This is a genomic window from Streptomyces chilikensis (genome assembly GCF_001642695.1).
GTDB lineage: Bacteria > Actinomycetota > Actinomycetes > Streptomycetales > Streptomycetaceae > Streptomyces > Streptomyces chilikensis.
In genome coordinates, this window is record NZ_LWCC02000142.1 from 1 (window position 1) to 41,704 (window position 41,704).

Here is a 41,704-nt window from a genome sequence, read left to right on the forward strand (position 1 = left end):
TGCCGCCGCACCATGGTCCGGGCGGCCTCGGCGACGCTCTCGTCGGCGCGCACGGTGACCGGCGAGGGGGTCATCAAGCCGCCGGCGGTCCGCGCCCGGGCCTTGGCCGCCCGGCGCCGGGCGGCGGGCGTCAGGGCCGGGAACCGGAACCCGCGGGCCGGTTCGTGAGGGAGCGGCGCCTTCACCTGGTGGGCCATCAGGTCCGACTCGGAGACGACGCCCACGACGTGCTCGTCCTCGTCGACCACGGGCAGTCCGCCGATCCGGCGCTCGGCGAGCAGCCGGGCGACCTCCTTGAACGGGGTGTCGTACGCGGCCCGGACGACGTCGGTGGTCATGACCGCACCGACCTTGGTCTGCTTCATCTCAGTTCCTCCTGGGTGTGGGCGGTGCGAGGACGGGGTCTCGGGCCGGTTCGGTGCCGGCCGTGTCTGCGCGTCGGGCACGGTGACCCTGGCGGGTACGGCGGGAGCGGAGCGGAAGCCGCCTCGGCGAGGACGCCGCCCCGGGCGGGTCCCGCGGACGGCTGGGGCGGCGTGCGGGTCGGAACCTGGACCGCGGTCGGCCACTCCTGGGCCGGGCACGACGACGGGGCAGTGGGCGTGGTGCAGGACCCGGTGTGCCACCCGTCCCAGGGTGATCGTTCCGGGCATGGTGCCCACCTTTCTGAGACGTGTGGTGTGTGTTCTCCCCGGGCCCCGGTCCGTGGACCGGGGCGGTGGGCCGGTGCGGTGGGCCGTTCGCGTCCCACCGCACCGGCGGGGTTCAGCGCAGCCACCCGTGGTCACGGACGACGGGGAGCCGGGCCCACAGCCGGCCGAGGCCGAGGGTGTCGCCGGCGGAGGCGGCGGCGAGGGCGACCAGCAGCACCGCGTAGATCAGGTGGTAGTCGACGAACGGGTTCGTCGACATGCTCGGGGAGCCGTCCGACAGGTGCTGGGCCGGCGGCCACTCGGCCACCCACATCAGCGCCATCATCACGGTGCCCGCGAGAGCGCTCAGGCGCAGCGCGACCCCGGCGGTCAGGGCGAGGCCGATGCCGAGCAGGCCGAGCATGAACAGCCAGTCCGCCCAGGCCGCTCCGGCCCACGAGTGGAAGGTCGTCTCCATCGGCCCGACGGAGACGTGGCCGAGGAATCCGACGGTGGGCGAGCCTCCGTCGATCCATCCCTTGCCGGAGGGGGTGGCGTAGCCGAGGCCGAACGTCTTGTCGAGGAAGGCCCACAGGAAGACGAAGCCCATCAGCAGGCGGGCGGTGGCGAAGGCGTAGGCCCGTGCGGTGCGCGTCCGGGTGCGGGCCGACACGGCGGCCTCGGATGCGGCGGAGCTCCGGTGGCGGCGCAGGGACGGCAGGTGCCGGCCGACGGTGCCGTTCGTGTGCTGGTGCACGGCCATGATGGGTTTCCCTTCGAGGGGCGGTCCGGTCGTTCCTGACACCACTCACTCTCCCGCCTGCCCGTGCCCCGCACCGGGTGCCTGATGGGTCATCGCACGGGACCGAACGTCCCTTGCCCGCCGGGACGTTCGGTCGTGGGGTCCCGGACGCGAAGGGGCGGCGGCCGGGAGGACGGCATGGCGGTCGCGGGAGGGCTGCTGCGGGTGCGTGGGAGAAAGGGACCCCGAGGTGACCCGGCCCGACGTGCACGGGACGGCCGGGGACGGAGAGCGCCCCGGGTCCCGCCCCGACGACGACCGCCCCGCCACGGGACCTGTCCGGGGCGGGGCGGGGGCGGTGACGGACGGTCAGGGGGACGGCACGCGTCCTGAGCCAGGGGAAGTCACGCGGGCCGGGGGCGTCTTCCTGCTCGCAGCGGACGTCGGGTGCCACGTCCGTGGGGTTGCCCGGCGTGCGGTGGGAGACCACCCGCGCAGAGCGCGACGCGGGCGGGGGCCAGGTGCGGCACCAGGACGGTGAGCGCCGGTTCCGCGACGCGCGGGACGGTCCTCGGCCGTGCAGAACTCGGCCGGCACCGACAGCCCGCGCCGTGTGATGCCGTGACGGTGGAGGTACCCGCCCGCCCAATGCGCCGCACCAGACGCGATCGACGCGACGAGGAGTGGTTCCAGCGGGGTGGGTGCGGTGTCCTTGCCTGCGGCTTCCACGGGCCGGTCGACGGCCGGAACGTGACCGCGTACCCGGATCCCGAAGGCGGCCCCCGCAAGGGGTGTCACCACCACGTGTCCGGGCCGACTGCCGTCGCCACCGGGGTCCACGGGCCCGCGCCTCGTCCAGAAGGCTGCGGGCGTACTCGCGACGCACCTCGGCCGACGGCACCAGCACGCCCAGCCCGGACCCCAGGGCGAAGACGGGGGTCTGCCGTACCGAGGCGTGCACCAGACGCAGAGGCACGTCACGCAGCAACGCTTCGCGGGCCGCCCAGTCGGCGGCAGCCAGGGTTTCCGGCGAGCCGTCCGTCCCGTGGTGATGGGGCGGTCATGGGGAACCTTCTTCAAGTTCAGCCAGTTTTCGCCGATCCCCGTGCTCGGGGGCAAAGGCCAGCGACCCTCACCTGGCGGCCGCTGTCCCCGCCCGGCGGCCGACGGTCCCCTGCCCCGTTCAGTCGCCCTGCTGCCGCAGGCGGTCCTTGGCCTGGGTGGCGATGACGGCCGCCTGGATCCGCCTCTCGACACCGAGCTTGGCCAGCAGCCGCGAGATGTGGTTCTTCACCGTCTTCTCCGCGAGGTAGAGCCGCTGGCCGATCTGCCGGTTGGTCAGTCCCTCCCCGATCAGGGCAAGGATCTCGCGTTCGCGCCCGGTCAGCCCGGGAAGGTCCTCGGACTCCTCCTCCTTCGGCTGCCCGTCCCGCAGCCGCGCCATCAGCCTGGCGGTCGCACTCGGGTCGAGCAGCGACTGGCCACGGGCGACCGCGCGCACGGCCGACACCAGGTCGGAGCCCCGGATCTGCTTCAGCACGTAGCCGGAGGCCCCCGCCATGATCGAGTCCAGCAGCGCCTCCTCGTCGTCGAACGAGGTCAGCATCAGGCACGCCAGGTCCGGCATGCGCGACCGCAGCTCGCGGCAGACGCTCACACCGTCACCGTCCGGCAGGCGCACGTCGAGGACGGCGACCTGCGGGCGCAGGGCCGGTATGCGCACCAGAGCCTGCTCGACCGTGCCGGCCTCACCCACCACGGTGATGTCCGGCTCGTCGTCCAGCAGGTCGTGCACCCCCCGCCGCACCACCTCGTGGTCGTCCAGCAGGAAGACCCGGATCGGCTCCGGTGGTCCGGGCCGCTCGGCGTCCGTCATTTCACGCTCCCTGTTTCCTGTCATCCCGGAGCCCGTTCCCGGACCCGGCGGGTGATACCCGTGGCCATCCTTCTCACTCCCGCCCCGAAAGGCCAGAGCCGCCGGCTGCCGGGCCTGGGTTTCATCCCGGCCGTGCACGACTCCACCGCCGGCGCCCGCCTCCTTGACCAGATCGCCGCCCACCACCCCCGCGTCACCAAGGACTGGGCCGACTCCGGCTACAAGAACGCCGCCGTCGAACACGCCGCCACCCGCGGCATCGACCTCGAAGTCGTCCACCGCACCCCCGGCAGCCACACCTTCACCGTCCAGCCCCGCCGCTGGGTCATCGAACGCACCCTCGGCTGGCTCATGCACCACCGCCACCTCGCCCGCGACCACGAGACCCACCCACACCGATCAGCAGCCATGATCCACATCGCCGCCATCGACCTCATGAGCCGCCGACTCACCCACGAAACCACCCTCAACTGGCGCGGCACCTAATGTCTTGTGCGATTCATCTCTGCATCCCGAAGGGGCTGTGGCCTCGGGGACGCAAAGTGATTCGACCTGTGGGGATGGTGCTCTGTGCAGACTTACTCTGCGTTTTCCCTGCCCATGGAGATCACCGTGTGCGTCACGTTCAGTTGCTGACGTCGTTCTTGATCTGCACCAGTGCCTCGTCCCAAACGTCCCCTCCGTCCGCCCAGGTCCACAGCCATTGACGCAGAGACGGTGCCGCGTAGCACAGGCCATCGTGAGGGTTTTGGCCCCATTCCGGTACCCAGCCGTCGGCGTCCCGGAGAAGCACCGGATTGTCGATCGCTATCAGGGAGACGTACCACTCCATGGTGCAGCCGCCACCCGTCAGGAAGAACCACGAGGCCGGTGGCCCCCATCCTGGCCGCTGGTCGTGGACGGCGGTTGCGCAGGGCCAGTCCTGGACGTCCCAGTGCGGAATGCTGCGCGGTATCAGTGATGCGAGGCCGCCATCCGGCCCGAATCCTCCGTCCCCGATCTCGGTGTAGATGCGCCGAAGCAACTCGGGCAGCCGATGCCCGAGCTTCTGTTCCGCGTGCTCGACTTCGGCCATCGTGACAGGTGGGAAGGGCTTGTCCGGGAGGCCTCCGCGGGAAGGAATCGCGCCTTCCGCACCCCATGCGAGTGCGTGCAGCCTCTCCAGAAGCGCGTCGTCGTCCGCAGCAGTTCGGTGGGTGGGGTCGGTCACGAGCCGGAACTGTAGCGGGGAGGCTGGAGAAGCCCTGCGTTGGGCGTGCCGGCGGGTGAGGGCGGTCGGCCAGGGGGGTCTGCGGCGGTCTTCCGCTTGCTCACGGGATCTCCTGGGGACGGGTGAGGAGAAGGTCGGCCGCCGTCGCGAGGGTTCCGGTGGGGCCGTCGTGTCGTGGTTGAGCGTGACGGAGTGGTGGGGCAGCCGCATCAGGTGGCTGGCGGAGGGCTCCCCAGGATGCATAGGGTCGCCCGGCCGCTGCCACAGGCTCGGGTTCCGGGCCGGGCGGAGCCGCAGGCGGCGGTCGTCCTCGCCAGTGCCGTGGGAGCAGCCGTGGACGGTGGCCTCGGGAAGGGCGGCGATGTACTGCTCGGGAGGGTGCCAGACCATCGCGGTCACACCGCCCGGGGCTCGGCCGGGGCGGCTGGTGCGGGCAGGAACTTCTCCGCCTTCGAGGCGAGCTGCTCGCGGAGGTAGGCGGCCGCGTCGTCGGGGCGCATCCGCTGGAGTGCGACGAGGCTGGTGACGACGACGTCGGCGACTTCGGCGTGGACGTCGCTCCAGTCGGCGGGGATGTGTTTCTTGCGGGGGTTGGTGCCGCGTGCGCCGATGACGGCCTGGGCCGCCTCGCCGGTCTCCTCGGCGAGCTTGAGCACTTGGAGCGTCCACTGCTCGTGCGGGGTGAGGCCGAGCCGGTCGTCGTGGTCGTCGAAGTGTCGGGCGAGTGCCTCGATGGTCTGCCGGACGGAGGGGTCCATCGTGATCGGTCCCCTTCGGACGGGTGTCGTGTCGCGGGTCGGACGGAAGGGTCGCGCGGTGTCAGCCGGGGTGGCGGGCGCGCAGGAGCGTGCAGGTGACCGAGTCGCCCTCCTTGGGTGAGGCGAGGAGGTCGACCTGGTCGACGAGCAGCCCGCAGTCGGTGACGAGCGACTCCCAGAGCGCGGGGGCCAGGACCCACATGTCGACGGTGACGGGCCCGATCCCCTTCAGGTGGAGGGCCTCGGGCCGGGCGGTGACGGTGTCGTACGGGCCGTCACCGGCGGAGTTGGTGTGCAGGACGGAGAAGACGAGCCGTCCGCCGGGCCGGAGGGCGCGGGTCAGCGCCGGCAGGACACGGCGCGGGTCGAGGTAGGACAGCCCGTGGGCGGAGAGGACGACGTCGTACGGCTCCGCCCGCTCCAGGTGGTCGACGGCGTCCGCGTGGATCAGCCGCAGACCGGGCCGGCCCCCGAAGCGGGCGACGGCACGCTCGTGCTGGGAGCGCGCCCCTTCGACCGCGTCCACCCGGGCGCCCGAGGCGGCCAGGTGGGCGGCGAATCGGCCCGTGCCGGAACAGAGGTCCAGCACGCGGCGTCCGGCCAGGTCACCGAGGATCTCCTCACCGGGGCCGACCTCCTGCCAGTACCCCCAGTACACGCGCTCGGGCTCGGGGATTTCCGTCCGCGCGGTCAGGTGGTGGGTGCCGTAGGCGGTCCACCGGAGGAGGTTGCGCCGCTCGATGCCGGACGGCACGGTCCCGGTGGGTGGGGAGTGCGGGTGGGTGCTCATGGCCGGTTCACTTCCGTGTGGGCGTGTCCGGCGCGGATGCCGGTGACGGCGGCGCGCGTACGGGACACCAAGGGGTGGAGAGGTTGTCGGGGTACCGCCACCGCCACCGCGGGCGGCGGTCCGGTGCGCACGGTTCCGGCTGTCCCGCCCGGGCGTGGGCGCGGAAGACGAGTCGCACGCGAGTGGCCCGTCAGGTAACGGCGGAAGTCCCGGTACCGCCACGGCGGCGTGCCGGCCACGAGGACGGGAGGGTCAGCACAGGACGTCACGCAGTACCTCCTCGGCCTCGTCGAGGTGTTCCCGCAGCACCGACCCGGCCTGGTGGCGGGCCCGCCCGTACGCCTCGAGCGCCGGAGTGACCGCGGCCGGGTCGTCCAGCGGTTCGGACAGCGGATAGACCGAGCAGGCCAGGTGGCCCGCGGCCACGCGGGGTACGGCGAGCAGATCCGCGGTGGGCAGGGCGGGATTCGCGGCCCGGTAGGCGGTGAGGGCCGTCGCCAGGCCCGGTATCCAGTCGTCGGGACGGGCCAGGACGGTGCGCGGATCCAGGACGATCCGTCCGAGCTCCCAGGCGGCGCTCCGGGGCCGGGGCGGCCGGAAGTCGATCACAGCCGCGACCTCCCGACCCCGCAGCAGCAGGTTGGGAGAGGCCAGATCACCGTGGACGACCTGGACCGTCAGTTCCGGCGGCAACGGCTCCAGCAGGACCGCCACCCCGGGCAGCGCGCCGAGCCGGTCGGCCGCCGTCTGCCGGGCCCACCGGCCGAACTCGCTCGCCACCGCTGCGGCCGTCCAGCGGGCGAGAAGCCCGCGCAGGCGCCGCTCGGCCCGTTCGACATCGCACACCTGGCGTGCCGGGACGGGGCGGGGCGGGCCGGCCGGGTGATGTGCGAGGGCGCGGTGGAGGCGGCCCAGGGTCTCGCCGACCGCGGCCCACCGGTCGCCGAAGAGCCCGCCCTCGGCCGTCTCGGCGTCCTCGACCCAGGCCGACACGGACAGCGACAGGCCGTCGGCTGCCGCGACGAGACGCCCGTCGGGGGCCGTGGGCCGTACCGCCGGCACGGGGACACCGGCGCGGCGGGCGTACTCGCCCAGGGCGAGTGCCTGTTCCTCGGCCGCCGGATCGGTGCCGTCGGGGTAGGTCTTCACGAACCAGCGGCGGCCGTCGAGGTCCTCGGCCAGGTAGTTGCGGGTCGCGGTCCCCGAGGGTCCTTCGCCGATCGACGCGGGCGTGAACCCGTAGTGGACCGAGAGAGCCCCGGCGATGTCCGGCGCGGTGGGCGGAAGCGTCACGTCTGTTCCTCCCAGCCCAGCTCGGTGTAGGCGCGGCCTTGCGCGATGCCGGTGACCGCTTCCCGCGCGTAGGGGACGATCGGTTCGGGCGGTCCCGGCGCGGCGAGCAGTCCGGCGAGGGCGTCGCGTTCGGCCGGGTGACGGATGAGGTACGCCTCGACGGTCTCGCGGAGGTGGGTGTGACCGGGTGTCATCGGGCTTCCTCGTGGTCGGAGGGCGAGGTGGTGCGCGGGCCGGGGAGCTCGGTGCCGGGGATCGCGGTGTCGGGGGTGAGGCCGTACTGGGCGGCCTGCGCGGCGAACATGCCCTGGTAGAGGCCGCCCTCGGTGGCCATGAGCTGCTGGTGGGTGCCGTGTTCGACGACGCGTCCTTGGTCGAGGACGTAGATGTGGTCGGCGTTCATGGTGGCGGCCAGGCGGTGGGTGACGAGGACGACGGCGTGGCCGTCCTGGGCGAGTGACCACAGACCGTCGAAGGCGGCGATCTCCGCGTGCGGGTCGAGGGCCGCGGTCGGCTCGTCGACCAGCAGGACGGGCGCGTCGCGGTAGAGGGCGCGGGCGGTGCCGAGCTTCTGCCACTGCCCGCCGGACAGTTCGACGCCGCGCTCGTAGCCCTTGGTGACGATGGAGTCCCAGCCGTGCGGCAGCTTCTCGACCACGTCGGCGATGCCGGCGTCCGCCGCGGCCCGGTGGACGGCGTCCAGGTCACGGGGGCGGTCGCCGGCGCCGAGGGCGACGTTGGTGGCGGCGGTCATCTGCCAGCGCGGGAAGTCCTGCGCCAGCACGCCGACGGCGGCGAACACCTCGCCGCGGTCCGCCTCACGCACCTCGACCCGCTCGCCGCGCCCGCCTTCCCACCACACCTTTCCCTCACCGGGAAGGAGCAGCCCGGCGAGGATCTTCGTCAGCGTGGTCTTGCCCGAGCCGTTCATCCCCACCAGGGCCGTCACCGCGCCCCGGCGGATCTCGACGCTCACCCCGTCCAGGGCGGGCACGTCGGCGCCGGGGTAGGTGAAGCTCACGTTCTCGGTCCGCACCGCCCGCACCGGCGCCGGGAGTGGGGCGCCGGTGCGGGGAATGGCGTGCCGGGCGGCGGTCTCGATGGCGTCCTCGGTGTCGGTGAGGAACAGCAGCTCCTCGTACAGCCCGTTCACCTGCTGCACCAGCGACGACAGCCGCGACGTCGACGTCTGGATGGCGACCACCGCCGTCCCGCCCACCGCCAGCGGCAGCCCGCCCGCGGACAGCAGCCACCACAGCACCCCGTAGCAGCCCAGCGACGCGACACCGGCGAAGCCGCCCGCGACCAGGTCGGTGGCTGCCTGCGCACGTGCCAGACGCCGCTGCTCACCTTCCATCTGCCGGGACATCTCCTCGTACCCCGCCAGCAGGCGGGAGCCGACCGCGTGCACCCGGATCTCCCCGGCCGCGTGCCGCTGGGTCAGGTTCATCAGCAGCGAGGCGATCGCCCGCCGGTGATCGATCCAGTGCAGCCGCGAGATGTACTCCCGCCGTGCCGAGCGGACCGCGCCCCACCCCTTCGGCACGGCGACGACCAGCAGCATCGGCAGCAGCGCCCAGTGCAGCGACACCAGCACCACGGCCGCGGCCACCATGCCGATGACCACGCCGCCCACCCCGACCGACAGCCGCAGCATGTTCCGGGCGGAGTCGGTCCCGAACCTCCCCGCCTCCAGGATCCGCTGCACGCCCGGCTGCTCGGTCGCCTCCACCTCCACCTCACTGACCGCCGCGTGGTACCGGGCCGACACCGCGCGCTCCACCTGCGGCTCCAGCCGGCCCGACATCGCGGTCGACCACGCCGCCAGCAACGCCGACACCACCCCCGTCACCACCAGCACCAGCAGCGACGGCAGTGCCTCCCGCAGCTTCCCGGCCGTCGGGCCGTCCGCGAACAGCTCCGTCAGCACGCGGTTGACCGCCACCAGCCCCCACGCGGCCGTCACCCCCTGCCCGAGCTGCGCGACGATCACCCCGGTCAGGGCGCGCGGGTCGGCCTGCCATCCGGTCCGCAGCACCATTCCCACCATGCGCGGCAGGGCGGCCGCCATGTGCCCGAACCCGAGCCGGGCCATCGATCCTTCGTGACGGACGAACGAGTAGTCGTAGCGCAGCCGGCCGCCGAACAGCTCGCGCTCGGCGTCGGAGATCGTTTCCTCGGCGGCTGCGGCCTTCTTGCCGTGCTCGGCCGGGTCCGTGGAAGCTCTGGACGATGTCAACGTGCCCCCTCCTGGAGTGAACGGGCGGTGCACCGGGCCCAACGACACAGACCCGAATCTCGAACACACGTCTTTCGGACGAACAGCGCACCCCGGACCTGGGCGGGTCAGCGAAGGTGCGCGATGCACGGACCCTTGCGGCGCGGGAGTGCCTGCCGAGCGGCGGATGGCCAAAACGCCGGTGGCCCAGCGGTGGGGTGGAGAGCCGTGGGACCGGCTCGCCCTCCCGCAGGACGCACGCCACCGCGTTCGCCGGAGCGGCGCCCGGCCCGTCCGGCCCGTCCGGCCGGATCCCCCGCCACCGATCGGCCGTTCCACGCCTCGAAGGCGACGGTCCTCTTCTTGCTGCGCTTCGAAGGCGCCGGTCCCCTTCTCGGTCATGTCTCGCACGGGCTTCTCCGCCTCGTCGAGCGCCCGTCGTACCCGGGTGGACGCCCCTCGGCCGATCCTCGGTGGTTCCGCATCGCGGACGAAGGCCGGGTCAGGGAAGTCCCGGCCGCTGCCGGGCCCGGCCGGGACGGAGAGGCCGGCCACCGGTCCTGACGCGGGTCAGCCGCAGGAGCTCCGGTGTTCCAGATGCGGGAACAGGACCTGCCACCGTTCCTCGGGCACGCTCATGGGGAAGGACTCGCACATCGCCTCATGCAGCCGGTCGGCGTCGAAGTCGAGGAAGTACATCGCCTCCCCGTCGTCGTCGTCGATGACCGCTCCCATCCAGCGGGGCTTTCCGCCCGGCGAGCCGGCGGGGGGAACCACCACGGATTCCACTCCGTCCAGGCGGACGAACGCCGGGGTGTCCCACCGACCGTCCTTCCCGACGGACCACAGACTCGGAGGGTTGCCCGTCACCGCGAGGCGGGCGTCCGCCGTCAGCCGGATCGAGCTCACCTGGTGATCGAGCCGGATGGCCCGCTTCCTGCGGGGCGCGAAGGGGTCGGTGACGTCCCAGAACTGGAGGGTGCCGTCGCCCAGTGAGGTCGCCAGCTCTCCTTCCACGGTGGGCATGTAACCGCCCGGCGCGGCCGGCAGTTCCGACGCTTCGGCGGGGTGGCCGGGCCGGGACACGTCCCACAGCCGTACACCGGCACCCACCGATTCGGTGAGCAGCAGCCGTGAGGACGAGACGAAGCCCGCTCCGGCCCCTGACGCCGCCTCCTCGATCAGGCCGCCCTCGCGCGGACGGGCCGGGTCGGAGACGTCCCAGAACCTCAGGTGCCGTCCGTCCTCGATCGTGGCGAGCGTCCGGTCGCCCGCGAACCACGCCTGCCCGGTGTTGAACGGCTGGGTCTTCAGGGGCAACTCGATGCTGCCGCGACGGACCGGCTTCATGGGGTCCCGCAGGTCCCAGAGCGTCACCCCGCCCTCCTCCCGGGAGCCCGCCGCGAGCAACCGGTTGTCGGGGCTGACGACGGCGACCGGCGTGTCGGCGGTGACCGGGACGGGTGTGCTCCTGCGCACGGCACCGTGGTCACCGAACGACCAGAGCTGGAAGGTGTGCTCCTCGCCTCCGGCCCAGTGGTGCGCGAGCAGCACAGGGGAGTCCAGGCGGGTGAGGAAGTACTTCGCCTCCCACTTCTCGGGCATCGTGTGGCGCGCCATGGGCGCCGCGGGGTTCCGGACGTCCCAGACGCGGGTGGCCCCCCGGCGGATGTCCTGGGTGAGGACCAGGGTGCCGTCCGCCGTGAAGGCGCCGGTTCCCGCTTGGGCGCCGGAGGACGGGCTGCCCGGGACGGACGGCGCCCAAGGGGTCTCGGGCCACAGCTGTATCTCACCGCCGACGTCGCCGGCGGCCAGGTACGTGCCGTCGGGGCGGTAGGCGACCGCCCGGGTCTCCTCCAGCGCGGGCAGCCGTGCGAGGTTCGCCGACGTGGAGTCCGCCAGCCGGGAGACGTCCGCCGTCGCGTCGATCCGGTTGACGCCCGCGCTCCTGTTGGCCGCGGCGAGGAACCGGCCGTCGCGGCTGAAGGCGAGCGACGGGGTGTCGTCCCGGGTGAACGATTCCCAGTCCTCCATCCGCACCCGCCGTAGCTGCCGGCCGTCCACGACCTCCCACCAGGCGACCTTGGACCAGGCACCGGCCGCGACGACCAGGTCCTGCCGCGGATGCGCCGCCACCGACATCACCGTGTCGGCCGGTTCCGTGTCCCGCAGGACGGGGCGGGCGGCATCGCGCACGTCCCAGAGCCGGACCTGTGCCGGCTGCTTGCGGCCGTCCCGGTCCTCGCCGTTGCCGTTCCCGGTCACCAGGCCGTGCCCGTCGCGGGTGAACGCCAGCGAGATCAGATCGGCCGACGCGACCTCGCGGTCGGCGCGTTGCCGCGGGGAGGCCGGGTCGCGCACGTCCCAGAGCCGGAGCCGCCCGTCCTGGCTGCCCGCGGCCAGGGTCCTGCCGTCGCCGCTGAACGCGACGCTGTACGTCCTGGCCCCGTCCAGGACGGTCCGGGACACCTGCCGGGGCCGCTGCGGATCCTCGGTGTCCCAGAGCGTCAGGGCCGTCGGCGACACGGCGGCCAGCAGCGGGCGCGTCGGGTGATAGGCCAGCGCCGCGTTGCCCTCCGCCTTCCACGCGTCCGCCTCGACCGGCACCGAGGGCTTCGTCACGTCCCACAGCTGGATCCGGCCGCGCCGGTGACCGGCGGCCAGGGTCCGCCCGTCAGGGCTGTAGGCCAGGTTGAGGACCGGTTCGCGGTGTTCCCCGGCGGGCGCCAGCCGCACCGGTGCGAGCGTCGTCGCCGCGGCGTACAGGCTCGACCGGGTCTCCGGCGTCCGGGCCGTCCGGTACGCGGCCAGGCTCAGGTGCAACGCGGTCTGCGGATCGCTGGGCCGCAGCTGGTCCGCCTTCGTCGCCAGTTCCCTGGCGATGAGGTCGAGTTCACGTTCGGCGGCCCGTCCGTTCTCGCGGAACGCCCAGCCCGCGAGGACCGACGCCACCAGTGCCAGGGCCGACAGCCCGGCCACCCATGCCCGGGTGACCAGCCGCCTGCGCCGCTGCGCCCGGTCGCTCGCGTCGACGAAGTCCCGCACCACGGGCCGGACGGGAACCTGCGGCACCGCGGCGGCCGCCGAGGACGTGGGGCCGGCGGACTCCGCCCGCCCCGGGCGGCGGCCGGCGGCGTGGCCGACGAGACGACGGGCCTGCTCCAGGCTGTCGTCCTCCCAGAGCCCGCTGCCGTTCTCGGCCCACGACTCGGCGGCCTCGGTCAGCCGGCGCAGTCGCAGCAACTGGTCGCGTGCCTCTTCGATCCAGCCGGTCAGCCGCCGCCAGGCGTGCAGCAGCGAGTCGTGGCCCAGGCGCGCCGAGCCGTCCTCGTCCACCACCGCGAGACGCGCGTCGGCCAGCCGGCGCAGCAGGTCCTCACTTCCCGCGGTCTCCTCGCGGCTTACGGTCCGGCGCACCAGCCGTCCTTCACCGTCGGCCACCCGCACCATCGCCAGCATCAGCTGCCGCAGCCGGGCCCGGCCGCTTTCGTCGAGACCGTCGTGGATGCGCTCCGCCGTGCGGGCCACGGCGTCCCGGATGCCGCCCGTCTCCTGGTAGGCGGCATGGGTCAGCTCCGTGCCGCGACGGCGCAGCCAGATCTCCCGCAACACGTGGGCGAGGAACGGCAGCGCGGCCGCGTCACCCGCTCCGCCGCCCCCTCGTTCCTCGGTCACCTCGCGGCACAGCAGTTCGGGGACGCCGGGTTCCCAGCGCAGGCCCACCTGGTGGGCCGGGGCGACCACGGCGGCCTGGATCTCGGCCTTCCCCAGGGCGGGAACGGTGAAGTGGCCGGCACCGGCGAGCGGAGCCAGGTACGGGTCCTTCAACAGGTCGTCGTAGTAGTCGGCCCGGAGGGCCAGGACGATGCGGGGGCCTTCGGCCGCGGAGAGGACGGTGGCGAAGCGCCGCCGCTCGTCGGGATCGTCGCAGTGGGTGAAGTACTCCTCCAGCTGGTCGACGACCAGCACCGAGGGCGCCCGGCGGCCGGCGGGGAGCCCGCTGCCGACGGTGGCGCCACCGGCCTCGTCGGCACCGCCGTCCTCGGAGGCGCCGGCGGGGAAGCGCCCCCGCTCCATCTCCCGCACGGTCTCGGAGACGGGAAGCCCCACCGCCGCCGCCCAGTCCTCCGCCAGCGTCCTGAAGGGACGCTGCCCCGGCGACGGCACGATGCGTACCGGTCCGAGCCCCGCCGACTCCGCCTCGACGCCGAGTCCGGCCCGCAGCAGCGAGGACTTCCCCACCCCCGACGTGCCGATGACCAGCAGCGGGCGGGCCGGCCGGGTGTCCGCCAAGCGCCCGAGCAGAGCCCGCGTCACCTCCTCGCGGCCGAAGAACCAGCGGTGCTGTTCGGGCAGGAAGGGCACGAGACCCGGGTACGGGCACACCGCGTCCGGGTCCTCCGCCGGCGGTCCGGGCTCCGGTTCCGGCCGTGACGGGTAGCGGCGGTTGGCGGTGAGCACCAGATCGCCCATCCGCGCGGTGCCGCCGCCGTACGGCCGGGCGGCCGCGCCCTGGAGCCTCTGGTCGAGCAGACGGTAGGCCCCGGCCAGCGTCAGCCATTTCGCGCCGCCCGGGTCGCCCTCCCGCAGCAGCCGCAGCAGGTGTCCCGTGAAGAGGGTGAACTCCGCGTCCGGTGGTGCGTAGGCGAGCGTGTTGCGCTGGGTGGCGGCCAGCAGGTAGCTGCCGTCCGGGCGGGAGCCGCCGAACAGGTCCGCCGACGGCGGCCGGCCCGGTTCCCGCGCGTTGCCCGCGAAGCAGCAGTCCAGGATCACCACCGGGTCGGCGGCGCCGTCGCTCAGGTACCGCTCGACCTCCGCGTACGGCACCGCGTGGGCGGTGTCGGTGAGGGACCTGGTCGCCGCCGTCGCGAGGTAGGGCCGTCCGCCGGGGCCGCGGAGTCCGTGGCCGATGAAGCAGAACAGGACCGCGCCTCTGCCCGGGCGGCCCTCCGCGGGCGCCGCCCGGTCGACCGCCTCCGTCAGGGCCTCGAGCACCTCGCTGGGCGACGTCGGGTCGGTGAGCAGGGTGACCCGGTCCTCCATGCCGCACACCGTGCTCAGCGTCTCGGCCAAGGCCTCGGCCGATGCCACCGCGGAGGGGAGGCCGGGAAGCAGGTCGCCCGGATGACGGCCCGTCCCCACCACCACCGCGTGACAGGCGGGTGCCGCCAGGTCACCCGTCACGCCCGGTAAGGCCATCGTCAGCTCACCCCGTCGTCCCGGCCACGGTCTTCGTCCCTCCTGCCGCCGCCGTCACCGTCCCCGTCGGTCCGGCCGGCCTCCTCGGCCTTCTCCCCGTCGTCGCGTTCATCGCCCAGTTCCCTGACGATCTGCCGGGCCAGTTCGGCCGCGCCCTCGGCGGACAGCCCGCGCACCCGCTCGGAGGACACGACGATCCGTGTGCCGTCCGGCCGGCGGATGGTGACGGTCTGGTTCCCGCGCCGCGTCTGGAGCCACGCGACCACCGCGGCCCCGAACACCGCGACCGTTCCCTCGGGTTCCAGCAGAAGGGTGACCAGCTCGTACAGCGCGCCCATCTCGCCGTCGTCCGGGCGGCCGGGCGGCTCCCGCAGGGCGACCGCGCGCAGCTCCGGATCCTCGCGCAGCCAGGCGTACAGATCGTCTGCCTCCGCCACCGGATCGGCATGGCCGGCCGCTTCCACGGCCAGGGTGACTCTCACTCTCGTTCCTCCCCCGGAACTCCAGCGCCCTGACGTCCGAGACGTCACAGAGAACAGAGAGGGGCAACCTAGCAGCACACGCGTTCAGGCGACAGCGGTTACCAGGCCGTCTCCGGTCATGCCCTGACCGGCGGCCGGCGGCCGGCGGCCGGCGGCCGGCGGCCGGCGGGCCAGCGGCAGGGCCGGTGTCCTGCGCCAGGAGTTCGGTTGATGAGGAGGCTGTTCCTCTTTCGAACCCCGGCGCAGGGTTCTAACTCATCCGGTCGACAACCTCGCAGAGCTTGCCGGTAGAGGTGATCTCCGTCAGGTAGCCGCGCAGTGCGGCCACTCGGCGCTCAGCCTCGTCCATCAATTCGTGAGCGATCTTGGCCCAGTCGTCGGGCTGGGGATCAGGGGGCAAGTCGGTGAGCAGTTCTGCGATCTCGCGAACGGTCAAGCCGATGCCCTGGGCCAACTTGGCCACCTTGATCCGACACGCCGCCGACTGATCAAAGACCCGGTGGTTGACGCTGGTTCGTTCTGCCTCGATCACGCCGTACCGCTCATAGAAGCGCACTGCCGAAGTGGCAATTCCTGACTCCCGAGCGACGTCGCCAACAGTCAAGCCGGCTTCGCGTGGACCAGCGGCCGGCGGCGCATCAGCCAGATTCCTGGTGTCTGCCATGACGACACTCTCCCACCGCCGGGGCCTTGCCTTCAACAAATGTTTAACGTCCAGAGTGGAGGCATGACCGATCAGCAGAACCAGGCCCGAGCGATGCGGCCAACACAGGTTGCCACTCACCATGACGATGCCAAAGCCCGAATTGACAGCTGGTGGCGGTTGCCCACGGCAGCAGAGGCGGACAAAGCCGCTCGCGGCGCACTGGAGGCGATGCCCTGGTCTGACGGGCTGATCCAGTTCTCGGTGCTTCACTCGCCGGGAGAACCGACACTGTTCCTCCAATCGCTGTGGACCACCGCCGCCGCACGCGACCACTACGTTCACCACGTCGCGCCGATCCCTCGCGCGACGATCGACGACCGGTTCCCCGACATCGAGCGGGATCGGTCGCTGACTGAGATTGTCGCTGTGGTTGCGCACGGCGACACGGTCGCGGAGAAGTGGATAACACGGCGGCTTCCCGCCACGGACGACGCGAGCGCCCAAGCGCTGGTGGCACGGCAGACAGCCCGGCTGCGCGGCGAAAAAACGCAGGGTCTGGTCCGCGCCACGCTCGGAGTCGGCCGCGACGAGGACGGAAATCCGACCGAGGTCATCGTCATCGAAGAATGGTCCGGCTCGACTCACTCGGACGTTCTTGCCTATGAGCCGTTCGGCGCCATCACTCCGGCGGTCTAGCGTCCTGCGCCGGGAATTAGATCAAGAGTCCCCTCCGCACAGCCCAGTACGATCCGGCACCGATGCGTCAGAGCCTGGGCGGACGCCGCGGAGGACGGCGATGAGGTGGTGTGGCTGACACGCTCGCTGCCGTGACGCCTGACCGACGCGTTACCGCCTCCACGCCGCCGGGCCGAGGATGCCGAGGAGGGGGTCGACGGATGCGCCGGTTGACGACTGGTGAGGCCTTGTCAGGGATCGTGCACGAGGCGCTGGGGGTCGCGGCCCGTGTCGTCGGGGTGGAACGGTTGCGCGGCGGGAGCAAAAAGTGTCCCTGTGGTTTTCGTCAAGCAGTCGTGACCTTGGGCGGTTCGTAGAAGGTGCCGTCGCGGAGCATGGCGAAGAGGACGTCGATGCGGCGTCGGGCCAGACGGACGAGCGCTGCGACGTGGTGTTTTCCCTCGCGTCGTTTCTTGTCGTGGTAGGCGCGTGAACCGGGCTGGAACAGGGAGGCGAACGCGGCGAGGTGGAAGGCGCGCTTGAGCTGTCGGTTCCCTCGCCTGGAAGGGCGTTCACCGTGGATGGACGAGCCGGATCTGCGGGTGGCTGGCGCGAGGCCTGCGTAGGCGGCCAGGTGCCCGGCGGTTGCGAAGCCACCGCCGTCACCGAGATCGACGAGGATCCGGGCCGCGGTCCTGACCCCGGGTCGTAGGGAGCCTTGGCGACAGCGATGCCGCCGGTGTTCCGTGACCTCCTGCAGCGTGCCGGCGCCGGCACGGATGCCGTCGCATGCCTGCGTTCCCTGACGGAGAGGCTCCGGGCACCGGATCAGCAGCCGGTGGACGACTACGAACTGCTGCCGATGGCCCGCTGGGAGATCGGCGTCATGTTCCCGCACCTTGCCGGTTTGGGAGTCAACTGGGTGTACGAGGGGGATCACGCAACCCTTGAGGACTTCCTTCAGGCCGCTGTCGAGTCCGAGCACCCCTTCTGCGGCGCGTTCCTGACTCCGCTCACCGCCGAGGCCCAGTCCGCCCTCGTGCTCTTTCCCGGCGGGCAGGCGATGACCGCCGTCCTGACTCCCGTCATCGGCTGGGCGATGCCGGAGGCCCTGCACGGGCTGCTGCGCACCGTCGACGACCACATGCGGCGCGGGCACGCTGCTCTGCCCTGATTCCGCATCCTGCCGAGGAAGCCATCCATCATGCCGTCCAGGTGGGATTCCCGCTGTGCGGGAGCGACTGACTCGGACCTGCCCGGTCGATCAGGGTCGTGGACGGTTGGGCATGATGCCGGGGTGAGCATCATCGTCGAGTTCTTCGCGGCTCCGGACGACGCGTCAGCGGCTCTGGTTCTTCAGACCGGACCGTGACGCGCATTCGAGTCGCTCTCCTTCGGCAACTTCGATCCCGAAGAGGGGACTGCTGCAGGGTTGGGTGACACCTGACCTGGCTTGCTGAGAAGCGGCCTGGAAGGATGTTCGCAGTGCCCAAGCCCTGTCCCCAGGAGTTCCGCGAGAACATCGTGCGGGTCGCGCGCAACCGCGAGCCCGGCGTGACGCTGGAACAGGTGGCCGCCGACGAAATGATGCACCCGCTCGTCCGCGAGCTGGCCGCCGCCGATGCGCCTGCGAGGGTGCCGGTGGCGGTGACGTGCCGGGTGCTCGGGCTGGCCCGCCGGCCCTACTACCGGTGACTGGCCTGTCCGGTCACCGACGCGGAACTGACCGGGGCCCACCGGGCCAACGCCCTGTTCGACGCCCGCCGCGACGATCCCGAGTCCGGCCACCGCTTCCTCGTCGACGAGGCCCGGGCCGCCGGCCAGGCGACGGCCGAGCGGACCGGATGGCGGACCTGCCGCGACAACGGCTGGTGGAGCGCGTTCGGTAAACGCAAGGGCCGCGGCAAGAAGCCAAGGCGGGCCCGCCCGTCCACGATGATCGGGTCCGGCGCAACTTCACCACTGCGGCACCGAACCGGCTGTGGCTGACCGGCATCACCGAGCACGCCACCGGCGAGGGCAAGCTGTACCTGTGCGCGGTCAAGGACGGGTACTCCGGCCGGATCGTGGGCTACTCCATCGACTCGAGGACGAAGTCCAGCCTCGCGGCGTCCACCCTGGAATCCGCAGTCGCCCGCCGTGGCCAGGTCGCCGGACGCGTCGTTCACTCCGATCGCGGATCGCAATTTCGCTCACGGAAGTACGTGCCCGTTCTCGCAGGTCACAGCCTTGTCGGTTCGATGGGAAGAGTCGGTTCGGCCGGCGGCAACACGGCCAGGGAGAGCTTCTTCGCGCTGCTGCAGAAGAACGTCCTCGACCGCCGCCCCTGGCGGACCCGGAACGAACTCCGGATCGCCATCGTCACCTGGATCGAACGCACCTACCACCGCAGACGGCGCCAGCTCCGCCTGGGCCGATTGACGCCCGTCGAGTACGAAACCATCATGACCCCTCACACAGCACTCGCTGCGTAAATCCCCACTGTCACCCGATCACGCAGCAGTCCCCCCGGATCTTTCACCGGCTGATCGAGGAAGACGGCGCCGACGTGTCCTACGCGTTGGTCAGGGGCTATGTCGCCGGCCGGAAGCCTGAGATCGCGGTGGAGGCGGGCGAGGCGCCTATCACGGTTCATCCCGCACACCCATCCGCCCGGTATTGAGGCGGAGGCCGACTTCGGCGACGTGGCCGTGGAACTGGCGGGAGAGCGTGCGAGGAGGAGACCTCAAGCGGGCAGTTTCGTGTCGATGACGAAGCTGATTTCGATGACCTGGCCGGGCAAGGTCAGTTCAGGGACGCCCAAGACCGTGCTGGCCGGGCGGTGGTCGCCGAAGTACCCGAGGTTGCCCTCCGCCGTCGCCGCGGCGTTCTGCCGCAGGTTCACCACGTACAGGGTCTGCGAGACGATCTGGTTCCGGGTGGTGCCGTAGTGGTCCAGGACCTTGTCCATGTTGGTGTAGGTCTGCTTGAGCTGGGCGGCGAAGTCGCCCGCGTGGAGGAACTCGCCTGCCTCATCGAACGAGAGCTGTCCAGAGACGTGGATCAGCTCGCCGGACCTGATCGCCTGTGAGTAGCCGAAGTCGCTCTCGGCCGGCACGTTGTAGTTGAAGACGTCCATGGTGTCCACGGTGCTCACCCTTCCGGTTTGCTCTCTTGTGGTTACTCAGGAACTGTAGGAGAGTGACGGTTGACCTGGAAGAACGCACTTTTCGGTGACTGAGGAACCTAATGGTGACCAAGCAACTGCTCAAGGGCCTGCCCGAGGACGCCGACCTGCGGCGCGCAGACTCCCTGGCGCGGGAGATCTTCTCGGACGTCGCCAACAAATGGGCGCTCCTGATCATCGAGGCGCTCGGCGAGCGCACCCTGCGCTTCAGCGAGCTGCGAAGCGAGGTCGAGGGCGTCAGCCACAAGATGCTCACCCAGAACCTGCGCATGCTGGAGCGCAATGGCCTGGTCGACCGGAAGGTGCATCCCACTGTGCCGCCGCGGGTCGAGTACACCCTCACCGAGCCGGGCCGGGGCCTGCGCACCGCGGTCGACGCCATATGCGGCTGGACCCACCAGTACCTCGGTCACATCGAGAGTGCACGCGGCCGTTTCGGCGCCTGACGGGCACGCGACGACACCCTCACGCGTTGCGCGATTCCTTGATCGATCTCACATCGGTGGCACCGACGTGGCCCGCGCTTCACCTGATCGGGCTACCGAATCATCCTGTGCCACAGATTCAGGGACAGACGTGTCACAGGCGGCTGACCGTCCCATGGACTTGCTGCTGTTTCTCGTGAACATCCATGAACCTCAAGATCACCGAATGCTGCCCGAACCAGCAGACAAGCACCGCTGCTTGAAGTGAACGAAGCCAACCAAGAGCATGGCAGAAGGCTGGGGGGTCTCCACGCCCGCCTTCGGTCCGGCACGGCACAGGTGGAAGGCCAAGCCGGCTTTGGCTCGGTGCGCCAGCCGCTGACCGGGCCACCATGGGCCCGCGAGGTCATGGCCGGACAGGCGGGCGTGAGGGACCCTTCGGGCAGGCCGGCTGTTCTTGCTGTGCTGGTCAGGTGCGGGCCAGAGGCGCGCGTACGGCCTTGGTGCCGGTGGACTCCTCGAGAGAGATCGCTTGATCGACGAGCCACACGCCCTGTTCGTCCTGTACGAGCCGTAGCGCCATGTGGTGAGGCGCGTAACCGGCGTCGGTGGTCACCCGCAGTCCGATGCCCGCCGGATGCCGGCCACGGGCTTCGACCTCGACGGCATCAGCGGTGATCACCCACACGTCGGCGGCCCGGGCGGCGCCGGCCGGGCCGCGTTCGGTGCTGCGCGCGGCGGCGTCCAGGAGCAGCGGCAGCACCCGGTCGAGCCGGGCGTAGTCGCCGGCCGGATGTCCTGTGTCCCGCACGCGGCCTTGGCCGCGTGCGGGACACAGCAGTGGTCGCGGGCGACGGTTCCCTGCCGGGCCCAGCGGTCCGTGGTGGTGCTCCACGAGGGTACGAGAAGCGCCCAGGCGTCGGCGCTCGCCCAGCTGAACGTGGCGAGGCTCATCGGGGAGCCGTGATCGGTCCAGTTGGTCATGCCGGAGGACGGGAGGACGGGTACACCCGCCACTCCTTCATGGCGAACCAGGTGGAGCCGTCCTCGTCGTGGCCGGTGTACGGGTACACCCGGCCGTTGTGGACCAGGGGGGCGGATCTGCGGTGTGGACGGTCTGGACGAGGGGGTTGTCCGCCCGGGCGACGGACGGCTGGAACAGGGCCGGGAAGCACACGAGTCCGAGCAGCCGGGCGGGACCGCGACGGGAGACCCGCATGGAGCGGAGCGATGACGGATGCGACACCGGTCGTCCTCCCCCGGTGTGGGGGGGTGCGGGTGCGCGACGAGCACGGCGACGGCCGGGCAGGGGCCGCGCCGCCGGGAGGACCGGTCGGCGCGGGCGCCCTGCGGCGGTCACCTCGTCAGGTGCGGCTCCACTTCTGGTTGCTCTGTCCGTTGCAGCTCCACAGGACGAGTCGGCTTCCGTTCGCCGTGGCGGCCCCCTCGACGTCCAGGCAGAGGCCGGAGAGGGTGTTGCGGATCGACCCGTCGGAGGCCAGGGTCCACTTCTGGTTGTCCTGGCCGTTGCACGGCCAGATGATCACCCGGGTGCCGTTGGTGGTGCCCCGCTCGTAGGCGTCGAGGCACTTGTCCCCGAACACCCGGATCTCACCGCCCGCCCACGTCGTCCACAGCTGGTTGGCGGCGGTGTGGCAGTCCCAGACGAGGACGGCCGAGCCGGAGGCGGTGGACGCGTTGTCCACGTCGACGCAGCGGCCGGAGCCGGTGCCGCGCAGCCGCGAGGTCTGGCTGGCCAACGGCGTGCCGCCGGACACGCGGAACACGGCGATGCCGTGGGAGGGGACCGAGGCGGAGATCTGGCCGTTGCTCGTCGAGGTGGCGCCGGTCCACAGGTCGGTGAGGGTGAACGGGCCGCCGGACAGCCCGATCTGGGCCGCGGTGGTGCTCACGGTCGCGGTGGAGCCGCCGCGGTTGAACAGCCCCACGGCCACCGAGCCGTCGGACAGCGGTTTGGCGAAGACCTCGGTGTTCCCGTCGTCGCGCACCCGCCGTCCGCCGGCGCCCAGGGAGTCCTGGTTGACCGCGATCAGCCGCGAGTTGCGCAGGACGGCGCTGATGTCTGCGGACATCGACCGCACGTCGTTGCCGGCCATCAGCGGCGAGCCCATGAGCGCCCACAGCGCGAAGTGCGATCGCGACTGGTTCAGGGTGAGTCCGGGCCGTCCGACCACCAGCATGTCCGGGTCGTTCCAGTGCCCGGGACCGGACTGTGCGGCCAGGGGCGCCGTGACGTCCAGGACGTTGCCCACGCCCATCGGGTAGCTGTTGACGTTGCCGTTCTGCCAGATGTCCAGCAGGTCCTCGGTGGTGCGCCACATGTCGGCGACCTCGCCCCAGTTGTACTTGTCGCCGGTGATGGCGTGGTAGCTGTTGGGGTTGATGCTGTAGACGATCGGACGCCCCGTGGCGCGCAGCGCGTCCCGCATGATCCCGAACCGGGCGACCTGCTCGTCGCGGGTGCCGTTCCTGGAGCACCAGTCGTACTTGAGGTAGTCCACGCCCCAGGAGGCGAAGGTGCGGGCGTCCTGTGCCTCGTGGCCGAGGCTGCCGGTGGCTCCGGGGAAGGCGCCGCTGCCCTGGGCGCAGGTCTTCTCGTTCGGCGCCTGGTAGATGCCGAACTTCAGGCCGAGGGAGTGGATGTGATCCCCGAGCGCCTTCATGCCGCTGGGGAACTTGGTGGGGTGCGCGCGCAGGTTGCCCTGGGCGTCGCGCTGCGGGTCGAACCAGCAGTCGTCGACGACCACGTACCGGTAGCCCGCGTCCCGCATCCCGGAGGAGGCCATCGCCTCGGCGGCCTGGCGGACCTGTGTCTCGGTGATCTGGCAGCCGAAGCTGTTCCAGCTGTTCCACCCCATCGGCGGGGTGAGGGCCGGGCTGCCGGGGGCGGCCTGCGCCTCGGGCGCCTGGGGCGAGGCCACCAGGAGAGCCAGTACGGCGGCCATGGTGGCGAGGAGGCATGACAGCCGCCTGGGTAACCGTTCGGTCATCGTCGTCCCTTCGACATCGGGCGCTCCGTCGGCGCGTGGCGTCGGCGAGGCGTCCCGGAAGCGGTCGGTACCCGGCGGGGGCCGCCGCTCCGAGCGAGCACGAGCGGCTGCCGGGCATGCCGGAGGCCTCGTCCGCAGGGGTGTCGACTGCCGACGAGCCGGGTGGGCGGGGTCGGACTGTGCGGTTTCATTGTTACCGCTAACACGCACGGCCAGCCAGGTGCGTGACGTCAAAATCACCGCCCGGCGCCGAGAGCCGCTGCCGTTATGGCCGCTGAGCTGCGGCTGATGATGTTCCTCGTTTCCGGCGGAGGCAAGCCCGGCGGGCCGCCGACCAGGGCAGCCAAGCCGTCTTGTTACCGCTAACACCGGCACCCGGGCAGGTGACCCGGCCGGGCACCTCGCGCCGTACGCGACCGCGGTGCGAGGCCCGCCGTCACCACACGGGCGCTTTCCCCCGCGCGATGCCGCCCGCCACCGTCGGCAGTGGACCTGACGAGGCGTCGACGTCTTGCCGAACGTCGCGCTGCCGCCCACAGGGCTTCTCATCGAGATGTCTGGATGCGCTGGTCAAAACTGGCCCGATCCACTGCTCTTTGCGGGGCTCTCGCTGAGACATCAGGTGAATATCAGTGCGGCCTCGTGAGGGGAGATACCTGTTCACTGTGGCGAGATTCGGCACGTGCTCCGCGTCGCTGCGGGCGAGGTTCACCCGTTTCGTGCGCGGCTCGGGAGCACGGGAGCGGCGGGCGGACGACGGGGGCGTGCGGCTCACGCCAGGGTCTTTCCCGCCCTTCCCGAAAATGGTCCGGTTCGTGCTCGAACCGGCCGGCGGAAAGTGCGGCCCCCGGATGCGGGGCATCGCGGGGCACGTCAGCAATCCGGGTGTTTCTGGAACAGAAACATATAACTTGCTCCGCTCAGCGGCCTTCTCCAGACACACATGGGTGCGGTCCGACTTCTGCCGCGCGGCGGCGTTCACCCGGGCAGAAATCCCTCTGTGGGTACTGTGCACGGCGGACGGCAAGCGGCCTGTAATTGCCCGGAACCCCACTCTTCCGGCGTTACGGCCACCGACCAGATCCTGAAGCGGGTCCGGGAACTCCACGCGGCCGAATTGGCCCGCCCTGGCGCCGCTCGCCGAACTCGTGATCCTGCGCGAAGAGCTCCAGCGCCGAATCGCCGAGACCGACGACGCGTACGGCCGCGCCGACGCTGAGGCCGCCGGCCGGTCCGCCGTCGAACTCGCCGGCATCGGCGCCGAAACACCGGTCGGGCCTTCGCCGAAGCCTGCCGCCGAGCCCGCGCGCCCACCGGTCCGGGAGCGCGACCGGCAGCTCGGCGGACAACGCACTCGCCCAGTCCTTCGACGCGACGTTCGCACGCGAAATCCTCCAGCACCGCAAGCACCGGGCCGACGAGCGCGAGACCCGGCTCGAGGTGCTCCGACGACCGCCTCCGTAGCCGTGTTCACCCTGCTGGGTCGCGTCGGAGAAGACCGTCATACCGCCGTGCGGCAACCCGCGCGTGCGCCACCGGGTCAGCCTGCCGTCAGAGCCGGGCGACGTCCGGCGGCGTGCCGCCAGGCATCGCGTGCGGGGGCTGTGTGCGGCACTGCTCGGTGTCGCAATGCTCCTCCTCTATGTCGGAGGGTTGTCCATGGTGCCGGACCTGTTCGAGGGCGAGGAGGCGTTCGGCACCGCGGCCACCCGCACCGCCCCGTCCCTCTGCCGCGGCAAGCGCGGACAGGTCATGCAGGCACATCGCGAAGGCGTGGAAGGCCGGCTCGGCGCGCCCGGCCCGGTCCTGTGCGCCGCGGAACACCGACTCGCCGCGCTCCCGCCTCCGGGCAGGACGATCACGGGCGTTTTCCGGGTGCCGGCTCGCATGACGGCCCTCGGCCCGGGGGCGTGTGGCGCGCCGTGTCGCTCATCCTTCCGGCAGCAGGAGCGTGCACGTTTCCCCCGGTGCGACGGTGACGGCCCGATCGGGCAGGACCACATGAATCGGGGATTCCGCCGAATCGGGCACGCCTATTCGCAACTGTCTGTTGCGCAGTCGCACACCGATGCCCCGGTGACCGCGGTAGCGCAGTGAGAACCCGTATTCCGACGGCGCCGGAAGCGGCACGGGGTCCAGCCGGAGGGCGTCCTCCCGGGTCTCCGGCCCGGTCAGGCCGCGCTGCACCTGGTCCGGTGTTCCGGGCTCCGTCAGTCCCGCCGGGAGTTCGGCACCCGGTGGCGACGTCTGGGTCCGGGCCGGCAGGCCCTGCTCACGCTCGCCCATCTCCGCAACGGCCACCCGTGCGCCCGGCTCGCAGCCGGATCCGGTATCGGGACCACCACCGCCCACCGATGCGTCGCCGAGGCAAAAAGGCTCGTCGTCCCGTACCGATGGACCTCGATCGCGTGCTGCCGAACTTCGGCGGACGCGCGTTCGTGTCACCGAACTTTGATCATGGTGTTCAAGGGCTCGACGAGGTGAGGGCTGCTCGAGGGGCGGAGCCTCAGGTCTGCTGGTGCGGGCGGGGCAACGGCGGTGTAGAGAGGAAGCATGTCCCGAGGTCCCGGCGAACCAGGTCAGCGAACGCGTGCGGGCAGAGCCATGATCGCGATCCCGGTCGTGTGGATCGTCGTGGTGTCCGTGATCGACATCCTCGCCCCGCCCCACATCCATCTGGGGCCGCTGCTCGTCGCGGCCCCGGCCATCACCCCGTCGTTCGGCGGGCCGCGGACGGTCGGGCTGGTGGCCGCACTCGCGGTGATCGCACAGACGGTGATCGGTGTGGTGCGCGATCCCAAGGACCTGCTCTCGGCCAACCACGAGGCGCAGATCCTTGCCCTGGTGGTGGTCGGCATCAGTCTGGTCGTCTTCTGCGTCCTGCGTGATCGTCGCGCCAAGGAACTGGAGCAGGTCCGGTACGTGTCCGAGGCCGCCCAGCGTGTGGTCCTGCCTCCACTGCCCAAACGGCTCGGACCCCTGCGCACCGCCGTCATGTACCTCGCGGCCGAGGCCGAGGCCCGGATCGGCGGAGACCTGTACGCGGCGGCGCGCACCACCTCCAGCACCCGAGTGATCGTCGGGGACGTGCGGGGCAAGGGAATGACCGCGGTCAGTGACGCGGCGCTTCTGCTCGGGGCGTTCCGTGTCGCGGCTCACCGTCAGGCGCCGCTGGACGAGTTGGCGGCCTACCTCGACCGCAGCGTGCGCTGGGACGTGATCGCGCCGGGGGAGACCGACCGCTTCGACGAAACGTTCATCACCGCCACCATCCTGGAGATCCCCGACCAGGACGCCCAAGTCCAGATGATCTCCTGCGGGCACCCGCCGCCGGTCGTCCTGAGGGAGGGCCGGCCGATGACGGTGCGTGCTCTTCGCCCCGCCCCTCCACTGGGGCTGGGTGAACTGGCGGACCCGCGGTACCACGTCGAAAGCTTCCCGTTCCGGCCGGGAGACCTCTTGCTGCTCTATACGGACGGCGTCATCGAGGCCCGAAATCCTGCCGGCACCTTCTACCCGTTGACCGAACGCATCACCGGCTGGAGGGAGGACAGCTGCGACGCCTTCCTCGACCGCTTCCGGCGCGACCTGCTGGACCATGTCGGCGGACATCTGGACGACGACGCCGTCATGATCGCCCTGGAGCGCCCCGCCGCGCACCAGCATCACCCTGTTCCCTAAGCGATCACCTGGGAAACGGCAGCCTCCGCCCAGCACCGGCCGGTGAAGGCCTGGTTCCCGCCTTTCCCGGGGATCCACGGCGCGGGATCGTCCCGGCGTGAGGACGCCGGCCGCCGCTGGACACGCGAGGGGGCTGATGGGTTACGCCGCCGTGCACCCGGTGTGGGGGCCGGCTGGACGCGTCGATGGACGACCTGGGGTGCGGCCGTGTGGGGAAGGACGTCCACCGGGTGAAAGGGCTGCGTCTGGTGTGTCCGGAGTGCGACGGTCGGGACTTCTGCCGTACGGACAGTGGGTGACGGGTCGCCGGGTGGGGCGGGAGGCACGGCCCCACCCGGCCGGCCGGTCCGGCGCGCCGCTACGCCGCGCCGTACAGGCGGACGGGCAGCTGCTCGTGCCCGTTGCTGATGAGGGAGGGCACCGGACGCAGCTCCTCCACCGGGACGGCCAGGGCCATGTCCGGGAACCGCTCGAAGAGCATGTCCAGCGCGGTGGCGACCTCCAGCCGGGCGAGAGGGGCGCCCAGGCAGAAGTGCACGCCGTGGCCGAAGGCCAGGTGGTCCTTGTCGGTCCGGGTGACGAGGAATTCGTCCGGGTCGCGGTGCCAGGAGGGGTGACGGTTGGCAGCGGCGTAGGAGGCGAGAACCGGCGCCCCTTTCGGGATCACCCGCCCGTCGGGGAGGGGCACGTCGTCGACGGCGTAGCGGAGCGGCAGGTGCTTCACCGCCGGTTCGAGACGCAGGGCCTCCTCGACCACGTCGTTCCAGCCGGCGCGGCCTTGGCGGACGTGGGCGAGCTGGTCGGGGTGGGTGAGCAGCAGGGTGACGGCCTGGTCGATGGCGTTGCCGGTGGTCTCGTACCCGGCGCTGATCATCAGCAGGAGCGTGTCGCGCAGTTCCGCGTCGCTGAGGCCGCGGTCGTCGCCCTCCTTGTCGCGGACGGCGATCAGGAAGGAGGTCAGGTCCTCGGCCGGCGCGACGCGCTTCCTCGCGATCAGCTCGTCGAGCAGCCGGTAGAGCGAGGCGGCGTTGGCGGTGGCCTCGTCGCGGCTGAGGGTGGTGGTGAACACGCCGTCGACGAGGCGGCGGAAGCCGGCACTCTGGTCCTCGGGGACGCCCATGAGCTGGGCGACCACCATGATCGGCAGCGGGAGGGCCAGCTTCTCCCGCAGGTCGACGACGTCGTCGCCCGAGGCCGCGATGTCGTCGAGGAGGCGCGTGACGAGGGCCTCGACGGCGGGGGCCAGTGCGCCGATGGGGCGGGCGCTGAAGGCGGGGGAGATCATCCGGCGCAGGCGCCGGTGGTCACCGCCGTAGGCCGTGAACATGTTCTCCACGGAGACCCAGAGGGCCAGTGGCCAGGTCGGGGCGACCGTGGCGAAGTCGGGCCAGTGGGCGCGGGCGTCCTTGGAGACATCCTTGCCCACCAGGAGCTGTCTGAGGAGGGTGGGGTCGGAGACTGACCACGCCTGTACGCCCAGGAGGTCGACGAGGGTGGCCGGGCCGCGGGCGTGCAGGGCACGGTGCTCGGCGTGCGCGTCCGAGCCGGTGGGATCCAGTACGAGTAAGGGGTCGTCGGGCTGCACGAGGATCCTTTCAGGTAGCGGTGGTCGGGAGGAGCACAGGAAGGCTTTCCAGCACGCGGGCGGAAGGAGCGGGCCGTCGGTGCCATTTCTCGGCAAAGACCGCGAAATTCGCCCTCGGGGGTGACTGATCGGCCGCTCGTGCAGTTCCGCGTGATCGCTCCCGTCTCCCCCTTGGAGCAGGCTGGCCGGGGCGGCCGTCATGGGCGGCCCGGTCCCGGCCCCGGTCTCTCCGGCCAGTACCACTGGCCGGACGGAGTGCACTCGGGTTCTCCGGCCGCCGTGGCCGGTTCCGCGGCGTTGACCTGCAGTTTCGCGTGACGTGCGTGTTCGCCGTGCGGTGGGTCCGACCGGGGGGCCGGCCGGACCGGTGGACGGCCGGCGAGGGTGCCTCGGCTCCTGCGGCCGGGGCACCGATCGCCGGGGTCTGGGGACGGACACGTTGTTCCTGCCGGAATCGGTCCGCCCCGGGCGAGGCGTCCGTGCCGCGGGCAGGAGAAAAGCGTTCGACCGTCCGGGGCGTGACGAGCCATGATCCGCACTCATGACGACGTCAAGGCAACTCCTGGTCCGGGCCGCCGCGCGCAACAACGCGGAGTGGTGCGCGGTGATGAGCCGATCGCACGGCTTGGCGGGCGAGTTCGGGGAGGATGCCTGGGCCGTCCCGGTTCGCACGCCGCTGTACTACCCCGACGCGGTGACACTGGGGCCGGGGGCCGACCCGGTCGCGCTGGTGGCCCGGATCGACACCGTCGTGCCTGGTGCCTCCGTCAAGGACAGCTTCGCCGACCTCGACCTGACCGGGTGTGGCTTCCAGGTGCTGTTCGAGGCGCAGTGGATCCACCGGCCGGCGGGTGCGCCCGCCGCCTCGTCGGATCTCGCCTGGGACGTGGTGGGCGACCCGGACGCGTTGCGCGCATGGGCGCTCGCCTGGGACGGCGGGGAGGGAAATGCGGACCTCTTCCCGCCCGGACTGCTCGATGATCCCTCGACGTTCCTGCTTGCCGCGCACTCCGCCGGCGGCGGGGTGGTCGCCGGAGCGGTGGCGAGCCTCAGCGGTCAGGTGGTCGGAATCTCCAACGTCTTCGCACTCGACGGCGGCCCTGGCGGGGCCTGGCCGGTCGTACTGGATGCCGTGCACCGGCTGTTCCCCGCTCTGCCGGTGGTCGGTTATGAGCGCGGCGACGACCTGGCGGTCGCCGTGCGCCATGGTTTCGAGCCGGTCGGCCCGCTGCGGATCTGGTGGCACGGCTGACCGGCTCCCGCGCGGGTCACCGGCTCAGGGGGATCCGCTCGATGTGGACGTCGGCGCTACCGCCCTCCAGATGCACCTGGCCCGTCAGGCTGTCGTCAGGCAGGACGACGTCCGGGCCGAGGACCGTGTCCGCGGTGGGGCCGTTCATCCGCGAGATCTGCCGGCGCGGTGCCGCGGGGTCTCCGTCCGAAGGACGCCCACGGCACCGCGCGGGCCGGGAACGGTGACTACTTCGCCGCGTCCAGCGCGGCCAGGGCCTGGGCCCAGCGGACGTACTTCAGCTCGGCGAGCTCGGCGACGGTGGTGACGCCGAACGCCTCCTCCAGCAGCTCGCCGTCACGGTCGGACACCCCCTTCAGTACCGCGACGGGGGCGGCGAGGATCTCGGCCAGCGGCTTGTCCGCCCACGTCTTGTCCAGCACCTTGTCCAGATCGATCGAAGCCACGTGTGCCCTCCCAGGCCGATAGGTGTGAGACCAGGGGTGCACGGCCGCGCGGCCGGCGGCCGCCGCCCGTAAGCGACGGCCGCGTGTGCACCCGGGGGCGGCCGGGAACGGCCCGGCCACCCCCTCGCGTTTTCTACACGACTGTAGAATCATAGGGCCGAACCGGAGGGCCGTGGGACACTCGAGGCCATGAGGGCGCCGGAAGTCCGGAAACACACCGCGACCGGTCACCCCCTGGCGGCTTTACCGTCCCTTTACCATGGGTGAGGGAAACTTCCTCTCCCGACGAAACCACTCACCATCCCCCTGCGGGGATGGATCGACGAAGGAGCAGCAGACCCGCAATGGGTGAACCTCCCAGTACGAGCCGTGCCATACCCCGCCCGACAGTGAGTGGCGAATCGGGGGTGGCACGGTGACCGAGTTGCTGCTGCTCCTGCTCGCCCTGGCGCTGACACTCGCGTGCGCGGTGTTCGTCGCGGCCGAGTTCTCCCTCACCACGGTCGAGCGCGCGGACCTCGAGCGTGCCGCGCAGGCCGGTGAGCGTGGCGCCGACAGCGCGCTGAAGGCGGTCCGGCGGCTGACCTTCCAGCTCTCCGGCGCCCAGCTGGGCATCACGGTGACCTCACTGGTGATCGGCATGCTCGCCGAGCCGTCCCTGGCCGTGCTGCTGCGCGGTCCGCTGACCGCGATCGGCCTGGGGGGCGCGGCCTCCACGATCGCCACCGTCCTCGGCGTGGCCGTGTCCACGGTGGTGCTGATGGTGGTCGGTGAGCTGGTGCCGAAGAACTGGGCGATCTCCCGGCCGCTGGCCGTGGCCAAGGTCGTCGCCACTCCGCAGCGCGGCTTCACCGCCGTCTTCGGGCCCTTCATCGAGCACCTGAACAGCACCGCGAACCGGTTCGTGCGCCGCTTCGGGCTGGAGCCGGCCGAGGAGCTGGCCCATGCCCGCAGCCCGGAGGAGCTGGTGGCCCTGGCCCGGCACTCGGCCGCCCAGGGCGCGCTGGAGGAGGACTCCGCCGAGCTGTTCGTGCGCACGCTGCACCTGGGGGAGCTGACGGCCGAGAACGTCATGACCCCCAGGGTGGACGTCCAGGCCCTCGAAGCCCACGCCACAGCTGTGGACGCGGTCAACCTCACCCACGCCACCGGCCTGTCCCGCTTTCCGGTCTACCGCGACAGCCTGGACGAGGTCATCGGCACCCTCCACATCCGCGACGTCCTGGCCCTGGACGAGGACGAGCGGCCCCTCACGCAGGTCACCGACCTGATGACGGCGCCGCTGCTGGTGCCCGACAGTCTGCCCGTGGACACCCTCCTCGCGCGGATGCGCACCGGGCGCACCATGGCCGTGGTCATCGACGAATACGGCGGCACCGCCGGCGTCGCCACGGTCGAGGACATCATCGAGGAGGTCGTCGGCGAGGTCCGCGACGAACACGACCCGGCCGAGGCCCCCGACCTGCTCCCGCGGCCCACGAGCGAAGACGGCCGCCGGGTCTGGGAGGCCGACGGCAGCATCCGCACCGACGAGCTCGCCGAGATCGGCCTGAAGGCCGAGGACGGCCCGTACGAAACCCTCGCCGGGCTGACCGCCACCCTCCTGGAGCGCATCCCCAGGCCCGGAGACACCGTGCACGTCGACGGATGGGACATCACCGTCCTCGATGTCGGCCACCACCGCGCCGACCGCCTCGTCCTCACCTCCCCCGCGACCGCGGACCGCGTCGAGCAGGAGACCGCCCGATGACCACCGTCCAGCTGCTCATCGGCGCCCTGACCCTGCTCACCAACGCCTTCTTCGTCGGCGCCGAATTCGCCCTGATCTCCGTACGCCGCAGCCAGATCGAACCCAAGGCCCAGGCCGGAAACAAGCGCGCCCGCACCACACTGTGGGGCATCGAACACCTGTCGGCGATGATGGCCACCGCCCAGCTCGGCATCACCGTCTCCTCCCTCGTCCTCGGCGCCGTCGCCGAGCCGGCCATCGCCCACCTGCTGGAGCCGCCCTTCCACGCGATCGGCGTGCCCGAGGGACTCATCCACCCCATCGCCTTCGTCATCGCCCTGACCCTGGCGACCTACCTGCACATGCTCTTCGGCGAGATGATCCCCAAGAACATCGCCCTGGCCGCCCCGGCACCCACCGCGCTGTTCCTCGGCCCGCCGCTGGTAGCCCTCACCCGCGCGCTCAGGCCCGTCATCTTCGGCATCAACGCCTTCGCCAACACCCTGCTGCGCCTGCTGAAGGTCGAGCCCAAGGACGAGGTCGCCGCCGTATTCACCGACGACGAGCTCGCCCGCCTGGTCACCGACTCCAGCCAGGCCGGTCTGCTCGATCCGGCCGACGGTGAACGGCTGCGCGACGCCCTGGAACTCGGCACCCGGCCGGTCGGCGAGGTCCTGGTGCCGCTGGCCCGGATGAGCACGGTCGACCACCGCATCACCCCGGCCCAGCTGGAGAAGGCGGCCACGGGCGCCGGCTACTCCCGGATGCCCGTCGTGGGTCCCGGCGGAACGATCATGGGCTACCTGCACATCAAGGACGCCATCGGCGTGCCCGACCGGCACAGGCCCTTCCCCCGCACCGCCCTGCACCCGGTGACCCGCGTGCGGATCGACACCCCGCTCGACGACGCCCTCACCGCGATGCGGGCCAGCGGTACCCACCTCGCCGCCGTCACCGGCGACAAGGGAACCGTCATCGGTTTCGTCACCATGGAGGACGTCCTGTCCGAACTCGTCGGCCCGACCGCCGCGTGACGGCCGCGGGCCGGAGGCCGGCGCCCTGACGTCGTCCGCCACCGGACGGGCAGGCGCCGGCGCCGGCCGGGCGAGGTGACGGGTGAAGGACTGTATCGCCGGCCGGGTGAGTCCCGTGTTCCTGGGTAGAACGGCTGTTGGCTCGTGCGGTTGCGTGAGCCGGAGCACGCCCGTGCGAAGGGCTGCTCCCAGGCATGGAACGAAGGATCGACCGGTATGGCCAGCGGCACCGTGAAGTGGTTCAACGCAGAAAAGGGCTTCGGCTTCATCGAGCAGGACGGCGGAGGCCCGGACGTCTTCGCCCATTACTCCGAGATCCAGGGCAGCGGCTACCGCGAGCTGACCGAGGGTGAGCACGTCACCTTCGACATCGGCCAGGGGCAGAAGGGCCCGCAGGCCCAGAACATCGTCCGGGGCTGACCGGACACGAGGACGTGAAGGAAGGCGGCCGCCCGCACCGGGCGGTCGCCTCTCTCGTCGGACGGTGAAGACTCCGAGGCCGGCCAGGCACCGCTCGTACTCCTCCCCGCGCCCCGGGGTCCGGCCGGACAGGAGGCGCGAACCGACTGCGGACATCGGCGCGGGGTGGCTCGGACTCCGGCGGCAGGGGTGCGTCACCGGTGGTCCGGATGCCGTCGGTCGCGGACGGGGCTCCAGGACCGCACGAGTGTCCGGCCCGTCCCCAGGAACCACTCTGGCCGGTTGTGGTCTGCGTGTTCCCCGTGCGCCTCGCCCACACTGGTGCCGCCCGCCACACCCGCACACCGAGCATCGGTGTCCCGCGCTCGGGAAGGCCCAGGATGCTGCCAGAGACGACGCCGGGGGACGACGGCACGACCGTCCGGCCCGCCCGTGACCGGCGTCCCGCCGATCGCGTGACCCTGCGCTCCGACCTGCGGTCCGCGGTGCCCGACGCGACCGCCGCGGTCGTGGTCACGGCGGCCGTCTTCGTGCTCCTGTGGGCCCGCATGGAGTCGGGCGACTCGGCGACGGTCGCGGTCATGCCGTTCATGGACGACCCCGGCACGTACTGGATGTACCTGCTCAGCCAGGCCTTCGGCTGGTCGGGGCTGTTGTGGGCGTGGGGCACGGTCATGCTCGGGCTGCTGCTGTCCGGGCCGGGTCCCACCCGCCTGCCGGTCTCCCCCCAGGTCATGGAGCGCTGGCACCGCACCACGAGCCTGACCACGATGGCCCTGATGCTCGCGCACGCGCTGATGTTCGCGGCCGAGCTCGTCCGCTACGAGACCGAACTGGCGTGGGCGAGGCGGCTGTGGACGGGCTTCGCGGACAGCTTCGTGCCCGGTTGGTACGACTCCGGCACCGGACAGATCGCCATCCCCCTCGGCCAGGGGGCCCTCTATCTCGCCGTGCCGCTGGGCCTGCTGTTCTACGTCCGGCACCGCATCGGCGCCGGCACCTGGCGGCGGCTGCACCGGTTCGTCGTCGTGGTGTACGTGCTGAGCGTGTGGCACACCCTGCTGTACGGCACCAACGTCTGGTACGGCGAGTGGCCCCGCACAGCGCTGTGGCTGCTGCAGCTCCCGGTCGCCGTGCTGCTGCTCGTGCGGCTGCTGCGGCCGGCCCGCCGGGCGGAGAGGCTGGGCGCGCCGGGCAGGCGCCCGGCAGGCGGCTCTGCCCGCGGCTCTGCCCGCGGCCGGTCGCTGACGGGCTGGACGCTGCGGGCTGCGGGCCGGGCCACCGCCGCGGCCATGGTCGCCGGCCTCCTCCTGGTGGTCGTCTCCGGGCACGACGGCGGCAGGGAACGTCCCGCCGGGACGCCGGCGAGCAGCCCGCACCCCAAGGAGACGGAGTGACCGCGGGACCGGCTCCGGCAGCCCGTGCGCGACGGACCGGGTAGCGGGTTCCGGCGCTCCGCCGGAGGGCTGCTCCACGCCTGCGCGTCCCTCCTGTTCGGCGCGGCGGGACACGCGGCGGCCGGAGGCGGACTGCCCGGTGTGGAGATGGTGGCGGCCACGCTGGCCGCGCTGACGGTGCTGAGCTGCGTGTGCGCCGTCCGGGCCCGGCGGCGCCGGTTCGAGACCGCGGTCGTCGGGTCCTGGGTGCAACAGGTGCTGCTGCACCTGGCGTTCTCCACGCTGTCCGGCCGCTCCGGCACAGGACCCGGCACCGGCCCCGGCACCGGCTCCGGACCCATAGGGCACCCGGCACCCGCACCGGCCGGTGTGCACGAACACGCCAGGCCCGACGTCGTGACCTCCATGGGCGCCGCGCATCTGCTGGCCACGCTCGCGGCTGTTCCGGTGCTGTTGCACGGGGAGCGGCTGCTGCGGCGCATGATCCGGCTGCTGGCCCGGCAGCCGCACCTTCCGGCGTGTGCGACCGTGCCGCGTCCGGGAGCCGTCCGGGTGCCGGCGCCGGCCGGTCCGCCGCCCCTGTCCTTCGGTGCCCGTCTGGCCCGCGCCCGCACCAGGCGCGGACCTCCTTCGGTGATCCCGGCCGCCCGCACCGCGCGGGTCCGGCCGGACCGTTCCCGTCCGGACCGGGTCCGGACGGGACTTCGTCCTGTCCACCTTTCGCAGCGCGCCGCGCCACGGCGCGCCGGACGAGGGATCACCCATGACCACGACGGAAACCGGCCCGGTCGCCGCACCGGGCTCCGGAGGCGCGCCCGACGGCGGCCGCCCCACCCGCTCACGCCACGGCGTACGCGCCCTGATCGTGCGCCTGCACTTCTACGCCGGCGTGTTCGTCGCGCCCTTCCTGTTCGTCGCCGCCCTCACCGGGCTGCTCTACGCCTTCACACCCCAGTTCGACCAGTTGCTCTACGGTGACCGGCTCACCGTGGAGCAGGTCGGGGACGCTCCCCGCCCGCTGGCCGAGCAGATCGAGGCCGCCCGCGCCGCCCACCCCGAGGGCACGCTCGCCTCGGTGATCACACCGCCCGGCCCGGAGGACACCACCCGCGTCGTGCTCTCGCTGCCGGAGCTGGGGGAGAACCAGCGCACCGTGTTCGTCGACCCCTACACCGCCGAGGTGCAGGGCGAGCTGACGACCTGGTGGGGCGCCACGCCGCTCACCGCCTGGCTCGACGAGTTCCACCGGAGCCTCCACCTCGGCGAGTTCGGCACCCTCTACTCCGAACTCGCGGCGAGCTGGCTGTGGGTCGTGGCCGCCGGGGGCCTGGTGCTGTGGACCGGACGCGCCCGGGGACAGCGCGCCGCCTCCGCCCGCGGTGTCCTGTTCCCCGACCGTTCCGCCGGTGGCGTCCGCCGGACCCGGAGCCTGCACGCCGCGACCGGAGTCTGGCTGTCGCTGGGCCTGTTCTTCCTCAGCGCCACCGGCCTGACCTGGTCGGAGTACGCGGGCGCGCGGTTCGACCAGGCGGTCGACGCGGTCCGGGGTCAGGCGCCGGTGCTCGACACCAGACTGCCCGGATCGGCTCCGGCCGACGGCGGCGGTGAGCACGCGGGCCACCACGCCGGCGGTGGCGGTGACACGGCCGGCGTCGCGCCGGAGGACTTCGGCACCGCGCTGCGGACGGCCCGGGACGCGGGTCTCGACGGGACCGTCGTCGTCACCCCGCCGACGGGAGAAGGCATGGCCTGGACCGTGACCCAGAGCGACAACACCTGGCCGGTCCACTACGACGGCGTCGCCGTCGACGTCATGGAGGCGGAGGTCACCGACCGCACCCGCTGGGCCGACCACCCGCTCGCCGCGAAGCTGAGCAAGCTCGGCGTCCAGGGCCACATGGGGGTGCTCTTCGGCATCGTCAACCAGGTCGTCCTGGCGGCGATCGCCGTCGGCCTGATGTGCGTGATGTTCTGGGGCTACCGCATGTGGTGGCAGCGCCGGCCCACCCGTGACGGCCGGCGGGCGGCGTTCGGCAGACCGCCGGCCCGTGGAACCTGGCGGAGTCTGCCGTGGCCGGTCCTGCTCGTCGGCATACCGGTGGTTACGGCCGTCGGCTGGGCGCTGCCGGTGTTCGGGGTGACGCTGCTGGCGTTCCTCGTCGTGGACGTCGTTGTGGGCGTCCTCCGCGGACAGCGGTCCTGAACTAGTGGTCGCGGGGACCTCGAGGTCCCCGCGACCACCGGCGTGCCCACCCGGGCGGCGAGGACGAGGGCCCTCATGTCCGAGTGTCCTGCCGGTGGGATGATGGCCGGTGACAGGGCGACGGCGGTCCGAGGAAGCCGGTGTGAATCCGGCGCGGTCCCGCCACTGTGATCGGCGAGCGGACCCGGAAGCGCCACTGCCCGCGAAGCGGGTGGGAAGGCCGGAAAAGCGTCGACCCGAGAGCCAGGAGACTCACGCGGTCGCCTCCTCGACGAACACCGGGGCGGATCTCCCCGGAGAGAGGAAGGCTCGGCATGCCCGAGTGGCCCCGGGGAACGGGACCTGACGGTCCGTCGAAGCACACCGCGCCCGCACCGGTTCCCTGCCGGATGGTCGTCTGCCGCGACTGCTGCTGCGGCAGTCCGAAGGTGAGGGGTGTCGATCACGCGCAGCAGACCGCACGACTGCGGCAGGTCGCGCCCGTGCAGGTCTCGGACTGCCTGGACGTCTGCGACCAGGCCAACGTCGTCGTCGTGCGGCCCTCGGCCGCCGGACGGGCGGCCGGCGCCCGGCCGGTGTGGCTGGGCCTGGTGAACGACCCGGACGCGACCGAGGACATCGCCGCCTGGGTGAGCGCCGGGGGCCCCGGGGTGGTTCCACGCCCGGCGATCCTCGACCTCTACGTCTTCCAGCCCCCGCGCCGCGCCACCGGTCCCTGACCGGCCCGGGTCGTGGCCTCCCGGCCCGCTCGTCCTGTGGGCGGGAGGACGCGCGCAAACGAGGGAGGAGGCGGCCTGCGCCGGTGGGGGCGATGCCTCCGTCGGTGCAGGCCTGCCCACCGGCGATGCGCCCGCATCCGGTCGGTCGAGTTCCTTTGGCTCATGTGCGGCCGGCGGTCCGGATGCTCGGCGAATGAACTTGCTCCGCTTCGGCGGACAGGGTGGTTGTGCCGGTCAGGCCTCGGGGGCGGCGTCGTAGTCGGCGGGGCCGCGACAGTCCAGGGCACCGTGCAGTCGGCGGGCGCGGCGGCGCCCGCCCTACGCCACGGCGCCGTGCCCTGCCTCGCCCGGGTTCCCCGCCCGCCGGCCGGGTTCGGTCTCGTCCAGTTCCCAGTGGTGCCGGCACTCATCGCACCGGTACACCACCAGGCCCGCATCCACCGTCAGCGTCTCCTCGGTCGGGCAGCGGGTGCCGTCCCCGCGGCCCTCACACTCCTGAGCCCAAGCCCCCATGCATCGACCATGCGCGGCCCCGGCACGGTCCGGGAGAGAGCCCGCAGGGGCGCACGGCGGCTCGGCCCGGCAAGATGTCACACGGCCCGCCCGGTGCCCCTCGCAGCCCTTCCGTAGGGCGACGGAGCAGTGAGGAACGCTCCTTGCAGCTCAGCCACTACGGCAGTGTCCGCCGGGCACACCGAAACGCTGCGGGCTGACCCAACCGGGATTCAGGGTTCATGAATTCCCGTCCGAGAACTCCCGCCCGTACCCACATACGGACGTCCGTAGGCGAACTCATCCCTCCCGTAGCAACCAATCCGCTACGGTAAAACCCGTCAGGAATGAACTGGTAACCGTGAACCGCCCCGGAGGCAGCATGAGCGAGCAGCCGTGGACGATCGACTCAATCGCTCACGCTCTCCCGCACCCCGTTACCCGGCAGAAGTTCCTCACCGAGGCCAACCTCACCCCCGTCGACCAGCTCCCGACCGTCCTTGCCCGATGGGTGCGGTTCATCGAGCAGTGGGAGTCCGGACGTGAGCACGCCGAACACCTTCGTGATCACTTCAGGGAGTTCGGTCGCCTGCCCGCCGAATACGCGGCTACCGTCATCGACATGAACGATCAGCTTCAGGAGGACGCGCAGCCGCCGCACCGAGGGGCAGCGTGACCTACCAGGCCCTCTGGGGCCTCGACGCCTACCGGGACTACCAGCGACTGCCCGAGCACGCCCGCGCCGAAGTCGCCCGCTGCGTCATCGACGCCCAGCACGACCCGTACACCGCCTCGACCTCCTACGGTGTGGACGACGGCATCATGCGCACCCTGGCCTACGGATACGCGGTGCTGGCCATCCTGATCGACGCGAACCACAAGGCGTTCACCGTGGTACGGCTCGACTACGTCGGCTGACCCGCGCCGGGCGTAAGAGGGCGCACCTCGTCGTCGTTGCCCAGGGCATGACCAGGTCCGGCGAGAAGGCCGACCGGCCCACCCTTGGCCGAGGCGGACGTCGGCCACCACCGGGCCGTTGCCACCAGATGCGACAAGGTCGCGGTCCGCCACGAGGCGACGGTCCTCATCACCGCAATCAATGACCGGCTGTGACCGGCGCCTTCCGAGCCGGCGCTCACCGTGATGCTTCGTATGCCTCGCGAATGGCTGCGGGGACACGTCCGCGGTCGTTGACCGGGTAGCCGTTCGCACGAGCCCAGACGCGTACGGGTTCATCCTCCGGACGCGGATCGCGCCCGCGGACCCTGCCAGGTCCGCCCCAGGCGCCCGAGGAAACTCCCTCGAGCTGGTCGGCCACGTCCTGGAAGAAGGCGAACAACGAGGCGTACTCGCGTTCTTCGGGGAACGACCCCTCCCTCCACGACCCCACCGTACCGGTGCTCGTGTTCACGAACGTCCCATGGACACCGTCGCGCTCCGAGACGATCGGCACCCACTCCCTGCGCCAGGACGGGTGGTCGGTGCCTCCGGACGGCGCCGATTCCTCCGTGGCCATCTTGTGGAGGTAGACCCGCTCGAGGTCCATGAGGCCCAGCAGGAGTCCGCCACCGGGGAGGACGCCCGGGCAGCCCAGCGCCACCAGAGCCGATCCGGTACGAGGCTGCCGGCCCGCATCGATGTCGTGCGTCAGAAGCCACTGCCGCAGCTGCTCCGGCAGTTCCAGGCCCATGCGCAGTTCGGCGTCACGGATGGCCGCCGGGCTCCCCGGGCCTCCGAGAGCGGCGAACACCTCAGGAGCATGATGCTCGAGCCACGCGGTCACCCGGCTCCACGCATGCCGCACGCCTTCTGCCCTTTGATGGTCCATGGACAGACGACCGTACTCAATGCCGAGGACAGCGCATGTCCCAGCCGCGTCGTCGTACGCCAGTCGCGACGCCCAGCACTCCGGCCACTTCCGGTACGCGCTCCAGCTCACCCCGTTCACCATCGGCGGCATCCCGTAAGCCGGCCGGTACGGCTCGACCGGCCGGAGCGGGCGCATCCGCCCCGGTGACGCCTTCTCCCACAACGGTCCCCTGGGCCTGTCCACGAAAACGACGGTCGACGTGGACAGGCCTTCAACTGCGGGCAGGAGCCACCACCACCTCACCGACGGAACCGGCCGCGCCTCGGAGCCGCGGGCGCGGCCGAGGGAACAGTCGTTCCGGTTCCGGGCCGGGGTGGCGGAGGAAGTGTCAGCCGAGGAGCGTCGTCAGGATCAGCTGGTAGAAGAGGAGGTAGGCCAGCAGCGAGAAGGGAACGGCGGTCAGGAGGGTCAGTGCGCGTTCCTTGAGGGTGCGGCCCATGAGCAGCGACACGAGGATCGCGACGGCGAGGCACGCCCACGCCTGGGGGGCGTAGTGCAGGACCCAGGCGTAGTGGAGGGCCTCCGTGCCGAAGACGCCCGCGAGGGCGGCGAGGCCGATGACGCGGTGGCGCGGGTCGGCGCCTCGCCACCAGGAACCCGCCACCCCGAACAGGGGGCCGGCCATGAACGCCATCCCCAGCCAGACCAGGGGAGCGAACAGGGAGCCCATGCCGTCGCGCGCGATTTCCGCGTAGGCGTAGTAACCGACGACGAGACCGGACTCGGCGCACAGACCCGCGACGGCGGCCGCGGGCAGGCCGGCCCGCCGGGCCATCAGCGCGCCGGCGGCGAACGCGGCGACGGACCAGACCGCACCGGAGTTGGCGATCTGGTTCCAGGCCCCCGGCAGCCAGCCCTGGGCCAGGTTGGTCAGTACGCCGAGAAGGAGCCCGCCGGCGAACGCCGACGCCGTGGCGGAGACCCGGACCCTTCCTCTCGTGCCGGGCACGGAGGCGGGGACAGGGGATGTGTCCATGGTGGTGCTCACCGTCTTTTCCGAGGCTTGCGGGGCTCACGCCCCCTGGTGCGGTGGTAAGGACGCACGGGTGCGGTGTCGCGTTGCTCCGACCTGCACGGTCTCGGAGCGATGTCCCCCGGCATACCGAGAGGGAGTCCACCCCGGGCGTTCACAGCTGTTCGAATGCTGCGGCTGAGGGCGACACCGGTCGCCCGGGCCGGCGGGGGCACTCAGCGGGGCTTGCTCGATGCGCCGGAGAGCGCGGCCACCACCAGGGCCAGGGCGCTGGCTGTGGTCAGCAGAACGTTCAGCATGTCTCTGCGACTGCCCCTCCGCGGCCGCGGCATATCTTGTCGGCCGTGCGGCGCCCGAACGGGCGCAGCGTGGTGGGGCGAAGCGGTGTCCGGACTTCTGCGTTCCTGTGCGTTGAACCAACGGACTGACTGATCGTTTCAAAACGAGGTTCGGAGTCGTCCCGAGCGGATGATGTCGCAAGCGAGTTGGAGGAGACCGGGGCGGAGGTCGGCGCGTATCCCGTGCGGGTGCGCAGCCGTCCGGACTGTGGAGCCGGGCGAAGTTCTGCTCGGCGACCCAGCGGGTCCTGCCCGGCCCTGAGCCGTGCGAAGTGACACGGCGGGCGATCCGAGGGCTGGGCGGGAGCAGCGGGGCGATGCGCTCACCCAGGCCATCAGGCGCGGGGTCGTCCGGCGGCCACCGCCGAATGCGCCCACGGTGTCTCACGGGAGGCCACCTGGCCCGATCCCGCCGTCCGCCCGCGAAGCGCGGGCGGACGGC

The 41,704-nt window shown here is 71.8% G+C and carries 33 protein-coding genes, 7 pseudogenes and 1 riboswitch; of the genes and pseudogenes, 16 read left to right on the forward strand and 24 right to left on the reverse strand.

What is annotated here, in order from left to right; genetic code table 11:
• From A2U95_RS27360 to A2U95_RS27370, 3 genes are all read right to left on the reverse strand, one after another.
• Positions 1 to 365 (reverse strand): CBS domain-containing protein (locus A2U95_RS27360; RefSeq protein WP_166027914.1); only part of this gene is annotated, 365 nt, incomplete at its 3' end.
• 400 nt (positions 366 to 765) lie between these two features.
• On the reverse strand, positions 766 to 1,395 hold the full coding sequence (locus A2U95_RS27365) for a DoxX family membrane protein (protein ID WP_166027916.1): 630 nt from the start codon (positions 1,393 to 1,395) through the stop codon (positions 766 to 768).
• A gap of 1,162 nt (positions 1,396 to 2,557) precedes the next feature.
• A complete protein-coding gene (locus A2U95_RS27370) occupies positions 2,558 to 3,250 on the reverse strand; it encodes a response regulator (RefSeq protein ID WP_166027918.1) in 693 nt (230 codons plus the stop codon).
• A 129-nt stretch (positions 3,251 to 3,379) separates the two neighbouring features.
• Between A2U95_RS27370 and A2U95_RS27375 the strand changes: the two are divergent.
• Positions 3,380 to 3,736 (forward strand): annotated as a pseudogene (locus A2U95_RS27375) (transposase); the annotation flags it as partial.
• 139 nt (positions 3,737 to 3,875) lie between these two features.
• Here A2U95_RS27375 and A2U95_RS27380 read toward each other — a convergent pair.
• From A2U95_RS27380 to A2U95_RS27420, 9 genes are all read right to left on the reverse strand, one after another.
• Positions 3,876 to 4,460, reverse strand: a complete 585-nt coding sequence (locus A2U95_RS27380) for an SMI1/KNR4 family protein (protein ID WP_166027920.1) — start codon at positions 4,458 to 4,460, stop codon at positions 3,876 to 3,878.
• 395 nt (positions 4,461 to 4,855) lie between these two features.
• Positions 4,856 to 5,218: a MazG-like family protein gene (locus tag A2U95_RS27385; RefSeq protein WP_166027922.1), complete on the reverse strand. Its 363-nt coding sequence runs from the start codon at positions 5,216 to 5,218 to the stop codon at positions 4,856 to 4,858.
• A 61-nt stretch (positions 5,219 to 5,279) separates the two neighbouring features.
• Positions 5,280 to 6,008 (reverse strand): class I SAM-dependent methyltransferase, encoded by a 729-nt coding sequence (locus A2U95_RS27390; protein ID WP_166027924.1) that lies wholly within the window; start codon positions 6,006 to 6,008, stop codon positions 5,280 to 5,282.
• Between the two features lie 252 nt (positions 6,009 to 6,260).
• Positions 6,261 to 7,301, reverse strand: coding sequence for a phosphotransferase enzyme family protein (locus A2U95_RS27395; RefSeq protein ID WP_240958234.1), 1,041 nt, complete (start codon positions 7,299 to 7,301; stop codon positions 6,261 to 6,263).
• Positions 7,298 to 7,495, reverse strand: a complete 198-nt coding sequence (locus A2U95_RS27400; RefSeq protein WP_166027926.1) for a hypothetical protein — start codon at positions 7,493 to 7,495, stop codon at positions 7,298 to 7,300. The genes A2U95_RS27395 and A2U95_RS27400 overlap by 4 nt, the downstream gene beginning before the upstream one ends.
• The gene (locus tag A2U95_RS27405; protein WP_420857070.1) at positions 7,492 to 9,396 is read right to left on the reverse strand and encodes an ABC transporter ATP-binding protein; all 1,905 of its coding nucleotides are present in this window, start codon (positions 9,394 to 9,396) and stop codon (positions 7,492 to 7,494) included. The genes A2U95_RS27400 and A2U95_RS27405 overlap by 4 nt, the downstream gene beginning before the upstream one ends.
• A gap of 693 nt (positions 9,397 to 10,089) precedes the next feature.
• On the reverse strand, positions 10,090 to 14,718 hold the full coding sequence (locus A2U95_RS27410) for a caspase, EACC1-associated type (protein ID WP_166027930.1): 4,629 nt from the start codon (positions 14,716 to 14,718) through the stop codon (positions 10,090 to 10,092).
• Between the two features lie 2 nt (positions 14,719 to 14,720).
• Entirely contained in the window at positions 14,721 to 15,200 is a 480-nt protein-coding gene (locus tag A2U95_RS27415) for an effector-associated constant component EACC1 (protein ID WP_166027932.1), read from the reverse strand.
• Positions 15,201 to 15,450: 250 nt separating this feature from the next.
• Positions 15,451 to 15,864 carry a MerR family transcriptional regulator gene (locus A2U95_RS27420; protein WP_166027934.1) on the reverse strand — a complete coding sequence of 138 codons (414 nt, stop codon included), beginning with the start codon at positions 15,862 to 15,864 and terminating at the stop codon, positions 15,451 to 15,453.
• Between the two features lie 63 nt (positions 15,865 to 15,927).
• On the opposite strand from A2U95_RS27420, the gene A2U95_RS27425 reads away from it, so the two are divergent.
• Positions 15,928 to 16,542, forward strand: a complete 615-nt coding sequence (locus A2U95_RS27425) for a hypothetical protein (protein WP_166027936.1) — start codon at positions 15,928 to 15,930, stop codon at positions 16,540 to 16,542.
• Positions 16,543 to 16,867: 325 nt separating this feature from the next.
• Here the strand turns inward: A2U95_RS27425 and A2U95_RS27430 are convergent.
• Positions 16,868 to 17,224: pseudogene (locus A2U95_RS27430) on the reverse strand (transposase); the annotation flags it as partial.
• Positions 17,225 to 17,359: 135 nt separating this feature from the next.
• On the opposite strand from A2U95_RS27430, the gene A2U95_RS27435 reads away from it, so the two are divergent.
• On the forward strand, positions 17,360 to 17,695 hold the full coding sequence (locus tag A2U95_RS27435) for a hypothetical protein (protein ID WP_166027902.1): 336 nt from the start codon (positions 17,360 to 17,362) through the stop codon (positions 17,693 to 17,695).
• A 407-nt stretch (positions 17,696 to 18,102) separates the two neighbouring features.
• A pseudogene (locus tag A2U95_RS33035) lies at positions 18,103 to 18,995 on the forward strand (IS3 family transposase); the annotation flags it as partial.
• Between the two features lie 251 nt (positions 18,996 to 19,246).
• Here A2U95_RS33035 and A2U95_RS27455 read toward each other — a convergent pair.
• Complete coding sequence (locus tag A2U95_RS27455) at positions 19,247 to 19,648, reverse strand: RidA family protein (RefSeq protein WP_166028386.1); 402 nt, start codon at positions 19,646 to 19,648, stop codon at positions 19,247 to 19,249.
• 101 nt (positions 19,649 to 19,749) lie between these two features.
• On the opposite strand from A2U95_RS27455, the gene A2U95_RS27460 reads away from it, so the two are divergent.
• Positions 19,750 to 20,133 carry a winged helix-turn-helix transcriptional regulator gene (locus tag A2U95_RS27460; protein ID WP_166027938.1) on the forward strand — a complete coding sequence of 128 codons (384 nt, stop codon included), beginning with the start codon at positions 19,750 to 19,752 and terminating at the stop codon, positions 20,131 to 20,133.
• A 448-nt stretch (positions 20,134 to 20,581) separates the two neighbouring features.
• On the opposite strand, the gene A2U95_RS27465 is transcribed toward A2U95_RS27460, so the two are convergent.
• The 3 genes and pseudogenes from A2U95_RS27465 to A2U95_RS27480 form a co-directional block, all read right to left on the reverse strand.
• Complete coding sequence (locus A2U95_RS27465; protein WP_166027904.1) at positions 20,582 to 20,923, reverse strand: hypothetical protein; 342 nt, start codon at positions 20,921 to 20,923, stop codon at positions 20,582 to 20,584.
• A gap of 553 nt (positions 20,924 to 21,476) precedes the next feature.
• Positions 21,477 to 23,123: a glycoside hydrolase family 27 protein gene (locus A2U95_RS27475; protein WP_166027940.1), complete on the reverse strand. Its 1,647-nt coding sequence runs from the start codon at positions 23,121 to 23,123 to the stop codon at positions 21,477 to 21,479.
• Positions 23,124 to 25,052: 1,929 nt separating this feature from the next.
• A pseudogene (locus A2U95_RS27480) lies at positions 25,053 to 25,325 on the reverse strand (glycosyl hydrolase family 65 domain-containing protein); the annotation flags it as partial.
• A 3-nt stretch (positions 25,326 to 25,328) separates the two neighbouring features.
• Here A2U95_RS27480 and A2U95_RS27485 point away from each other — a divergent pair.
• Positions 25,329 to 25,505 (forward strand): annotated as a pseudogene (locus A2U95_RS27485) (transposase family protein); the annotation flags it as partial.
• 222 nt (positions 25,506 to 25,727) lie between these two features.
• A complete protein-coding gene (locus tag A2U95_RS27490) occupies positions 25,728 to 26,804 on the forward strand; it encodes a PP2C family protein-serine/threonine phosphatase (RefSeq protein ID WP_420857061.1) in 1,077 nt (358 codons plus the stop codon).
• Between the two features lie 358 nt (positions 26,805 to 27,162).
• On the opposite strand, the gene A2U95_RS27495 is transcribed toward A2U95_RS27490, so the two are convergent.
• Positions 27,163 to 28,395: a cytochrome P450 family protein gene (locus A2U95_RS27495; protein ID WP_240958315.1), complete on the reverse strand. Its 1,233-nt coding sequence runs from the start codon at positions 28,393 to 28,395 to the stop codon at positions 27,163 to 27,165.
• Between the two features lie 535 nt (positions 28,396 to 28,930).
• On the opposite strand from A2U95_RS27495, the gene A2U95_RS27500 reads away from it, so the two are divergent.
• Positions 28,931 to 29,641 carry a hypothetical protein gene (locus A2U95_RS27500; RefSeq protein WP_166027946.1) on the forward strand — a complete coding sequence of 237 codons (711 nt, stop codon included), beginning with the start codon at positions 28,931 to 28,933 and terminating at the stop codon, positions 29,639 to 29,641.
• A 16-nt stretch (positions 29,642 to 29,657) separates the two neighbouring features.
• Here the strand turns inward: A2U95_RS27500 and A2U95_RS27505 are convergent, their stop codons facing one another.
• On the reverse strand, positions 29,658 to 29,789 hold the full coding sequence (locus A2U95_RS27505) for a sporulation protein (protein ID WP_166027948.1): 132 nt from the start codon (positions 29,787 to 29,789) through the stop codon (positions 29,658 to 29,660).
• Positions 29,790 to 29,868: 79 nt separating this feature from the next.
• The gene (locus A2U95_RS27510; RefSeq protein ID WP_166027950.1) at positions 29,869 to 30,087 is read right to left on the reverse strand and encodes a hypothetical protein; all 219 of its coding nucleotides are present in this window, start codon (positions 30,085 to 30,087) and stop codon (positions 29,869 to 29,871) included.
• Between the two features lie 415 nt (positions 30,088 to 30,502).
• On the opposite strand from A2U95_RS27510, the gene A2U95_RS27515 reads away from it, so the two are divergent.
• The 6 genes from A2U95_RS27515 to A2U95_RS27540 all read left to right on the forward strand — a co-directional run bounded on the left by A2U95_RS27515 (position 30,503) and on the right by A2U95_RS27540 (position 37,589).
• Positions 30,503 to 31,837 carry a hemolysin family protein gene (locus A2U95_RS27515; RefSeq protein ID WP_166027952.1) on the forward strand — a complete coding sequence of 445 codons (1,335 nt, stop codon included), beginning with the start codon at positions 30,503 to 30,505 and terminating at the stop codon, positions 31,835 to 31,837.
• On the forward strand, positions 31,834 to 32,850 hold the full coding sequence (locus tag A2U95_RS27520; protein ID WP_166027954.1) for a hemolysin family protein: 1,017 nt from the start codon (positions 31,834 to 31,836) through the stop codon (positions 32,848 to 32,850). Before A2U95_RS27515 ends, A2U95_RS27520 begins: the two co-directional genes overlap by 4 nt.
• 216 nt (positions 32,851 to 33,066) lie before the next feature.
• Positions 33,067 to 33,270, forward strand: coding sequence for a cold-shock protein (locus A2U95_RS27525; RefSeq protein WP_031139796.1), 204 nt, complete (start codon positions 33,067 to 33,069; stop codon positions 33,268 to 33,270).
• Positions 33,271 to 33,650: 380 nt separating this feature from the next.
• Complete coding sequence (locus A2U95_RS27530; protein ID WP_166027956.1) at positions 33,651 to 34,667, forward strand: ferric reductase-like transmembrane domain-containing protein; 1,017 nt, start codon at positions 33,651 to 33,653, stop codon at positions 34,665 to 34,667.
• Positions 34,668 to 35,430: 763 nt separating this feature from the next.
• Entirely contained in the window at positions 35,431 to 36,870 is a 1,440-nt protein-coding gene (locus A2U95_RS27535; protein WP_166027958.1) for a PepSY-associated TM helix domain-containing protein, read from the forward strand.
• A gap of 130 nt (positions 36,871 to 37,000) precedes the next feature.
• Positions 37,001 to 37,124: riboswitch (cobalamin riboswitch) on the forward strand.
• A gap of 60 nt (positions 37,125 to 37,184) precedes the next feature.
• A complete protein-coding gene (locus tag A2U95_RS27540; protein ID WP_476756114.1) occupies positions 37,185 to 37,589 on the forward strand; it encodes a (2Fe-2S) ferredoxin domain-containing protein in 405 nt (134 codons plus the stop codon).
• Positions 37,590 to 37,907: 318 nt separating this feature from the next.
• Here A2U95_RS27540 and A2U95_RS27545 read toward each other — a convergent pair whose 3' ends face one another.
• Entirely contained in the window at positions 37,908 to 38,102 is a 195-nt protein-coding gene (locus tag A2U95_RS27545; RefSeq protein ID WP_166027960.1) for a hypothetical protein, read from the reverse strand.
• A 361-nt stretch (positions 38,103 to 38,463) separates the two neighbouring features.
• Between A2U95_RS27545 and A2U95_RS27550 the strand changes: the two genes are divergently transcribed.
• Positions 38,464 to 38,757: a hypothetical protein gene (locus A2U95_RS27550; protein ID WP_166027962.1), complete on the forward strand. Its 294-nt coding sequence runs from the start codon at positions 38,464 to 38,466 to the stop codon at positions 38,755 to 38,757.
• Positions 38,754 to 38,999 (forward strand): hypothetical protein, encoded by a 246-nt coding sequence (locus tag A2U95_RS27555; protein WP_166027963.1) that lies wholly within the window; start codon positions 38,754 to 38,756, stop codon positions 38,997 to 38,999. The genes A2U95_RS27550 and A2U95_RS27555 overlap by 4 nt, the downstream gene beginning before the upstream one ends.
• A gap of 217 nt (positions 39,000 to 39,216) precedes the next feature.
• On the opposite strand, the pseudogene A2U95_RS33460 reads toward A2U95_RS27555, so the two are convergent.
• From A2U95_RS33460 to A2U95_RS33050, 3 genes and pseudogenes are all read right to left on the reverse strand, one after another.
• Positions 39,217 to 39,360 (reverse strand): annotated as a pseudogene (locus tag A2U95_RS33460) (Lsr2 family DNA-binding protein); the annotation flags it as partial.
• Positions 39,361 to 39,429: 69 nt separating this feature from the next.
• Positions 39,430 to 40,086, reverse strand: a pseudogene (locus A2U95_RS33465) (SMI1/KNR4 family protein); the annotation flags it as partial.
• A 193-nt stretch (positions 40,087 to 40,279) separates the two neighbouring features.
• Positions 40,280 to 40,927: a DUF6518 family protein gene (locus A2U95_RS33050; RefSeq protein WP_166027965.1), complete on the reverse strand. Its 648-nt coding sequence runs from the start codon at positions 40,925 to 40,927 to the stop codon at positions 40,280 to 40,282.
• Positions 40,928 to 41,704 lie beyond the last annotated feature (777 nt).

Coding starts and splice junctions, on each gene's coding strand:
- A2U95_RS27365 (WP_166027916.1), bottom strand. CDS start 1,395: ATGGCCGTGCACCAGCACACGAACGGCACCGTCGGCCGGCACCTGCCG.
- A2U95_RS27370 (WP_166027918.1), bottom strand. CDS start 3,250: ATGACGGACGCCGAGCGGCCCGGACCACCGGAGCCGATCCGGGTCTTC.
- A2U95_RS27385 (WP_166027922.1), bottom strand. CDS start 5,218: ATGGACCCCTCCGTCCGGCAGACCATCGAGGCACTCGCCCGACACTTC.
- A2U95_RS27390 (WP_166027924.1), bottom strand. CDS start 6,008: ATGAGCACCCACCCGCACTCCCCACCCACCGGGACCGTGCCGTCCGGC.
- A2U95_RS27400 (WP_166027926.1), bottom strand. CDS start 7,495: ATGACACCCGGTCACACCCACCTCCGCGAGACCGTCGAGGCGTACCTC.
- A2U95_RS27405 (WP_420857070.1), bottom strand. CDS start 9,396: ATGGCCCGGCTCGGGTTCGGGCACATGGCGGCCGCCCTGCCGCGCATG.
- A2U95_RS27410 (WP_166027930.1), bottom strand. CDS start 14,718: ATGGCCTTACCGGGCGTGACGGGTGACCTGGCGGCACCCGCCTGTCAC.
- A2U95_RS27420 (WP_166027934.1), bottom strand. CDS start 15,864: ATGGCAGACACCAGGAATCTGGCTGATGCGCCGCCGGCCGCTGGTCCA.
- A2U95_RS27425 (WP_166027936.1), top strand. CDS start 15,928: ATGACCGATCAGCAGAACCAGGCCCGAGCGATGCGGCCAACACAGGTT.
- A2U95_RS27460 (WP_166027938.1), top strand. CDS start 19,750: ATGGTGACCAAGCAACTGCTCAAGGGCCTGCCCGAGGACGCCGACCTG.
- A2U95_RS27475 (WP_166027940.1), bottom strand. CDS start 23,123: ATGACCGAACGGTTACCCAGGCGGCTGTCATGCCTCCTCGCCACCATG.
- A2U95_RS27490 (WP_420857061.1), top strand. CDS start 25,728: ATGATCGCGATCCCGGTCGTGTGGATCGTCGTGGTGTCCGTGATCGAC.
- A2U95_RS27500 (WP_166027946.1), top strand. CDS start 28,931: ATGACGACGTCAAGGCAACTCCTGGTCCGGGCCGCCGCGCGCAACAAC.
- A2U95_RS27505 (WP_166027948.1), bottom strand. CDS start 29,789: ATGAACGGCCCCACCGCGGACACGGTCCTCGGCCCGGACGTCGTCCTG.
- A2U95_RS27520 (WP_166027954.1), top strand. CDS start 31,834: ATGACCACCGTCCAGCTGCTCATCGGCGCCCTGACCCTGCTCACCAAC.
- A2U95_RS27525 (WP_031139796.1), top strand. CDS start 33,067: ATGGCCAGCGGCACCGTGAAGTGGTTCAACGCAGAAAAGGGCTTCGGC.
- A2U95_RS27530 (WP_166027956.1), top strand. CDS start 33,651: ATGCTGCCAGAGACGACGCCGGGGGACGACGGCACGACCGTCCGGCCC.
- A2U95_RS27535 (WP_166027958.1), top strand. CDS start 35,431: ATGACCACGACGGAAACCGGCCCGGTCGCCGCACCGGGCTCCGGAGGC.
- A2U95_RS27540 (WP_476756114.1), top strand. CDS start 37,185: ATGCCCGAGTGGCCCCGGGGAACGGGACCTGACGGTCCGTCGAAGCAC.
- A2U95_RS27545 (WP_166027960.1), bottom strand. CDS start 38,102: ATGGGGGCTTGGGCTCAGGAGTGTGAGGGCCGCGGGGACGGCACCCGC.
- A2U95_RS27550 (WP_166027962.1), top strand. CDS start 38,464: ATGAGCGAGCAGCCGTGGACGATCGACTCAATCGCTCACGCTCTCCCG.
- A2U95_RS33050 (WP_166027965.1), bottom strand. CDS start 40,927: ATGGACACATCCCCTGTCCCCGCCTCCGTGCCCGGCACGAGAGGAAGG.